The organism is Chryseobacterium lathyri (assembly GCF_030812195.1).
In the GTDB taxonomy this organism is placed as follows: Bacteria; Bacteroidota; Bacteroidia; order Flavobacteriales; family Weeksellaceae; genus Chryseobacterium; species Chryseobacterium lathyri_A.
In genome coordinates this window covers 807,401-865,071 of sequence record NZ_JAUSSF010000001.1, presented here as the reverse complement: position 1 = coordinate 865,071, position 57,671 = coordinate 807,401, and the positions used below count along the sequence as shown (strand labels likewise).

General features: G+C 37.6%; 51 protein-coding genes and 2 tRNA genes (2 of these 53 running past the window's edge). 26 read left to right on the top strand and 27 right to left on the bottom strand.

Annotated elements, in window-relative coordinates; translation table 11 throughout:
* Together J2T03_RS03995 and J2T03_RS03990 are read left to right on the top strand one after the other, a co-directional pair.
* Window positions 1–442, top strand: the 3' portion of a protein-coding gene (locus tag J2T03_RS03995) for a helix-turn-helix domain-containing protein (RefSeq protein WP_307209578.1). Its footprint begins 479 nt before the window's first position; the window shows 442 of its 921 coding nt (coding positions 480–921); its start codon lies off the left edge, out of view; its stop codon occupies window positions 440–442.
* A gap of 99 nt (window positions 443–541) precedes the next feature.
* Window positions 542–1,369, top strand: a complete 828-nt coding sequence (locus J2T03_RS03990; RefSeq protein WP_307209576.1) for a hypothetical protein — start codon at window positions 542–544, stop codon at window positions 1,367–1,369.
* A 97-nt stretch (window positions 1,370–1,466) separates the two neighbouring features.
* Here the strand turns inward: J2T03_RS03990 and J2T03_RS03985 are convergent.
* The 3 genes from J2T03_RS03985 to uvrA all read right to left on the bottom strand — a co-directional run bounded on the left by J2T03_RS03985 (window position 1,467) and on the right by uvrA (window position 5,637).
* A tRNA-Arg gene (locus tag J2T03_RS03985) sits at window positions 1,467–1,538 on the bottom strand.
* Between the two features lie 365 nt (window positions 1,539–1,903).
* Entirely contained in the window at window positions 1,904–2,668 is a 765-nt protein-coding gene (locus J2T03_RS03980; protein WP_307209574.1) for an alpha/beta hydrolase, read from the bottom strand.
* Window positions 2,669–2,844: 176 nt separating this feature from the next.
* Window positions 2,845–5,637 carry an excinuclease ABC subunit UvrA gene (gene uvrA / locus J2T03_RS03975; protein WP_307209572.1) on the bottom strand — a complete coding sequence of 931 codons (2,793 nt, stop codon included), beginning with the start codon at window positions 5,635–5,637 and terminating at the stop codon, window positions 2,845–2,847.
* A gap of 499 nt (window positions 5,638–6,136) precedes the next feature.
* On the opposite strand from uvrA, the gene J2T03_RS03970 reads away from it, so the two are divergent.
* The gene (locus J2T03_RS03970; RefSeq protein ID WP_307209571.1) at window positions 6,137–8,089 is read left to right on the top strand and encodes a TonB-dependent receptor plug domain-containing protein; all 1,953 of its coding nucleotides are present in this window, start codon (window positions 6,137–6,139) and stop codon (window positions 8,087–8,089) included.
* Window positions 8,090–8,160: 71 nt separating this feature from the next.
* On the top strand, window positions 8,161–8,877 hold the full coding sequence (locus tag J2T03_RS03965; RefSeq protein ID WP_306842333.1) for a DUF2490 domain-containing protein: 717 nt from the start codon (window positions 8,161–8,163) through the stop codon (window positions 8,875–8,877).
* Here the strand turns inward: J2T03_RS03965 and J2T03_RS03960 are convergent.
* From J2T03_RS03960 to J2T03_RS03910, 11 genes are all read right to left on the bottom strand, one after another.
* Window positions 8,874–9,320, bottom strand: a complete 447-nt coding sequence (locus J2T03_RS03960) for a phosphohydrolase (protein WP_116011780.1) — start codon at window positions 9,318–9,320, stop codon at window positions 8,874–8,876. The two genes, J2T03_RS03965 and J2T03_RS03960, sit on opposite strands and share 4 nt — an antisense overlap.
* A gap of 79 nt (window positions 9,321–9,399) precedes the next feature.
* Window positions 9,400–9,735 (bottom strand): YegP family protein, encoded by a 336-nt coding sequence (locus J2T03_RS03955; RefSeq protein WP_306842334.1) that lies wholly within the window; start codon window positions 9,733–9,735, stop codon window positions 9,400–9,402.
* Window positions 9,736–9,760: 25 nt separating this feature from the next.
* The gene (locus tag J2T03_RS03950; RefSeq protein WP_307209569.1) at window positions 9,761–10,069 is read right to left on the bottom strand and encodes a hypothetical protein; all 309 of its coding nucleotides are present in this window, start codon (window positions 10,067–10,069) and stop codon (window positions 9,761–9,763) included.
* A gap of 179 nt (window positions 10,070–10,248) precedes the next feature.
* Entirely contained in the window at window positions 10,249–12,015 is a 1,767-nt protein-coding gene (locus J2T03_RS03945; RefSeq protein WP_306842336.1) for an acyl-CoA dehydrogenase family protein, read from the bottom strand.
* A 119-nt stretch (window positions 12,016–12,134) separates the two neighbouring features.
* Window positions 12,135–13,313 (bottom strand): thiolase family protein, encoded by a 1,179-nt coding sequence (locus tag J2T03_RS03940; protein ID WP_307209567.1) that lies wholly within the window; start codon window positions 13,311–13,313, stop codon window positions 12,135–12,137.
* A 45-nt stretch (window positions 13,314–13,358) separates the two neighbouring features.
* Window positions 13,359–13,721: a four helix bundle protein gene (locus J2T03_RS03935; protein WP_307209565.1), complete on the bottom strand. Its 363-nt coding sequence runs from the start codon at window positions 13,719–13,721 to the stop codon at window positions 13,359–13,361.
* Window positions 13,722–13,778: 57 nt separating this feature from the next.
* Window positions 13,779–16,172, bottom strand: coding sequence for a 3-hydroxyacyl-CoA dehydrogenase/enoyl-CoA hydratase family protein (locus J2T03_RS03930; protein WP_307209564.1), 2,394 nt, complete (start codon window positions 16,170–16,172; stop codon window positions 13,779–13,781).
* 6 nt (window positions 16,173–16,178) lie between these two features.
* Window positions 16,179–16,631, bottom strand: coding sequence for a MarR family winged helix-turn-helix transcriptional regulator (locus J2T03_RS03925; protein ID WP_034727924.1), 453 nt, complete (start codon window positions 16,629–16,631; stop codon window positions 16,179–16,181).
* Window positions 16,632–16,796: 165 nt separating this feature from the next.
* Window positions 16,797–17,720, bottom strand: a complete 924-nt coding sequence (locus J2T03_RS03920) for an ABC transporter ATP-binding protein (protein ID WP_307209562.1) — start codon at window positions 17,718–17,720, stop codon at window positions 16,797–16,799.
* Between the two features lie 483 nt (window positions 17,721–18,203).
* Window positions 18,204–19,175, bottom strand: coding sequence for an iron ABC transporter permease (locus J2T03_RS03915; RefSeq protein ID WP_307209560.1), 972 nt, complete (start codon window positions 19,173–19,175; stop codon window positions 18,204–18,206).
* 22 nt (window positions 19,176–19,197) lie between these two features.
* Window positions 19,198–19,758 carry a TlpA family protein disulfide reductase gene (locus J2T03_RS03910; protein WP_307209558.1) on the bottom strand — a complete coding sequence of 187 codons (561 nt, stop codon included), beginning with the start codon at window positions 19,756–19,758 and terminating at the stop codon, window positions 19,198–19,200.
* Between the two features lie 32 nt (window positions 19,759–19,790).
* On the opposite strand from J2T03_RS03910, the gene J2T03_RS03905 reads away from it, so the two are divergent.
* Together J2T03_RS03905 and J2T03_RS03900 are read left to right on the top strand one after the other, a co-directional pair.
* Window positions 19,791–20,915, top strand: a complete 1,125-nt coding sequence (locus tag J2T03_RS03905) for a ferredoxin--NADP reductase (protein WP_306842348.1) — start codon at window positions 19,791–19,793, stop codon at window positions 20,913–20,915.
* Window positions 20,912–21,529, top strand: a complete 618-nt coding sequence (locus J2T03_RS03900) for a SanA/YdcF family protein (protein ID WP_373425266.1) — start codon at window positions 20,912–20,914, stop codon at window positions 21,527–21,529. The genes J2T03_RS03905 and J2T03_RS03900 overlap by 4 nt, the downstream gene beginning before the upstream one ends.
* On the opposite strand, the gene tamL is transcribed toward J2T03_RS03900, so the two are convergent.
* Complete coding sequence (gene tamL / locus J2T03_RS03895) at window positions 21,526–24,126, bottom strand: translocation and assembly module lipoprotein TamL (RefSeq protein ID WP_307209556.1); 2,601 nt, start codon at window positions 24,124–24,126, stop codon at window positions 21,526–21,528. The genes J2T03_RS03900 and tamL overlap by 4 nt on opposite strands.
* Between tamL and J2T03_RS03890 the strand changes: the two genes are divergently transcribed.
* Complete coding sequence (locus tag J2T03_RS03890) at window positions 24,112–24,837, top strand: TrmH family RNA methyltransferase (protein WP_306842351.1); 726 nt, start codon at window positions 24,112–24,114, stop codon at window positions 24,835–24,837. The genes tamL and J2T03_RS03890 overlap by 15 nt on opposite strands.
* Before the next feature lie 102 nt (window positions 24,838–24,939).
* Here the strand turns inward: J2T03_RS03890 and J2T03_RS03885 are convergent, their stop codons facing one another.
* The 5 genes from J2T03_RS03885 to porQ form a co-directional block, all read right to left on the bottom strand.
* A complete protein-coding gene (locus J2T03_RS03885) occupies window positions 24,940–25,437 on the bottom strand; it encodes a phosphoribosyl-ATP pyrophosphatase (RefSeq protein ID WP_306842352.1) in 498 nt (165 codons plus the stop codon).
* A 3-nt stretch (window positions 25,438–25,440) separates the two neighbouring features.
* On the bottom strand, window positions 25,441–25,749 hold the full coding sequence (locus tag J2T03_RS03880) for a phage holin family protein (protein WP_306842353.1): 309 nt from the start codon (window positions 25,747–25,749) through the stop codon (window positions 25,441–25,443).
* A gap of 79 nt (window positions 25,750–25,828) precedes the next feature.
* Complete coding sequence (locus J2T03_RS03875; RefSeq protein ID WP_116011764.1) at window positions 25,829–26,179, bottom strand: YtxH domain-containing protein; 351 nt, start codon at window positions 26,177–26,179, stop codon at window positions 25,829–25,831.
* Between the two features lie 95 nt (window positions 26,180–26,274).
* A complete protein-coding gene (gene cmk / locus J2T03_RS03870; protein WP_307209553.1) occupies window positions 26,275–26,949 on the bottom strand; it encodes a (d)CMP kinase in 675 nt (224 codons plus the stop codon).
* Between the two features lie 83 nt (window positions 26,950–27,032).
* Window positions 27,033–28,025 carry a type IX secretion system protein PorQ gene (gene porQ, locus J2T03_RS03865; protein ID WP_307209552.1) on the bottom strand — a complete coding sequence of 331 codons (993 nt, stop codon included), beginning with the start codon at window positions 28,023–28,025 and terminating at the stop codon, window positions 27,033–27,035.
* A gap of 166 nt (window positions 28,026–28,191) precedes the next feature.
* Between porQ and pyrH the strand changes: the two genes are divergently transcribed.
* Window positions 28,192–28,899 (top strand): UMP kinase, encoded by a 708-nt coding sequence (gene pyrH / locus J2T03_RS03860; RefSeq protein WP_306842357.1) that lies wholly within the window; start codon window positions 28,192–28,194, stop codon window positions 28,897–28,899.
* Between the two features lie 125 nt (window positions 28,900–29,024).
* A complete protein-coding gene (gene frr, locus J2T03_RS03855; RefSeq protein WP_306842359.1) occupies window positions 29,025–29,579 on the top strand; it encodes a ribosome recycling factor in 555 nt (184 codons plus the stop codon).
* Window positions 29,580–29,628: 49 nt separating this feature from the next.
* Here the strand turns inward: frr and J2T03_RS03850 are convergent, their stop codons facing one another.
* The 5 genes from J2T03_RS03850 to J2T03_RS03830 form a co-directional block, all read right to left on the bottom strand.
* Window positions 29,629–30,531: a PhzF family isomerase gene (locus J2T03_RS03850; protein WP_306842360.1), complete on the bottom strand. Its 903-nt coding sequence runs from the start codon at window positions 30,529–30,531 to the stop codon at window positions 29,629–29,631.
* A 208-nt stretch (window positions 30,532–30,739) separates the two neighbouring features.
* Window positions 30,740–31,531 carry a hypothetical protein gene (locus J2T03_RS03845; protein WP_307209550.1) on the bottom strand — a complete coding sequence of 264 codons (792 nt, stop codon included), beginning with the start codon at window positions 31,529–31,531 and terminating at the stop codon, window positions 30,740–30,742.
* A 149-nt stretch (window positions 31,532–31,680) separates the two neighbouring features.
* The gene (locus tag J2T03_RS03840) at window positions 31,681–33,135 is read right to left on the bottom strand and encodes an LptF/LptG family permease (protein ID WP_307209548.1); all 1,455 of its coding nucleotides are present in this window, start codon (window positions 33,133–33,135) and stop codon (window positions 31,681–31,683) included.
* Window positions 33,136–33,244: 109 nt separating this feature from the next.
* Window positions 33,245–33,892 carry a LolA family protein gene (locus tag J2T03_RS03835; protein WP_306842365.1) on the bottom strand — a complete coding sequence of 216 codons (648 nt, stop codon included), beginning with the start codon at window positions 33,890–33,892 and terminating at the stop codon, window positions 33,245–33,247.
* 64 nt (window positions 33,893–33,956) lie between these two features.
* On the bottom strand, window positions 33,957–36,503 hold the full coding sequence (locus tag J2T03_RS03830; RefSeq protein WP_306842367.1) for an FtsK/SpoIIIE family DNA translocase: 2,547 nt from the start codon (window positions 36,501–36,503) through the stop codon (window positions 33,957–33,959).
* Between the two features lie 218 nt (window positions 36,504–36,721).
* On the opposite strand from J2T03_RS03830, the gene J2T03_RS03825 reads away from it, so the two are divergent.
* From J2T03_RS03825 to J2T03_RS03805, 5 genes are all read left to right on the top strand, one after another.
* On the top strand, window positions 36,722–37,366 hold the full coding sequence (locus tag J2T03_RS03825) for a cysteine hydrolase family protein (RefSeq protein WP_307209546.1): 645 nt from the start codon (window positions 36,722–36,724) through the stop codon (window positions 37,364–37,366).
* 71 nt (window positions 37,367–37,437) lie between these two features.
* Window positions 37,438–38,019 carry a Crp/Fnr family transcriptional regulator gene (locus J2T03_RS03820; protein ID WP_307209544.1) on the top strand — a complete coding sequence of 194 codons (582 nt, stop codon included), beginning with the start codon at window positions 37,438–37,440 and terminating at the stop codon, window positions 38,017–38,019.
* Between the two features lie 246 nt (window positions 38,020–38,265).
* Entirely contained in the window at window positions 38,266–41,538 is a 3,273-nt protein-coding gene (gene ccsB, locus J2T03_RS03815) for a c-type cytochrome biogenesis protein CcsB (RefSeq protein WP_307209542.1), read from the top strand.
* A gap of 191 nt (window positions 41,539–41,729) precedes the next feature.
* Window positions 41,730–42,596, top strand: coding sequence for an SPFH domain-containing protein (locus J2T03_RS03810; RefSeq protein ID WP_306842372.1), 867 nt, complete (start codon window positions 41,730–41,732; stop codon window positions 42,594–42,596).
* A 144-nt stretch (window positions 42,597–42,740) separates the two neighbouring features.
* On the top strand, window positions 42,741–42,935 hold the full coding sequence (locus tag J2T03_RS03805; RefSeq protein ID WP_307209540.1) for an Arc family DNA binding domain-containing protein: 195 nt from the start codon (window positions 42,741–42,743) through the stop codon (window positions 42,933–42,935).
* Between the two features lie 111 nt (window positions 42,936–43,046).
* Here the strand turns inward: J2T03_RS03805 and J2T03_RS03800 are convergent, their stop codons facing one another.
* Entirely contained in the window at window positions 43,047–43,199 is a 153-nt protein-coding gene (locus J2T03_RS03800; protein ID WP_040995320.1) for a histidine kinase, read from the bottom strand.
* Window positions 43,200–43,334: 135 nt separating this feature from the next.
* On the opposite strand from J2T03_RS03800, the gene amaB reads away from it, so the two are divergent.
* From amaB to J2T03_RS03740, 12 genes are all read left to right on the top strand, one after another.
* Window positions 43,335–44,885 (top strand): L-piperidine-6-carboxylate dehydrogenase, encoded by a 1,551-nt coding sequence (gene amaB, locus J2T03_RS03795; RefSeq protein ID WP_307209538.1) that lies wholly within the window; start codon window positions 43,335–43,337, stop codon window positions 44,883–44,885.
* 102 nt (window positions 44,886–44,987) lie between these two features.
* Window positions 44,988–46,313, top strand: a complete 1,326-nt coding sequence (gene lat / locus J2T03_RS03790) for an L-lysine 6-transaminase (protein WP_306842377.1) — start codon at window positions 44,988–44,990, stop codon at window positions 46,311–46,313.
* A gap of 62 nt (window positions 46,314–46,375) precedes the next feature.
* A complete protein-coding gene (locus J2T03_RS03785; protein ID WP_111953226.1) occupies window positions 46,376–46,606 on the top strand; it encodes a DUF2007 domain-containing protein in 231 nt (76 codons plus the stop codon).
* Window positions 46,607–46,745: 139 nt separating this feature from the next.
* On the top strand, window positions 46,746–47,258 hold the full coding sequence (locus tag J2T03_RS03780) for a GNAT family N-acetyltransferase (RefSeq protein ID WP_307209536.1): 513 nt from the start codon (window positions 46,746–46,748) through the stop codon (window positions 47,256–47,258).
* Window positions 47,259–47,374: 116 nt separating this feature from the next.
* Window positions 47,375–47,830 (top strand): transcriptional regulator, encoded by a 456-nt coding sequence (locus J2T03_RS03775; protein WP_307209534.1) that lies wholly within the window; start codon window positions 47,375–47,377, stop codon window positions 47,828–47,830.
* Window position 47,831: 1 nt separating this feature from the next.
* Entirely contained in the window at window positions 47,832–49,016 is a 1,185-nt protein-coding gene (locus J2T03_RS03770) for an efflux RND transporter periplasmic adaptor subunit (RefSeq protein WP_306842382.1), read from the top strand.
* 3 nt (window positions 49,017–49,019) lie between these two features.
* Window positions 49,020–52,166, top strand: a complete 3,147-nt coding sequence (locus tag J2T03_RS03765) for an efflux RND transporter permease subunit (RefSeq protein WP_306842383.1) — start codon at window positions 49,020–49,022, stop codon at window positions 52,164–52,166.
* A 93-nt stretch (window positions 52,167–52,259) separates the two neighbouring features.
* A complete protein-coding gene (locus tag J2T03_RS03760) occupies window positions 52,260–53,675 on the top strand; it encodes an efflux transporter outer membrane subunit (RefSeq protein ID WP_307209532.1) in 1,416 nt (471 codons plus the stop codon).
* Between the two features lie 157 nt (window positions 53,676–53,832).
* Window positions 53,833–54,330: a GNAT family N-acetyltransferase gene (locus tag J2T03_RS03755; RefSeq protein WP_306842386.1), complete on the top strand. Its 498-nt coding sequence runs from the start codon at window positions 53,833–53,835 to the stop codon at window positions 54,328–54,330.
* Window positions 54,327–54,806, top strand: a complete 480-nt coding sequence (locus J2T03_RS03750; RefSeq protein WP_307209530.1) for a MarR family winged helix-turn-helix transcriptional regulator — start codon at window positions 54,327–54,329, stop codon at window positions 54,804–54,806. The genes J2T03_RS03755 and J2T03_RS03750 overlap by 4 nt, the downstream gene beginning before the upstream one ends.
* Before the next feature lie 170 nt (window positions 54,807–54,976).
* Window positions 54,977–55,050, top strand: a tRNA-Ala gene (locus J2T03_RS03745).
* A 477-nt stretch (window positions 55,051–55,527) separates the two neighbouring features.
* Window positions 55,528–56,949, top strand: a complete 1,422-nt coding sequence (locus J2T03_RS03740) for a S41 family peptidase (protein WP_307209526.1) — start codon at window positions 55,528–55,530, stop codon at window positions 56,947–56,949.
* A gap of 3 nt (window positions 56,950–56,952) precedes the next feature.
* Here the strand turns inward: J2T03_RS03740 and J2T03_RS03735 are convergent, their stop codons facing one another.
* Window positions 56,953–57,671 carry the 3' portion of an RNA polymerase sigma factor gene (locus tag J2T03_RS03735; RefSeq protein WP_307209525.1) on the bottom strand. The gene runs 550 nt beyond the window's last position, so the window shows 719 of its 1,269 coding nt (coding positions 551–1,269); its start codon lies beyond the right edge, outside the window — the gene reads right to left on this strand; the stop codon is at window positions 56,953–56,955.

Here is a 57,671-nt window from a genome sequence, read left to right as displayed (position 1 = left end):
TGATGAGATGAGCCAGGATGTTATTGTTTCCTATATTGAAGTTCTGCTGAATTACAGCAATCGTTTTTATAAAAGACAGTTTATCACAAGAAAAACAGTCAACAGTGATCTTTTATCTAAAATGGAGCTCATTTTGGATAATTATTTTAACAGGCAGGAAACATTGAACAAAGGTCTTCCCACCGTAGAATTCCTGGCCTCGGAGATGAACCTTTCACCCCATTACCTGAGTGATATGCTCCGGAATCTTACGGGACAGAATGCCCAACAGCATATTCATGAAAAACTGATCGAAAAAGCTAAGGAATATCTTACAGCAACGAGCTTTTCTGTGTCCGAAGTAGCTTATGCTTTAGGATTTGAGCATCCGCAGTCTTTTAATAAACTGTTTAAAAAGAAAACAGAAAAAACTCCTTTAAGCTACAGAGAGTCATTTAATTGAAATATATTTCATAGTGTGAGCAATAACGGTGATTATTAATAATTGGGGGAATACTGAGAGAAAAGAAACAGGCTACTTTAACCATTAAGCTAATTAAATATGAATTTTGAAGCAGAAGTGAACAGTTATGAAGATATCTGTAAAATTCTGAATATACATCCAGAGCTAGAACCAGATGTATCTGCCTATGACGGAGAGGATAAAAAGGCGGCTGTTTCTCTGTTTAGATTGTGGAATGCAAATAAAACAGCATGGAATGGTGAAATAATTGATTTCAATAACGACGATCAGGAGAAATATGAAACTTTATGTGATCTGGGTGATGAGACTGATCCGGATTCGGGTTTAATGTACTTTACTTACCGTCCTGTCAGCAGCAGAAGCCATGCGGGTGCCCGTCTCCTTTGGCCAGGTATTACCATAGCAAAACATGTCATTAAGGTGATGCAGCAGGATTTTATGAATGTAATGAAAATACCTGAAAAAATAATAAAAACAGATAATGGATCATTAAAACTAAGTTCAATGAATTTCAAATCAGAAATAAACAGCTACGAGGATATCTGTAAAATTCTGAATATAGATACTGATCTGGAACCGGATGTATCTGCTTATGCCGAGGAGGATAGAGAGGCTGTCATCTCCATGTTCAGATTATGGAAAGCAAATAAAGCTGTATGGAATGGTGAAGTAATTGACTTCAATAATTATGACCGGAACGTTTATCAGCACAAATATGAAGTGATGTGTACTCTGAATGATGGAGCTGGCGGAGGGTCGGGTTTCGCATACTCCAGCTGCAGTAATGCCGGGGATTACTCGGCTGTCGGTGCCCGCCTACTTTGGCCTAGTACTACTATTGCAAAACAGATGACTAAAGTGATGCGGGAGGATTTTATAAACGTGATGAAAATACCTGAAAAATAATAAAGTTGGAAAGTTTGCTACTTGTCCAGCTTAAAGGTTGCATATAATTATGATAAAGCTTATCCGGCTTTCAGCGTCCGAAATTATTCAAATATTGTGGCCTCACCAGGAATCGAACCTGGATCTAAAGTTTAGGAAACTTCTATTCTATCCGTTGAACTATGAGGCCATGGAAAAAATAAAAATACTAATTAATTTAAATAAATAAAAATTTTTCATAGTTATGGCTCCAAATGGTTGTATTTAGGAACAGATGGGTATAAAAAAGAATCCGCTCTTTAGGAGCGGATCCAGTAGATAAATACATCTCATTTTTTTAATTAGACAACAATAAAAAAGCACAGCCGACAATGCTGTGCTTAAATTTTTATTTCAAATTTAATTGCAATTTCAAAGCTGAAAAAAGCAAAAAATGATTTCATTTCAGTTGTATTACATAGTAAATGTAGTACTATTTTTAATACAAAACATAAATTTAATGTTAAAATTCACAACTTATCCACAATTTTTTGTGGATAAGTTTGTAACTGGTTGTTATTCAATATATTTTAAAATGATATTTCCAAGATAGTCTTTTTCCTTATCACTTCCTTTATTATCCATATGCCCGTGATTGATATCGGTAAGCTGTACTGTGATTTTGTATTTTCCCTGTTCTTCAGGTGACGGAAGAACGCCTTTATCAGCGGGATAGTCATTAGAGCGCAGAGTATATATTTTAGGGTGAGAAGTTCTTGGAAGGTACATCCTCCGGTTATCCATAGTAATAATCTTATAGACAAGATCAGGATGCTTGCTGGCAAATAAAGCAGTCATATCTCCGCCGTTGGAATGCCCGATCAGCGTCAGGTGTTTATAGTCAAGATCTGGTCGGGTCTTTTTAAGCTCATTCAAAACAAATAAAATGTTTTCAGAACCCCGTTCCCAGAAGGGCATTCTTACTGCCTGAAGATTTCCTTCTACAGGAAGCAGTTCATCAGTTGGAAGCTCATGCTGAATGCTTACTGTAAAATATCCTTTCGAAGCCAGTTTTTCAGTTAAATAAGAATAAACAAAATAATCGTGACCTTTATTGGCTCCATACCCATGACTAAAGATAATGATCTGTTGTGAGGGGATTTTTTTATCTGTTTTCGGGCTGTATACTGCAACAGGAATTTTTCGGTTCCGGCTATTATCAAATAAGGTCAATGTATCCAGTTTTGTTCCATAGGTCACATTAGAATTGATCATCTTTTTAGATGTGCAACTATACAATGACAGAATAAGAATAGGAGCGGATAAAATTTTATAGTTCATACTGTTCGTTCATATTTTAAAGAAAGTTGTTTTTCGAAGATAAAAATTATGTTTGAATAACGTTTGATTAAAATTTAGAGAAACTTATATTAAGTAAAGCTATTTTGTAAGTGAATGATTAAGAAAATTTACATGACTATAAAAAAATAGAGAGCCATCTGGCTCTCTATTGATATTTAGTTTTCAAGCTTTTCCTTGATGTATTTCGCGGTATGCGATTTTTTATCTTTTGCCAGGTCTTCCGGAGTTCCGGCAAAAACAACCTCGCCACCATATTTCCCAGCTTCAGGACCAATGTCTATAATATAATCCGCAGATTTGATAATATCCGGCTGATGTTCAATAACGATTACAGAATGTCCGAGATCAATCAATGCCTGCAGGGATTTCAGTAATTTCTGGATATCATGAAAATGAAGTCCTGTAGAAGGCTCATCAAAAATAAACAGGGTTTTATCTGTTGTAACTCCTTTCACAAGGAATGAGGCCAGTTTTACACGCTGTGCTTCACCGCCGGAAAGAGTAGAAGAGCTCTGTCCCAGCTGCAGATAGCCTAAACCAACCTCCTGCAGCGGTCTCAGTTTTGTGACGATTTTTTCTTCATTGTTGTCTTTAAAGAATTCCAATGCTTCATCCACAGTCATATGAAGAATATCGGAAATGCTTTTTTCATCAAATTTCACTTCCAGGATCTCGTTTTTGAAACGTGTTCCTTTACATACTTCACATTCAAGCTCAATATCTGCCATGAACTGCATGGATACATTGATCACGCCCTCGCCTTTGCATTCATCACATCTTCCGCCGTCTACGTTGAAAGAGAAATGCTTAGGCTTATAACCCATCATTTTTGAAACTTTCTGTTTGGCAAAAAGATCTCTGATGTCATCATATGCTTTCAGGTAAGTAACAGGATTGGATCGTGAAGATTTCCCGATTGGGTTCTGATCGATGAGTTCAATATTTTTAATCAGTTTCTTTGGAAATTCCACAGAGTCGTAATCTCCTTTTTTGCCACCCATTCCGAGCTGGATCTGGATATCATTGGTTAAAATTTCCTTCATCAGCGTAGATTTTCCGCTTCCGGAAACTCCTGAGATCACTGTTAGGCTTTCCAGAGGAACATCTACGTCTATATTTTTTAGATTATTTTGTCTTGCTCCTTTGATATGGATCCATTCCTTGGCTTTTCTTCGCTTTTTAGGAACTTCAATCTCCATTCTTCCGGTTAAATATTTTGAAGTAAGTGTATCTGCATTTTTAAGATCGCTATAATCTCCGGCAAACACCAGTTCGCCACCAAGATAACCCGCTTCCGGGCCAATATCTATGATATAGTCAGCAGCTTTCATAACATCCTCATCGTGTTCAACGACAATCACGGTATTTCCCAGGTCACGAAGATTTTTTAAAACTCCGATCAGATTTTCGGTGTCTCTTGAGTGAAGTCCTATAGAAGGTTCATCCAGGATATAGATAGATCCTACCAGTGAACTTCCTAAGCTTGTGGCAAGGTTGATTCTCTGGCTTTCACCACCGGAAAGGGTATTGGAGGTTCTGTTCAGGGTTAAATAGCCTAAACCTACTTTTAATAAAAATTCAATACGGGTTTTAATTTCGTACAATAATCTTTTAGCAACATCCTGATCGTGCTCAGAAAGTTTCAGTCCGTCTATTAAAGGATATAATTCATCCAATGGAAGCTCAATCATAGACTGGATATTGTGTCCGTCTATTTTTACCCAGTTCGTTTCTTCACGTAATCGCAGGCCTTCGCAGGTCGGGCAGAGTGTTTTTCCTCTGTATCGGGAGAGCATAACGCGGTACTGGATCTTGTACAGGTTTTCTTCAAGCATTTTGAAGAAATTATTAATAGAAGGAAAACTGCTTTTACCATCACCTTTCCACAGGAAGTTTTTCTGCTCTTTGGTCAGCTGGTGATAAGGTTTGTGGATAGGGAAGTCTTCCGCCTTTTTAATGAATGCTTTTTTCCATTCACTCATGCTTTCACCTCTCCAGGCAACCACTGCATCCTCATAAACAGAGAGTGTTTTATTGGGAATAACCAGATCTTCATCTATTCCGATTACTTTTCCGTACCCTTCACATGCCGGACAAGCTCCGTAAGGATTATTGAAGCTGAAAAAATGAACATTTGGCTCAAGAAATTCCATACCATCCAGCTCAAATTTATTAGAAAATTCTTTTACTTTTCCGGTATCCGGATTTTTCAGTGAACAATAACCATGACCTTCGTAAAATGCCATTTGAATAGAATCTGCCAGCCTTTGAAGGAAACTTTCGTCTTCTTCATAAGAAAAACGATCGATCACAAGATTAATGGTCATTCCCTTTTCAGGGGTAAAGCCGAAGCTTTCCAGGTCTTCAATACCGGCTACATTACCGTTGATCTCAAGTCTTGTGAAACCGGCAAGCTTTAAAACATTCAGTGCTTCTTTAAAATTGTCTGCATCATATTCCAAAGGAGCAGTCAATAGGAACGAAGTGTCTTTTTTTGAAGCTTTGATAAAATCGATCACGTCAGAAACGGAATCCTTTTTCACTTCCTCGCCTGAAACCGGAGAAAAAGTTTTCCCGATCCTTGCAAAAAGAAGTTTCATGTAATCATAAATTTCCGTAGATGTTCCTACCGTAGAACGGGGATTGGAAGAAATCACTTTCTGCTGAATGGCAATAGAAGGAGCAAGTCCCTTAATATCATCCACTTTGGGTTTTTCCAGTTTGCCCAAAAACTGACGTGCATAAGAACTTAAACTTTCCACATATCTTCTCTGTCCTTCTGCATAAATAGTGTCAAATGCCAAGGAAGATTTTCCGCTTCCGGAAACTCCCGTGATCACGATCAGCTTATTTTTCGGGATCAGAACGTCTATATGTTTCAGATTGTTAAGATGGGCATTCTTAACGAAGATCTGTTTTTTTATATCTATTTCTACTGTTTTAGTCATGTTTTATTTATTCATAAAAGTATATACTGACTGAGAATTATCTGTAGCCAGTGTGACTGTTTTCTTGCCGTAAATTCTGCCTTCTGATAACTGTTTTTTATCCATCCAGGAATTCAGCATTATAAAGTGCCTGTAAAGTTTGGAAAGATGATTATTTCATCACAAAATTAAGACCCACAAAATTACAAAATTTTACTGAAAATAAGATGTTTAAATATTTGTCGCCAGATAATTATATTCAATAATAAATAAATCAACAAAAGTAAAATATTTCCATTTGTGGCCGGGAAAAAATAGCCAGGTAAGCCATTAGCAGCCATAAGATTATATTAACAATCTCATAATTATTAATTTAAAAAATAATTTATGATTTTCATTATGTTTTTGCATTTAACTATTGTTTTGTATTTTAAAATTATTTAAAATTGTATTCATAAATATGTAATATAGAAATGAGAAAGTTATTCAGAGATCTTGTTACACATTTAATGAGAAAAAGATGAAGTTACTACCCTCAAAAGATGCAGTATATCCTACTGCATCTTTTTTTATGATAACTATCATTTGTCTTTCTTCGGGAACTCCCTTACTTTTGGGTCCGTTATTAAAGAAACTGACTAAGAACAAAAAGGGAACTATTATGATCAAGAAGATTGGAAGTATATTTTTATTGGGTTCAATGCTTTGTGCTCATGCACAGGAAAAGACTACAGATATTGAAAGTATTGAATTTCAGGGGAAATTTATTTCTACACCTTATAAAAATGCCAATCAGAATGTTACGGTTATTACGAAAGAAGATATTGCCAATTCTCCTGCGAAAAGTATTGACGAGGTTCTTCAGCAGGTTCCCGGAATGGATATCAGAAGGAGAGGAGCTAATGGCGTACAAAGTGACATAGGCTTCCGGGGAAGTTCCTTTGAGCAGGTGTTACTGTTGCTGAATGGCATAAGAATGAATGATTCCCAAACCGGCCACAACTCCATGAATGTCCCTGTAGATATGGATGATGTGGAAAGAATTGAGATCATCAAAGGACCGGCAGCCAGAAGATTTGGACAGAATGCTTATGCTGGGGTTATCAATATCATTACTAAGACAACTCCCGGAAAAAGAGTTAAAGTAAGTGCTGAAGGCGGAGATTACGAAACCTACGGCTTCGGGTTCAATGCACAGCTGGGAAATGAAAAGTTTTCTAACTCGCTTCAGGCTAATTCTGCCTCATCCCAGGGATATATGTACAATACGGATTACGAGATCCGAAATGTCTTCTACCAAAGTAAACTGAACATTAAAAACGGTGATCTGAAGCTGCAGGCAGGGTTTTCTGAAAAGAAATTCGGGGCTAATGGTTTTTATGCTTCTAAAAGTGCTACTGAACAATATGAGGAAACACAGGCTTCTATTGTAAGCTTAGCGCATCAGCAAAAATTTGATAATTTGAAACTAAGCTCGAATGTATATTGGAGAAGAGGGCAGGATATGTATCTGTATGACAGGAATAAGCCGGATGGTTACAGAAATATGCATATTGGGAATAATGTAGGTGGAGAAGTGAATTCCAGCTACCAATGGGGATTGGGAACTACCGGTGTCGGTGTGGAACTGAGAAAGGAGTTTCTTGCCAGTAACAATTTAGGAGAAAGAAACCGCTTTGTCTCGCAGGTTTTCTTTGAGCATCATTTTTCATTACTGGATAAAAAACTGAACATCAGTCCGGGGATTTCATGGGCTAATTATTCAAAGGAAGGAAATTTTTTCTATCCCGGTTTGGATGTAGGATATAATTTCAGTCAGAATAATAAGATCTACGGAAATATTGCAAGAGTTCACAGGGTTCCAACATTTACGGATCTTTATTATGTAAGTAAAACGGAGCAGGGAAATCCTGATCTGCTTCCTGAAAATGCTGTTTCATCTGAAATTGGGTACCAATATCAGGATGGAAGGATATTGGCAAAGATCAGCGGATTTATGAGAAATTCTGAAAATTCCATCGACTGGACGAAGAAGGAGTTTAATGCTCCTGTCTGGTACGCGCAGAATGTAGGAAAAATAGATACAAAAGGAATTGAGGCAGAATTAAGCCACAGGGTTTTTGACTGGCTGAAATATACAGCGGGATATACCTATCTGGACAGTAAAATAAGTGCTTCTAATGAGTTTGTTTCAAGGTATACCCTTGATAATCTGAAACATCAGGTTGTAGCAAAGCTTGAAACCAAATTTTTAAAATATTTCACGAATGAGCTGGTGTACAGGTATAATGAAAGACTGAATCTGGGAAGTTATAATCTTCTTGATGAAAAGCTAAGCTTTGCGAAAAAAGATTTTTCTGTATATGTACTGATCAATAATTTGACAGATACAAAATACACAGAAGCTTTTGGAGTTGAAATGCCCCAGAGATGGTTCCATTTAGGGCTCTCATATATGATCAATATTAAATAAACGTTAATTTTAAATGAATGAAAATTAATATTAACAAATTGTTAAATGATTTATTTTTGCAAAAATTTTTTATGAAACTTTTTTTAAGTCTGAGTTTACTTTTGAGTATGACCTTTTTCAAAGCCCAGGAACATGTTTCAAGCTTCAATGCAGTGACTCTAACCTACAAGTTTCATCCTAAATTTTTCCTCTATGCAGAAGGCCAGCTTAGAGGAAACGAAGAGTATACCTACCCGGATTATTACGAGATCAAAGGGGGAGTGGGATACAATCTGACCAAAAATCATAAACCTTTCATCGGTCTTGGAAGATATGTGAATTATAAAGAACACAGCCTGAGCAGAGAAGAGTTCAGGGTATGGCTGCAGGACGTGATCGATTTCAAAAAAGGGATCGTCAAGTTTGAAAACCGTTTCCGTGCCGAGAAAAGTTGGTTCTATGAGCCTAAAATAGATAAAAGTTCTCAAAGAATGCGTTACAGATACCGTCTGAATGTAAGCGTTCCTCTGAATGCAAAAACTGTCAAAAAAGGAACTATTTTTGCAAATGCTTACGACGAAATCTTCCTGATAAGTCCCATGAAGCCTACTTTTGCCAGAAACAGGGTATATGGCGGTTTCGGCTATCAGATTGATGACCATTTCGGGATCCTGACAGGTTATCTGTGGCAGCGTGAATTTGAAGCGAAAGGAAATAAAAACCTTCACTTTATCTATTTGGCCTTAAATATCAATATCGACGGTACGGACCATCCTACAAAAACATATGATTTCCCTGGGGCGGATTAATATTTCTCTATCAGATAACGATAAGCCTTCAGGTATTTGTTGAATCTCTTGATATCTTTAGGGCTAAGTTCCCTGTTTACTCTTCTGAGATCCATATTATCACGGAGATCATTAAGCTTTACAGCAACAGCCAGAGAAGATCTTTCTGTTCTTTTAACAAACTCATCATAATCCTCTTCGGGATCAAATTTGGTCAGGCAGCTTATTGCAAAAATAATGTATTCGGGAAACCCCTCGGTCCTTAGATAATCCAGGCTGAATTCTTCCGGGTGATCTTCTACTACATCGTGCAGTACACCAACGATCTTTTCGTCCATTGTTTTACCATATTCCATCACACGCATGACATGGGCAATGTAGGGAGCGTGGTACTTGTCGGTTTGTCCTTTATGTGCTTTATCAGCTATTTTTATGGCTCTGTTGAGCATTTCTTCTTTTGTCATTTCAAATTGAAAATAGAATACAAAAATAAAAAATGCCTTAAAAAATAAGACATTTTTATTAAGATTATTTTACATAATATTAAAGCAGCGTTTCATCTTCTACAGAGGCACCCGGAGCATTGCTTTTTACTGATTCTATACCGTTTTCCATTCCGTTTTCAGATTCGTACATCTGGCTGGTTCCTATGATCTGTCCGTTTCCGGCTTTTAAATTGAAATAGCAGCGGTCGTCCTTGGCTGTATTTCTTTCGAATTTAGAATCATCCTGCGAGTTGGTGCGTACAGATTCTATTCCGTTTTCACATGAGGATTTTGAGCCATATCCCTGGCTTGTTAAGATGACTTGTCCGTTTCCGGCTTTCAGATTGAATTTGAATTCATTGTCTGCCCTTTTCGAGATAACAAATTTTCCCATAGTAATAAATTTTTTGCTTTTTTGATTATTTGGAAGGCTGAGCCTTTTTTGTGTCTGTAATTTTTTCAGGAATATCCGGATTCATTATCCTGTACTTTGAATAATCCTTTTTAGGTTCCTTCAAAGCCATATATGCAGCCGTATCTTTTGGCTTTATAGTAAGCATTTTATACTGTTCCTTCCGGTCTGTACCAATCTTTTTCTGCATTTCTCCGGGATCATTAAATTTGTCAATTTTTGTGGTATCTGTCTTTGGAAGGATCAGCTTTCTTTCTTTTTTCTGGGCAGTTAGTGTAATAGAAATAAAAAGGAGAGGAAATAATAAAATCTTCATGTTTTTTTAATTTAAAATAAAAATATAAAAAATTATTGAAATTTTAAGTTCTTAAGAGCCATAGATTTTTATATATCGGTTTACATTCCTGTCTGTTATGTCTTTCTTAGTATACAAGCTAAAAGAAAAGCGCCTCAAAAAAGATGAGACGCTTTAAATCAAATTTATGTTATAAAAGACTAATAAGCTCCTTTAGCAATATAGTGTGCTGCTACTTTTTCAGTTAAAGCCACTACATTCGGATGGTTATTATATTTTGTGAATCTTCTTAATCCCGAAAGCATCATTCTCTGTTCGTCTCCTTCTGCGAAAGAAACAATTCCTTCTTTGGCAGCTGCGATGATTTTTTCAACAGCTTTATAAAGGTTAAGCTGTGCCATTGCTGCTTCCACAGACTCAGGGGAGAAGTGTTTCTCAGCTCTTAATATGGCAGATTCTGCCATATAGATTTGGTTAAGAATTTCAGAAGCATTCAATAATAAATGTTGTTGTTTCTCAATATCCATCATGAATTTCTGAAGAGCTGCTCCGGAAACCATAAGGAATACTTTCTTAAGATTTGCGATAATGCCTTTCTCTTCACTCATGAATGCTGAATAATCAGGAACTTCAAATGAAGGAATACCCATTAATTCTTTGCTGATGGCCATGGCAGGAGAAAGTAGATCCAGTTCTCCTTTCATTGCTTTTTTAATCAGCATTCCAACAGCCAAAAGACGGTTGATTTCGTTGGTTCCTTCATAGATTCTTGCAATTCTGGAATCTCTCCAGGCTGCCTCCATTGGCATATCTTCGGAGAATCCCATTCCTCCGTATACCTGAATTCCTTCATCAGCAGTATGTTGTGTTAAATCTGAAACGAAAACTTTCAAAATGGAAGCTTCCACCGCAAATTCTTCAACACCTTTCAATTCAGCCTGCTGGTGATTCATTCCACCGGCAACCAATTCATTGATTTTATCTTCAACATCTTTTGCTGCTCTGTAAGAACCAGCCTCAGCAACGAAAATTCCTGTTGCCATTTCTGCCAGTTTCTTTCTGATTGCTCCAAAAGTGGAGATAGAAACGCCAAACTGCTTTCTTTCATTAGAATATTGAAGAGAGTGGTTTAAGATTCTCCTCTGCCCGTCAAGATTGGCAGCTGCCAGTTTAATTCTTCCAACGTTCAGAGCATTTAACGCGATTTTGAAACCGTTGTTTCTTTCGCCTAAAAGGTTCTCAGCAGGAACTTTCATATCATTAAAGAAAACCTGTCTTGTAGAAGACGAACGGATTCCCAGTTTATGCTCTTCCTCACCGAAAGTAAGCCCTTCAGTTCCTTCTTTTTCTACGATGAAACCTGTGATGTTTTTATCGTCATCAATTTTAGCAAAAACAATGAAGATTTCTGCAAAACCTGCATTGGAGATCCACATTTTTTGTCCGTTGATGATATAATGTTTCCCGTCTTCGGAAAGTTTTGCTCTTGTTTTTCCGGAATTAGCGTCTGAACCAGCATCAGGCTCAGTCAGACAGTATGCTCCAAATTTTGTCCCGGTAGCCAGATCCGGGAGGTATTTTTTCTTTTGCTCTTCTGTACCGTACAATAGGATAGGAAGCGTTCCGATTCCCGTGTGAGCTCCATAAGCTGTAGCCAATGAACCATTTGCTCCTGAACAGTAATCACATGCCAGCATGGTATTAACGAAGCCCATTCCAAGGCCGCCGTATTCCTCAGGAACAGCAACTCCTAAAAGCCCCATTTCACCCAGCTGACGCATCTTTTCTTCAGTTAAAGCATAATCTTTTTTCTCAAATCTTTCCTTTTGAGGAATTACTTCTCTGTCAATAAATTCTTTTGCAGAATCACGAAGCATTTTTTGTTCTTCACTCAGTTCTTCAAGACTGAAAATATCATTTGCAGGAATTTCCTTGATCAGGAATTCTCCACCCTTTAATGTTGCCATATATTATTTTGTTTTTTTTTAACGATTAGTAATTTTGTATTAAAGTATTCATGTAAAATGTATTAATGATTTGAATCGAGCATCATGAGTACATTTTACATAAATACATCAGCACATTTTTATAGAAGTTCAAAGATTGAAGCGGCTCCCTGTCCGGTTCCCACGCACATAGAAACCATTCCGTACTTGTTGCCGCGTCTTCTCATTTCGTCAAGAAGTTGAACGGTTAATTTTGTTCCGGTACATCCAAGTGGATGGCCAAGAGCGATCGCACCTCCGTTGACATTGAGGATGTCAGGATTTAGGCCCAATTCCTTTTTGATTGCTACTGACTGTGATGCAAAAGCTTCGTTCAATTCAATCAGTTCAATATCTTTTAATTCAAGACCGGCCTGTTTTAATGCTTTTGGAATCGCATAAATCGGTCCCATACCCATAATTCGAGGTTCAAGACCTGCAGCAGCATAAGCTACTAATCTAGCTTGCGGTTCAAGACCTAATTCTTTTACCATTTCTTCGCTCATTACCATCACGAAAGCTGCTCCGTCGCTCATCTGAGATGAATTTCCGGCTGTTACGCTTCCTCCATTCGCGAATACTGGTCTCAGCTTAGCCAAACCTTCCAAAGAAGTATCTTTTCTAGGACCTTCGTCTACAGAGAAGTCAAACTTCTTAGACTGCATTTTCTGGTTTTCGTCCAGGAAATTATATTCTACAGGAATCGAAACGATCTGACCGGCAAATTTTCCTTCAGCATTAGCTTTCAAAGCTTTCATATGGGATTCAAAAGCGAACTGATCCTGCTCTTCTCTTGTGATATTATATTGCTTGGCAACTTCTTCAGCTGTGTATCCCATTCCCCAGTAATAATCAGGGTTTGTTTTTGCGATATCTGTTTCCGGAACCGGCTTGTAACCACCCATCGGGATATAAGACATCGATTCTGTTCCCCCTGCAATGATACAATCAGCCATCCCTGCCTGAATTTTTGCAGAAGCAATCGCAATCGCTTCACTTCCTGATGCACAATACCTGTTTACGGTAACTCCGGGAACTTTATCTGTATTCAATCCCATTAAGGAAATTAAACGGGCAACGTTCAACCCTTGTTCGGCTTCCGGCATTGCGTTTCCTACGATAAGGTCATCAATTCTGTTTTTATCTAATTGTGGTAGCTCAGCCATCAACTTTTCAATAACTGTAGCGGCCATCACGTCGGGTCTTGTGAATCTTAAACTTCCTTTTGGAGCTTTTCCTACGGCAGTTCTGAAACCCTTTACTATATATGCTTGTTTCATTTTAGAGTAGAGATTTTTAGACAAGAGATTTGAGACTCTTGCCATTTAAATTATTTTTTTATTAATATTTTCTTTAAAAACATAAATCATTTTTTGCACTTCATCAAGCCTATGTAGTAAGGGTTGATTTATTTCTTCTGAAATAAAATTCAATTTTTCACAAATTATTAATTGAGTTTGAAGTTCATAAGAAGATCCATATGCAATATTTAAAAAATAATAAAATTCCTTTTCTCTTTCTCTCCCAGCTCCTTCTGCTATATTGGAAGAAATTGAAACAGCAGACCTTTTAATCTGTGAAGAAAGTCCATATTTTTCATCGTTTGGCATATTTGCCAATGCCCTATAAACTTCAACACATAAATTAATTGAATCGTTCCAGATTTTCAATTTTTTAATATTGTGCATAAATTACCATCAGATTTAAGTTTTTATCTCTTAGTCTCGAGTCTTAAAGTCTCAAGTCTAATTCCTAAGCGGTTTCCCATTCTGTAACATATACTGAATTCTCTCCAGTGTTTTTCTTTCACCACAAAGCTGAAGGAAAGTTTCTCTTTCGAGGTTCAATAAGTATTGTTCGGTAACTACGGTTGGTTCAGATAGATTTCCTCCGACCATCACGTTGGCTAATTTGTCTGCAATTTTCTTATCGTGCTCAGAGATGAACTTTCCGGTAAGCATCTGATCTGTTCCTACATAGAACATTCCTAAGGCATCTTTTCCCAGAACTTTTACTTTCTGTTCGATAGGTTGTGTGTAGCCTTGTTCTGCCAGTAGTTTTGCAACTTTTTTGGCTTCTGCGATCTGTCTGTTTTTGCTTACGGATACAATGTCTTTTCCTTTTTCAAGAATTCCCATATCATAAGCTTCGTAAGCAGAAGTAGCTACTTTACCCATGGCGATATTCATAAAAGCTTCACGAAGTCTGTTGTTTTTAACGTCATCGCTGTGGAATTCTCTTGAAGTTCTCAGGGTAAGCTCTTTAGTACCACCACCACCAGGAATTACTCCAACTCCGGTTTCTACCAATCCTATATAAGTTTCTGCTGCTGCAACCACTCTGTCTGCATGCATGGTCATTTCACAACCACCGCCAAGGGTCATTCCGTGAGGTGCAACCACTACAGGAATAGAGGAGTAGCGTACTCTCATCATGGATTTCTGGAAATAAGCAATGGCCATATTCAGATCATCCCAGTCCTGCTCGATAGCCATCATCAGGATCATAGCAAGGTTGGCTCCTACAGAGAAATTAGCTCCCTGGTTCCCAACAACCAATCCGTCATATTCTTTTTCTGCTAAATCAATGGCTCTGTTTAATCCGTCAAGAACTTCTCCTCCAAGGGAATTCATTTTTGAGCGGATCTCAAAATTGATAATTCCGTCACCAAGATATTCGATAGCAGCTCCTGAATTGCTCCAAAGCGTTTTGTTCTTTCTGATATTGTCTAAGATAATAAAGGCATCCTGACCAGGAATTTTATTGTATTCTCCTGAATTTTTATCCACAAAAATACTTTGACCTTCATCGTTTACCTTATAGAAAGTCTCTACATTTTTAACCCAGTCTGAAACTTCATAGCCTGCATCTTTTGCCAGTTCAATACCTTTTTGAACGCCTACGGCATCCCAGATTTCAAACGGACCGTTTTCCCATCCGAAACCGGCTCTCATTGCATCATCAATCTTATAAATTTCATCAGAGATTTCAGGAACTTTATGAGAAACATAAGCGAATAATGCACCTAACGACTTTCTGTAAAGTTCTCCGGCCTTATCTTTTCCACCAATTAAAACTTTGAATCTGTCAATTGGTTTATCAATATTTTTAGTTAATTCTAAAGTAGGGAAAGAAGATTTTCCCTGAAGCTCATATTCTAATGTATCAAGGTTCAGTCCGTGGATTTCAGATTTCCCTTCCGCATTTTTCACCTTTTTGTAGAATCCCTGTTCCGTTTTGGAACCCAGCCATTTATTATCCATCATTTTCTGGATATAATCAGGAAGGGCAAAGACATCATTGAAATTATTGGCTTCAGCACCGCTTTGGCGTACACCGTTCGCTACCATTACCAATGTATCAAGACCTACAACGTCAGCTGTTCTGAAAGTTGCAGATTTCGGGCGTCCGATGACAGGACCTGTTAATTTATCAACCTCAGAAACAGTTAATCCTAATTTCTGTACGTTGTGAAGAAGATCCATCATGGAGAAAACTCCTATTCTGTTCGCAATGAATGCTGGAGTATCTTTAGCTAAAACTGTAGTTTTCCCTAAGAATTTAGCGCCATAATTCATGTAGAAATCCACTACTTCAGGAAGGGTATCCGGAGTAGGGATAATCTCTAAAAGAGGAAGGTATCTTACCGGATTGAAGAAGTGCGTTCCCGCAAAATATTTTTTGAAATCATCGCTTCTTCCTTCAATTAGAAAATGGATAGGAATTCCCGATGTATTAGAAGAAATTAATGTTCCCGGTTTTCTGAACTGTTCAATTTTTTCATAAACAGATTTCTTAATATCAAGCTTTTCTACCACTACTTCAATAATCCAGTCTGTATTTTTGATCTTCTGAAGATCATCATCAAAGTTGCCTATTTTAATTCTATCCGCAAATTTCGGAGAATAGAGAAGGGCGGGGCTCGCTTTTTTCAGTTTTTCAAAGTTTTCGGAAGCAATTCTGTTTCTTACCACCTTGTCATCTTTGGTCAAACCTTTTTTCTGTTCAGCTTCCGTCAGTTCAAAAGGAACAATATCCAAAAGAGACACTTCCACACCAATGTTGGCGAAATGTGCCGCAATACCGCTGCCCATAATTCCTGAACCAAGAACCGTTACATGTTTGATTCTTCTTTTCATTATAATTTATTTTCTGTTATTTAATAATTCGTTTGCAATTTTCATGATTTCAGACATTACTTCTTTGAAGGTTTCAATTTTCTCAGGAGCGATCTTTTCCATCACTTTCTTGTTAAAATTGACCACTACTTCTTTTGACATATTCCTTGAATTCAGACCTTTATCCGTAAGTTTAATGATCACCTCCCTTTTATCGGCAGTGGTCTTTTCCTTATAGATGTATCCGTTGTCTTCCAGAAGCTTGATGATCCTGGTCAAAGAGGTGGGCTCTATGGCCATTTTAGGACCCAGATTGGTGCTTCTGGTACCTTCTTTGGGATCAATTTTAAGAAGAGTGAGAGCTTGTACAGCAGTAGAATCATGCTCTTGAGCAAGCTCTGTGTACATTTTAGAAACAGCCAGCCAGGTCTGCTTCAAAACTAAATCTACGTTTTCTATTTTTTCTTTATTATTATCCATCATTTATCCACTAATGGTGTTACCCAAATTTAGTAAATATTATGCATGCATAGTATTTATTAACGTTAAATTTTGTTAATAGCCTGATAATAAATAGATTAAATTGTATGATTAGCATAATACTATGCATGCATAGTATGTGAAATATTTAATAGAAATATAGTATTAATGAATGTTTTTAACGAAATTAACTATTTCTTCGAAAGATTCACATTGCTGTTTGGAGGAGCCGGTGAGAATTTCCCAAAAATCGTTCCTGTATCCAAAATGTAGAGCAGAAAGGTCTTTTTCGAAATTTTTCTGCAGTAAAGAATAAAGCATTTCCTTGTGAACCTGCGGAGCATCAATAGAAGGGGGAACAAAATTCTCATTTACCTGAAACAATGAAACATTGGTAAGCTCATCGTGCTGAAGTAATACATCTTCTACGATTCCTGAGAAAAGCAGGCTATTTTTTACATACCAGATTTTGTCTGCAAATTCTTTGGACAGTCTCCAGTCATGAGAAGAGAATAATATGATTTTATGCTGTTCCTTAGCTAGTCTGCGGAGGGTTTTTAAGATAATGAGTTTGTTTTTTTCATCCAGATGCGTCGTTGGTTCGTCCAAAATGATAACCGGAGAGTTCTGAGCGATAGCCCGACCGATAAAGGCTTTCTGCAAATTCCCATCTGAAAGGTTTTTAAGAAGAGTATGTCTGTATTGGGCAAGATCCAGTTCATCAATAATATGAGAGATTTCTTCCCTGTCTTCTTTTTTAAGCTCAAAATAAAAAGGATAATAGATGTATTTTCCTAATGAAATAAGGTCTTCAACAGTATAATGCTGTGGTACATTTGATTTTGAGAAAACAACAGCAATATTTTCAGCAATTTCTTTAACAGAGAGGGTTTTTATATTTTTATGATTAATTAAAATCTCTCCGCTTAAAAGAGAAGCTTGATGCAGGATAGATTTGATAAGCGTGGTTTTTCCCACACCGTTATTTCCAATCAGCAGGCACACGTCACCCAGTTTCAGATCTGCCTGGGCATTTGAAATTAAGGTTTTGTCGTAGCCTATTTTGGCCTGTCTGATTTCTAGGTGCATATTAATTGACAAAAAATATAATTATTAAAAAAAATAAAAGAGGAAAAAGACTGAAAAAAAGGTACAAAATTTTATTTGTTTTATTTTTCCAAAGGGTGTAGCCTCCTAAAAAGAGGGATCCCCAAAAGAACCAAGGCAAAGAGGCCATCAGATACAAACAATGTCCAAATTTATACATCCAGTGGAGATCTTTATCCAAACGAAATATGTCAGAAAATCTCATGAATGCAAAGCTTATCACAAATTGGAGTATATTTGCAATAATTAACTGTTTCTGGGTTATCTTAATATTTGTTAGGTTCATCAGTAACAAATTTAGATCTGTTTATTGGATTATAAATTATTAAATTTTCTCAAAATCTTTATAATCCGCAAAATCAGCGAGTCATAAAAAAATAAATCATAAGATTTTTCAGATTACACTGAGTATTATTTTCGGTTAAAAAATTCACCATTAACTATTGACCAATTACATCTTAACCTTTAAACCTTATTCTGCTTCAGAAGCATCAGTAAAATCACCGGTATTCCAAACACTGAGCTTATTACATTCATGGGAATCTGGGTTTTTTCTGCTATGATAGAGAACATTAGCATGATGAGCATTCCGAGCGCCATATTCAGGATCCACTGCTGCCATAATTTGGATGGATTATAGATCAGTCTGCAAAAATGAGGAACAATAATTCCGATAAATAAAATGGGTCCCAGAAATGCAGTTATAGAAGCTGAAAGTAGGGAAGAGGCTGCAATGATAAGGATTTTCAGCTGATTGAGATTGACTCCCAAACTCTGTGCATAAGACGTTCCCAATGAATTTCCGATCAGTGGTTTTATCGTTTTAAAACAGAAAAATATTCCCACGAAAACCAGGATAGATAATACATAGATCTGGTTTCTGGTTACCATATTATTAGCTCCAAAAGACCATAAAATATAGTTTTTCAGACTCTGATTTTCTGCATAGAACTGTAATAAAGAAACGACCGCCCCCGCAAACGCAGAAACGAGAAATCCAAATATAATCAGATAAGATTTGTCCTGAAATTTATTCGACATGGATAAAAGAACAAGCATCAGGACCAGGCTTCCCGCGATGGCTGAAAGGCTGAGGAAACTGTTCTGCAGAAATTCAGGAATTAGAAGATCATAAGAACAGAAAATGTAGAATGCTACGGAGAGGCTGGCTACAGATGTGATTCCTAAAATATCCGGGCCTGCTAAAGGATTTTGAAAGTATTCCTGCATCAGAAAACCGGATGTAGGAATTGAAATTCCTGCCAGAAGCATCACCAGTACCCGGTTGATCCGGATCTCAGCGATCTGGCTTTGAGCGGTATTCTGAAAGAAATCGTGTAGGTTTAAACTTAAAAATCCTGTGTTCAGGTTGATCACTGCAGTAAGAATAATAGCAGCCGTCAGCAGTAAACACAGGATCTTGAATTTTTTTGACATGATCAGAAAGAATCTGGATGTTTTATTTTAAAAGAGCATCAACCTTAGAATTCAATAATTCTTCGGTCATCATTCCTAAATATTCGTCAGTTTTTTCTCCTTTTCTTAAATAAGTAAAAGGAATTGAGCCGCCGTCCCACTGTTGGAAATTATTAGTGAAAAAATTGGCGTCTAGTTTCTGGCCATCCAAAAGGATGATATTTGCTCCAAGATTATTTTCCTGTGCAAATTTTTTCACAGAAGTATTCCATTCAGATTTATCATCAAGGTTGATAAAAGTAAATTTTACCGGCTTATTTTTTAATTCCTCCATTTTGTTTTTAAAATGAGGGATTTCTCTCATACAAGGTCCACACCATGTTGCAAAAAAATTGGTAACATATAAAGTGTCATTTTTCTGAGCTAAATATTTTCCCAGATTTTCTGGAGAAAGCTCCTTAGAAGTATAAGTACCAGTTGCAGAAGCTGTATTATCTGTTACTGAAACTGAGTCTGCCACAGCTGTATCCTCCATTTTGTGACCTTCTTTTTTGCAGCTGTAAAGAGCCGTAAGAATAAGCGTGGATAAAATTATCTTCTTCATAAATTATTTTTTGACTATTTTTGAATTGAAGTATGGAACAACAAATCTATAAAGGGAAACTGATACAGTTTCATCCGTTAAAAGTAGCGAAAAAGGAACAACTGACCAAAAATACTTTTTCTCTGGAATTCGAGATTCCCGGGAATCTGAAGGAAAATTTCAAGTTTGAAGCAGGACAATTTGTAAGTATAAAATTTATTGCTCACGGTGAAGAAGTCATTAATGATTATTCCATGACTTCAGCTCCTTATGAGAAAAAAATATGTCTTGGAATAAAAGTAAATTCTTCTAATGGAGCGACTTCGGAGCTGTTCAGAAACTATAATGTTGGGGATGAGCTGATGGTAGGAGAACCTTCAGGTAGATTTACACTGGTTTCCAAACCAAGCGAATTCCGGACGATTGTTGCCTTTGCTGCCGGAATAGGAATTACCCCGATCCTGAGTCATTTTAAGAATATCCTTCACACGGAACCACGCACCAGACTTTTCCTATTTTTTGGTAACAAAAGTTCTGAAGAAATTATTTATAGAGAACAACTGGATAATCTTGCCAGAATACACAGTGAAAGGCTTCAGATTTTTTATTTTTTTTCAAAAGAAAAAACGGCTGATCAGTTTTTCTACGGAAGGCTGGATGAAAAAAAACTGAGCTTAATCATCAACCAGATTCTTCATCTTGATGATACGGATGAGGAATCTACGATTTGGGATGCGGTAGATGAAGTATTAATATGTGGTAAAGGAGAAATGATTAAATCTTTAGCGAATGCCTGCTATCACCATGGAATTCAGAAAAAGAACATTCATTTTGAACTTTTTGAAGAATATAATGATGATATTTATCCTGTAGAAAAAGAATTTCCACTGATTGAAAATGTAGAAGTTAAATTTAAAATGCTTGGAAAAGAATACGAAACCCATCTTCCTGATAATAGAGAAAAGATCCTTCAACAGCTTCTGATTCAGAATTTTCCGGTTCCTTATTCATGTAAATCCGGGATATGCGGAAGCTGCGAATGCTATCTTGAAGAAGGAGAAGTGGAGCTGCTTGAAAATGAATACCTGACTGAAAAAGAAGAAGCACAAGGTAAAATACTGGCATGCATGTCCATTGTAAAAAGTAAGAAAATAAAGCTTAACTTTGACCTTAGTTGAGAATTATTAAGAACATATTTAACTTGGGATTTATATCAGCAGAAATAGGAATTCTGCTGATATGTCTTTGTAATGCATGGGTTTTCGGGCTTACCAATGGACGTACCTATACCAAGATTTCTAAAATTCCGCCACGGGAAGTTGCCCTGGTACTAGGAACTTCTCCAAAGATGAGATCCGGCAAATCCAATCCTTATTTTACGAAAAGAATGGATGCTGCAGCACTTCTTTATCATCATGGTAAGATCCAAAAGATTATTGTAAGCGGAGAAAAAAGTAGGGGTTATAATGAGCCCGCTGCCATGAAAAATTACCTGATGAACCAGGAAGGAGTTCCGGGAGATATTATTATTGAGGATCCGAAAGGATTCAATACCTATAAAAGCATTCTGCGGTGTAAGGATGTTTATAAAAAGAAAGATGTGATTATTGTATCACAGGGCTTTCATAATCTTCGCGCCTTGTTTTTTGCAAGGAATAACACGATGAATGCCCTGGGTTTTGATGCGCAGGATGTTAGCAAACCGGAAAGCTACTACAGAAACCAGTTCAGGGAAATACTCGCCAGAGTGATTGCTGTAGTCTATTTTATATTGGGGATTTCTCCGGATTAGAAAGGATATCCGAACGCGATATTCAATGTTGGCTTGAAAGGCTGGAAATTCTTGAATCTCCATCGTTCCCCATCAGGTTTGTTTGGATCATAGATCTTATAGGCAAGGTCAAGTCTGAAAGTAATATACGCTACATTTACCCTTAAACCGAATCCACTGCCGATCCCCATTTGTCCTAAGAATTTATTGAATTTGAATTCGTCACCATAACCATCATTGTAGTTTTTAAGGCTCCATGTATTCCCGATATCAGTAAATAATGCCCCTTCATACATGTCATTGAAAGGAATTCTATATTCAATGTTGGTAGTAAGCTTTACATTGTCCGTCATATATGTACGGACTCTTTCATCGACCTGAGAATCTGCGGGCCCCAATCCTCCGAATGCAACCCATGCTCTGATATCATTGGACCCACCGTTGAAATAAGATTTAATTACAGGCATATTCGTAGAGTTCCCAAAAGGAATACCAACCCCGATGAACTGGCGTAAAACCAGGGTTTGATTGCCGTTGAATTTAAAATATTTTCTGGTATCAATATCAAATTTAACGAACTGTGCATATGGAATCCCGAAAATGGTTCTTTGCGGACTTGTTACAACTCCACCCTCGTCCCTTTTTTGATTGAAAATGCTTAAAATATTGCCTGCAAGCTCTACTTTACCATTAAAATAGAATGCATTGGGATAATCTTTTTTACCAATCTCATTGTAAACGAAATTATAAATCATAGAAGAAATAAGGACGTCTTGAGTCTGCCTGTCTTTATTTACAAGGGTTCCTCTGAATGCGGTAAGAAGATCCTGCCCCTTTTGGTCAAGCATTCCCTGATAGTTTGTATCTTCAACAATCTGTTTCGAAACAATATCAAGGCTGAGTTCCCCGGAAAGGTATTTTTGCTTAGTAATAGGATCATAGGCAAAATAACTTGCAAGTATATCATTCTTTATAATTTCATCATTACTGAAATAGTCGTAATAAGCATCTTTATTCTTTGTAAGACTAATTTGCGTATTGAAAAGAGTAAGCCTGTGTGACACCTGGTCATTGACGTTTGCCTGGTAATTCAATCCTGTGTTAAAATTCACTCTGCCTAAACCGATGTTATTCTGTATTGAAGCTCCTAAAAGGATAGAAGAGGTTGGGGTGTATCTTTTAGGAAGAAGCTTATAATAATTGAATGGAAGCAGAAGTCTTGGGAAATTAAGAGAAGCCTGCGCCGAAATTTCGTAAGCGAGATCTCTCTTATCAATATCTTTTGTACTTCTTATCGAACCGAATGTTCCGGAAATGCTTGTAGAAAGGTTTTCAGCCCCCCGGAAAACATTCCTTGTGGTAAGATCTACAGAAGGGGATATTCCAAGGTTCAGAATCTGGGAATAATTGATGTCGGTTCCCAGCTTAAGTTCATATTTAGGAAGTGGTTTCAGGACGTAAAGAACATCAACGATGCTGTCATTGGGTGAAGTGCCGCCACCTCTTCTTAAAGAATCTCTTGCTTTCAGAATACTGAAGTTATTCATTGCAATGAAATTTCTCTTCGTAAGATCCAGGCTTTTTTGGTCATACACTTTCTTACTGTCTACAATTACGGCTCTCCATAAAGAAGATGTTTTGTAGCTTTCATCCATTTTATGGAATCTTATTCTTCTTAAACTGTCTTTAATGGTGTTTTTCGGAAAATCGCTTGCCTCGTTCACAATGGCCACATCAATATTTCCGATGGTTGCCACTTTATAAGGGTGATCGGCGGAATCCTTATGGATTTCAAGGGTAAGGGGAACCTGCTTTCTGCTTTTCAGGGAATCTGCTACGAAATAGATCTCTTCGTTGGAATTATTAAACCTATAATATCCGTTTTCCCGCATCAGATCGGTAATTCTTGTCACTTCTTTTTCAAGAACGGTCTGGTCAAGTCTCTGTCCGGATCTTATAAGGCTCTTGTCAAGTTTCTGCCAGTAGAGGCCTTTAACGGTGGGATCTGTAATATTGTAGTAATAATCTTTAATATAGGTAGGGTCATTATGCTTGATGAAATAATTAACCGCTGCCTTCTTGGAAGCAGAATCCAGAGAATGCTTGAAATTCACATCAGCATCCCAAAATCCTCTGTAAACAAGCCTTTTTTTGATAGATTCAGCACTTTTTTCACTTCTCGTCTGGTCGAGGATTACAGGCGGGTTTCCCCAGCTATGAAGCAAACGGTCCAAAAACAGTGTTTTTCCTACACTGTTTTTCATATTATACTTAATGAAAAGAGAATCTCTCAGTTTCTGATTTCTCATTTCACTGGGATAGGTCATGTATTCATTGAGCAAAGTATCATATTTAGGATTGGCCATATTATAAAATCCTAAACCTAACGGCATGAAAAGAAGCTGTTTTTTATTAGGCTTCTGCTGTACATAATCTTTTAGTTCCTCATCGAAAGATTCTTTCTTATCTTCAAACTTAAAGTTGTTTTTGGTAAGCAGATATTCACCGTCCGGAACTTTTTTAGTTGTACTGCAGGCATAAAGGAGACCAACAAATGTTGCAAATGAGATAATTTTATAATATTTTTGAGGAGAATTCATATAATGCTTACAGCTCATACAATAAAAATTTTACAGTCTTTAGATAAAAAGAAGTTCAGACAAAAATACAATTTGTTTTTGGTTGAAGGTAATAAAATCATTTGCGAACTTTCCGAATCTAATTTTAAAGTTAAAGAAATATTTTCTACCGATCCGCAAAAACTGGACCGGACAGATACACCCGTTATCCAGATCACTGAAAATGAGCTGAAAAAAATCAGTTTTCTTAAAACACCTAAAGATTCTGTAGCAGTTTGTTATCTGCCCGAAGAAGAAAAAACAGAGGATAAAGATGTTCAGCTGGTTCTGGACGGTATTCAGGATCCGGGCAATCTCGGAACTATTATCCGCCTGGCAGACTGGTTCGGGATAGAACAGATTATCTGCAGCGATGACACCGTGGATGTTTACAATCCAAAAGTAATTCAATCCACTATGGGCTCTTTCACCCGGGTAAATATTGTTTATACTGATCTTGCAGAATATCTTTCAAAAACGGAGAATCTCAATATCGGAACGGATATGGAAGGAGAAAACATCTATACTTTTGAAAGACCTGAAAAACTCAACCTTATTCTTGGTAATGAAGGAAATGGAATGAGACCGGAGACGGAAAAACGCCTTCAAAAATGCATCACTATTCCAAGGTTTGGGAAATCCCAGTCAACAGAAAGCCTGAATGTTTCTATGGCAGCGGGAATTATTCTGGGACAGTTATTTAGTAAATAGATTTTAGATATCAGACATCAGATTTCAGACCTATAATATTGTGTGACACATTGTGATCAGCCAATTATATCTCTGAAATCTGAAATCTAGCATGTGAATGTCTTATATCAACTGTTCGAGGCTGGAAACACTCTTGTTTTTTTGGTATACCTCCATTTTCTTTCTTACATATTTAAGGGCAATAGGAGCAAGGTAAATCATGGCTGCACCCAAAAGTTTTTTCTTCCAGTTGGGACTCTTCATATTTTTTTTAGCGTAATTGCCAACCAGGGCAGTGATTCCCAGTTTTATCAAGCTGTCTGTTATATTGCCACCTAATGCAGTACTGGCAATTCCCACAGCCGTTTGTTTATTGATGAACATATCTTTTACTTCAGAAGTCAGATGTCTGGCAATGACATCTTTTCGGAGAACTACTTTTTCATCACCGTCATCATCTACTTTTTCCTGCAGATATTGATCTGTAAGGCCATTTGTGAATGCGCTCAGGCTTTCTTTTGTATTTTTAAAGGTAAGAAGGTTTTCCAGATCATTGATCTCGCTTTTAAGCAGTTTTTTCTTTCTTCTCAGTTCTTCGATGCTTTCGTAATTTCTGCCCATAGCTTAATGATTTAAAAATTTAATAACCTGATCTGCCACCACATTGACAATCTTATTTTTAAAAGCAATGATAAACCCCATTACCACAATATAAAACCCAGCAACGATCAGAAACCCATAAGACGTGTTATCCAGTGCTTTGCCTATAAGAAATGCCATTCCAAAATTAAAAAGGATAATAAAAAAAGTAAAAGCAACTAGCAGCACTACAAAGTAGGTAATGAGCCCTGCAGAAAGAGAGGATTTTTCAGTAGCTTCAATCTTCAGAAGATCTATTCTCTTTGATGCATATTCTTTAATAGTCTCTATCATTGTTTTTTTTTAAAGTTACAAAAAAAGGAACTTTCGCGCAAAAAGTTCCTTCCCATAATTTACTCAAAAAATAAACTATTTATTTTTTAAGATCATTCAGTTCTGCTTCTACATCCTTTACTACATCTGCAGTTTTGGAAACAATCTGATCTTTGTATTTATCATATCCGTCTTTTACCGTATGGGCTACACTGCTGGCAGTTTCTTTGAAAGTAGAAGATATATTGCTGTACTGATCTTTTACTTTTTCAGAAACCTCGCCGTATTTGTTTTTAGCCTGGTCTTTTAGGTCGCCTGCTTTATCTTTTATTTTCTTTCTGGTTTCTTTACCTTCTTCTGGCGCATAAAGCATCCCTAAGATTACACCTGCTGCAGCACCTGCAAGAAGTCCTGCCAATATACCTGCTGTATTTTTTCCGTTTTTCGACATTTTAAGCTTTTTTAATAGTTAATAAATATTAGTTTTTACTGTGTTAAAATCTACAATTTGTATACCAAAGGAGGCATTGTACCTATTAAAAATTGTTAAATCTTTTGAATATGAGACAGAATAAGGTCTATGGTTTCTTCCTTTGTAAGTTCTGTATTGTCAATAACAATAGCATCTTCAGCCTGCCTTAAAGGGGCAATTTCTCTTTCGCTGTCGATCTTGTCGCGATCTGTAAGGTTTTGCTTGACCTGCTCTCTGTCTGCCTGGATTCCCATACCTGCCAATTCAAAATACCTTCTGTTGGTCCTTTCGTCAATGCTGGCAGTAAGAAAGAATTTATAGTCCGCATTTGGCAGAACTACTGTCCCTATGTCACGTCCATCCATAATAATGCCCCCTTTTTCTGCCAGTGAACGCTGTGATTGAAGAAGAAAATCTCTTACTTCTTTCTGTTTTGCAACAATACTTACATTATCCGAAACTTCTGTGGTGCGGATCTGTTTTGAAATATCAATATGATTGAGGTAAAGAATCAATTCATTGCCACTGTTTCTGAATTCAAGTTCGATCTGATCTAAATACGAGAATAATTTCTGAAGATCGATGGAGCTATCCTCATTCATACAATTCTGTATGGCAAACCATGTAATCCCTCTGTAAAGCGCACCGGTATCCAGATGTATAAGACCCAGTTTATCGGCAATGACTTTGGATATTGAACTTTTTCCGGTAGACGAGTACCCATCGATAGCTATTACAGGTTTTTTCATACCGCAAATTTCAAGAATTTTTTTAAAAAATCAAGGTTGTACAGAAAAAAATCTATATTGTGATGTAAATTTCCGTTTTGGAATTACTCTCCTGCGTGGCTGCTAAGGTCCATAGAAACACCTATCTGGTTCACATTGGATGAGTTGTGGTAACGGATATGGGCATAGTCTATGCGGAATCTTCTTAATTTAATTCCGAACCCGCCTGAAAGTCCTGAAAAGTTTCTCTGATCTGCCACGGCAAGTTCGTTTCCTCTTTTCGCATTATATCCGAGCCTTATATTGAAGCTTTTTTCAGGGAAAAGTTCTGCTCCTATAGAAAAGTGGTCTGCCAGCTTTCTTCCGAAGCCTACTTCCTGACCGTTCACATTATATTCCGAAGAAATATCAAACTGCTGAAGGTCATGGGCCGTAATGGTAACAGCCAGCGGAATGGCTTTAAGGATCCTGGTATATCCCAGATCTACCCTGAAAGGCAGGTTTTCTTTGGTTCCGTTGAATGATTTGAGCTGAAACCCAAAATTCCTCATGACAAGGGAAAGGACCTCTTTATTTTTTTTATTATGATAGGTAACACCTGCTGTTCCGGAGATTGCAGAAGAAGTATAGTTGTCGATTTTTGAAGTAATGAAATTGATGCCACCGCCAATAGTCCAGTCCTCTTCGAACTGGTAAGCATAGCCTGCGCCTATTGCTACGTCTGAAGCTTTGAATTCGCCGTTTTGTTCACCGCTTTCATCGGTTCTGGGAATGCTTCCGTAGGTCATGTACCTGGCATTGATAGTTGCCATATGTCCATTATCAAAGTCTCTGGCATAGGCAACAGTCCCATATTTTGAGTCAGCAAGATAAGCTGCGGCATTTACTGAAAGCTGTTTATCTGAATCTTTATTTAAGAGGGCCGGGTTTGCAATAGCAAAGGAAACATCATGATCTCTGATGGAAATTGCATCGCCACCTAAGGCAGCCTGTCTGGCAGATACAGGGATGTTTAAGAAAGGATAAACATTTGTTCCTGTTTGCGCATAAGAAACAATTCCTGACAGAAATAATGAAAAAATGACAATTTTCTTCAATTCAATTTATAATTAATGCAAAAATAATCCTTTTTCGTACTTATCAAAATATTTCTGACATTATTTCTGCGTAAATATTTTTCTTTATTCAATATTTTTAATGATTATATTTGCAAAATCAAATTTCGGAGAAAATTACTCCGGTAAAGCTTATTAAAAATTAAAGATGAAATATAAAAGAATCCTTCTGAAACTGAGTGGTGAGGCCTTAATGGGGAACAGACAATACGGTATAGACAATGAAAGACTGCAAGAGTATGCTGCAGAAATCAAAAAAGTAGTAAAAAAAGGCTGTGAAGTTGCGATTGTTATTGGAGGAGGAAACATTTTCCGTGGAGTAGCAGGCGCTGCAAAAGGAATGGATAGAGTGCAGGGAGATTATATGGGTATGCTGGCAACAGTGATCAACGGAATGGCTCTTCAGGGAGCGCTTGAAGATGCCGGAATCAAAACAAGACTTCAGTCTGCGATTGAAATGGATAAAGTAGCTGAGCCTTTCATCAAAAGAAGGGCAGTAAGACACCTTGAAAAGGGCAGAGTAGTGATCTTCGGGGCAGGAACAGGGAACCCTTATTTTACAACGGATACGGCAGCAACCTTAAGAGCTATCGAAATCGGTGCAGATGTGATCTTAAAAGGAACCAGAGTAGACGGAATCTACGATATGGATCCTGAAAAGAATGCGGATGCTGTAAAATACAACTCACTGTCATTTGACGAGGTGTATGCTAAAAACCTTAAAGTAATGGACATGACCGCCTTCACTTTAAGCCATGAGAATAAATTGCCGATCATTGTATTTGACATGAATAAGGACGGAAATTTAGAGAGAATTGTGGATGGAGAGAATGTAGGAACTTTAGTTGATTTATAAATCTGAGGTAGCATATAATTAGGCTGAAGGTAATTTAAAAATTACTTATTGCTCATTATTCATTACTTATTATTTATCGATCATCACTTATATAAATGTGTAATTTATCAAATTTTAACTATATAATGGAAGAATTAGATCTTATATTAGAATCTGTAAAGCACGACATGGACGCCGCTGTAAAGCACTTGGATCATGCATTTCAAAGAATTAGAGCAGGACGTGCTTCTACGGCAATGGTTCAGGATGTAATGGTAGAATACTACGGAGCTCCGACTCCTATTAACCAGGTAGCCAATGTTTCTGTACCGGATGCAATGACTATCTCTATCCAGCCTTGGGACAGGACTGCCATTGGTGCTATTGAAAAAGCGATCATCAATTCAAATTTAGGCTTTGCACCTTCTAATAACGGGGAAAATATTATTCTTAACGTTCCGCCTTTAACAGAGGAAAGAAGAAGGGAACTGGCAAAACAGGCTAAAGTAGAAGCTGAAAGCACCAAAGTAACAGTAAGAAATGCAAGACAGGACGGGTTGAAAGAACTTAAAAAGCTGGAAGGTATTTCTGAAGATGTGGTAAAAGGTGTGGAGGACGAGATCCAGGCTTTTACCGACAAATATGTAAAACTTTGTGATGAACATCTTAAGACGAAAGAAGCTGAAATTATGAAAGTATAATTTTAGATTTATCAAATACATAAAGCACCTTCACAGGTGCTTTTACTTTTTATAATGAGAGAGAGGTTTTGAAAATAGTAACTGCATTTCCCATAATTTTTACAAGCTCTGGCTTTCCATCACTCACCGTTACTTTTACATTCACTGTTCCCAGACGGTTAATTTGTTCACCTTGCCTTCCATTAAATTCAAAATATCCCTTCTGAACATCTACTAATTTATTCTGGACCAGATATCCGCCTAAGGGACCATTTGCATTTCCGGTTACAGGATCTTCAGTGATTCCTATAGCAGGAGCAAACATTCTTCCGTAGGTAAGAGTTTCCCTATGATCAGAATCAAATGTAAATACAAAATAACCATTACATCCGATTTCATTACTCAGCTTAATTAGGGCGCTCATATCAGGTTGAAGTTCGTTCAGGGTCTTTCTGCTTTTAATGCCTATCATCACTTTTGAATGGCCGGTAGAAGCAATTTGAATCGGGCAGTTTTCTTCGAGATCAGAAGAATTCAGATGTAATGCAGAAAGTAGCTTTTTTGTTTGGTCATCGTCAAAGGCCGGGCTTAATGTAAAGGCTCCCTGTGTCATGGTAATCTGGTAATCATGATCTGTTTTTTTCACTTCAACAGGAAGAATTCCAATTTTAGTACTGATGCGCAAAATACAGGATTCGAGATGATCTTCCTGTGCTTTAGCATAAAGTGCAGCAATAGTAGCATGTCCGCATGAAGGAACTTCTATGGATGGGGTAAAATAACGGATAGTATAATCACTTTCAGCATTCGCAGAAGAAAAAATAAAAGCTGTCTCCGAATTATTGAGCTCTCTTGCTATGGACTGCATATCTTCATCACTTAGTCCGTCTGCATTAAGAATTACACCGGCAGGGTTTCCTTTGAACTTTTCTGTTGTAAAAGAGTCTATCTGATAAATTAGTATTTTATTCATTTCAATGATTAATAAGGAGTATTAAATATAATTAAAAGTTTTGTTTTTTCATTGACATTTGGTAATTGAGAATAGTTCTTACTCTTTCAAAAGGATGATCCTGTTTATAGATTTTTGAGCGCTTTGGGATATGAAAATCAGAAAAAGGAAATAGGGAGTTCGAAGGTAAAAAAAGAGACTTTCCGTGGAAAGCCCCTCTGTTTATTTTTTATTTACAATTCTCGTTGTAATCTGTAATCACTTCTTCCACGATTTCCGGTACATTGGACATGACGTCATCAATTTGGCTTTTGATCAGTTTTCCCAATCCGGATCTTTTCTTTTCATCATTTTTAAGAGAGGTATAAGAACCGCTTGTTAATTTGCCTTTTGCATAGCTGCAGTCTGCAATAATTATTTTGGCTTTGGCTACATTCAGCTCCTCCATCTTACCTCCTTTTTTAGAATAGATGTAAGAAGGGGAATTTCTCATTCTTTCTGTTTCCTTTTCCGCTACTGCGATCTGGCCGCCAGCGGAGAATGTAGTAGGGTAGCCGTATAATTTATAGACTTTGATCTTGCCGTCTTTTACCACTTCTGCAAACTGATTGCTTTTTGTGAGGTTGTTGAATGCTTTGATATTCCCGCTTAAACCTCCCGTAGCTGTATTGAAGCCTTCTTTGGTATTCGTATATTTGATCATTTCAAAATGCCTCTCATCATTGTTCTCATCAAAGGCAACATATTCTTTAATATCGTCCGGATCAAGGGTCTTAAACTTTTGTTTCTTCTTGGACTTATCGATATCTGACACCGCCACGAATTTTACTTTTTTCTGATTGCTCCACGGGTTCATGGCGTCTCCGTTCAGCCTTACAATTCCCTCAATTTTTTTACCGCCTTTATCAACGATGTAGCCATATTTTTCATCAGTTCTCAATTCATAATCTGTATTGTCTTCCTGTGCATAGGCATTCACAGAAACCAATGCAAACAGACCCAATAGTAATACTTTCTTCATATAATTATAGTTTTTACATTTTTTGTAAATATAGCTTTTTATACTTTACTGCAAAATGAAATAAATGCCATAGCGTTCAACAAAAAGACCCGGAAATTCCGGGTCTAAATATCTTTTAATGATTAAATTCTTAAATCTTTCAACTAAATTTATTGATATCTCTGATGCTCTTTATTTTTCGAAAATCTCTTTGTGATCGGTTTGAACAGTGCTTTATATTTTTCAGCATCAAATAACTGGGAATCGGTAAGTGCTTTGTACGTCATCCACACTCCGAAAGGAAGAAGAATAAGGTTAGGAAGCCACGCTGCCAGATAAGGATTCATTCCGCCTCCCCATGCAATGTTCTCAATACCGAGATTCATTACATAAAAAACGATGAAAATAACAATTGCGATGATTACCGGGAGTCCCATTCCCCCTTTTCTGATAATGGATCCTAAGCTGGCTCCGATCAGGAAAAAGATGATACATGTTACGGAATAAGAAATGATCCTCTGCTGGTAGATAACGACCTTGCTGAAGTATTTCACATTTGAACTGAATTCACTCTTTTTACCCATCGATGTAGATTTCAGATTATCCAGTCTGTTGTAGGCATTAGAGATGATTTCCAGCTTTTTTTGTTCTTTCACGGTGTCCAGCTTGATCTGTTGTTTTGCGATTGCGTTGGATTTTGTTTTATCCATATAGTTGATCACAGAATTGGTCTGGCTCAAAACATCGGCACCAATATTCGAAAAGAATGTAGCATTCTCTTTCTTATTTTTAGCAACCGTTTCATTAAGCTGTCCATACGTCTGAAAACGGTAATCATCTGTGATCTGCTCCTTTTCAATGGCTTTGTTAATGATCTCGCTGATATCAAAATGTGAAACTAAGGTATCAAATTTGATGGACTGATCGGGTTGCTTCAGTCTTACATTTTCACCTTTTCCTGCGAAATCGTCCTCAAGTATATAACCGTTGTAAAGTTCCAGCTTCAGATAGTTTTTATTGGCTGCAGGTACAAATTTTCCTTTTTCTGCTACAATAGACTGCTGATTTTCATAAGTGCCGGCTTTTCTATGTATAAAAACCCCTTCAATGCTTTCACCGTTTTCACCATTGATCTTATCAAACTTTACCATATACCCAGGAATCTGATCGATGAATTGTCCGGGGGTAAAATTAAGTGCCGGTTTGGTTTGTGCAATATTGAAAAGCATATTCTTCGCCTTCTTCTGGAAATCAGGAATGATGTTATTGGAGAAAAAGAAAAGCATGACCGCTAGTATGATTGATACTCCCATCAGGGGTGCCATTACTCTTGTGAGGGAAATTCCTGCTGCCTTCATTGCTGCGAGCTCATACCGCTCCCCAAACTCACCGAAGGACATGATGCTTGCCAAAAGGATCGTAAGCGGCAGTACCATACTGATAACGCTTACCCCAAGGTAAAAAAGAAGTTTAAGGATCTGCCAGTAGCTTAATCCTTTTCCCATGAACTGCCCAAGCTGAACCCAGATAATGTTTACAATAAAGATGAAAAACAAAACGCTGAATATAAAGAAAAACGGTCCAAAGAAGGTTTTTATGATATATCGGTCTAGTATTTTTAACATGCGCCAAAATTAATCAAAAAGCCACAAAGTTTTACTTGTGGCTCTTATATTTTTATTACTTTTTATTTAACAGTTGGAAAGTAAATCAATTGTTTCAATCTTTCACCTTTTAAAGCTCTGTGATCACGTAGTTTTTAAATTTATTCTTGTCAAAAACAAACATATTAGGATCAAGGGTCTGGTTTTCCTTATATTCTTTGATGGCAATTACAGCTACATCTTTATTATTTCCGTGCTGTTCTAGTTTTACCATCTGCTTTTTCGCAGAATCTACAAAAAGATAGACATGCTGAATTCCATTGGATTTTATAGGAGTCAATTTAATGAAATCTGCATTTACTCCGTTTACATTCTTTTTACCGTTATAAGTTACATTATAATCATTTCTGTAGGTTGAGAGATAATTGATAGGGGAGAACATGCTGCTGCTTCCGTTAGGTTTTGCAATGGTTACCTCCATATCATCTGCATTGATATTGTAGATTTTGCTTCCATCAAAGATCTGTTCCGTATCCATGATCTTCAGCTTGTATTTATCTCCTGCAGAATAGTAAATTCCCGGTTCTGTTTTGGTCACCTGTCCGTTTACGCCGGTTCCGAAAGAAAACTTGAAGTAAGAATTCTTTTTAGACTTGTAGTTGGCTGTGATATCATCCAGGATTTTTTTAGCTTTCGCGTCAATTTTCTGTGCATCGGCAAATCCTACAGCACCTATTACAAAACTTCCGACTATAACTTTTGAAATAATATTTTTCATTTTCTTATTTAATAACTTTAAACATTCTAATGCTTCAAGGTTTAATTTATAAAGCATTTTTCCTTTAACTACGCAAATCTTCCAAAAACTGTTCCAAAGAATGAAGATCACTGATAATCACCTCTCTTGCTTTTGCTCCGTTAAATCCTCCCACAATACCGGTGGCTTCAAGCTGGTCCATAATTCTTCCTGCTCTGTTATAGCCCAGTTTCAGCTGTCTCTGTAACATAGAAGTAGATCCCTGCTGTGTAGAAACAATGATTCTTGCCGCTTCTTCAAATAAGGCATCCTTTTCATTCGGATCAAAAGCGCCTACTGTACTGGTAGAATCTTCAGAAACAAATTCCGGAAGAAGGAATGCGGATGAATAACCTTTCTGCTCGCCGATATATTCTGCAAGTCTTTCCACTTCCGGTGTATCTACGAAAGCACACTGAAGTCTTAAGATCTCATTCCCGTTGAAATAAAGCATATCACCTTTACCGATCAGCTGGTCTGCACCCGGAGAATCAAGGATCGTTCTGGAATCCACACTGGAAATTACTCTGAAGGCAGCTCTTGCAGGGAAGTTAGCTTTGATCATACCTGTAATTACATTGACAGAAGGTCTCTGTGTAGCAACAATCAGGTGGATTCCTACGGCTCTTGCAAGCTGTGCGAGTCTGGCGATCGGAAGTTCAACTTCTTTTCCTGCTGTCATGATCAAATCTGCAAACTCGTCCACTACCAAAACGATGTATGGTAAGTAACGGTGACCGTTTTCGGGATTTAATTTTCTTTCTGTGAATTTTTTATTGTACTCTTTTAAGTTTTTACAGAATGCATTTTTAAGCAGGTCATACCTTGTATCCATCTCTACACAAAGAGAGTTCAGGGTATTGATCACTTTATTTGTGTCTGTGATGATAGCTTCATCCGCATCCGGAAGCTTAGCCAGATAATGCCTTTCAATTTTTGAATATAATGAAAGCTCCACTTTTTTAGGATCCACCATAACGAATTTCAGTTCGCTTGGATGTTTTTTATAAAGAAGGGAAGTAAGGATGGCATTAATCCCTACAGATTTACCCTGTCCTGTAGCACCTGCCATCAGTAAGTGAGGCATTTTTGAAAGATCGGCCATGAATACCTCATTAGAAATCGTCTTTCCGAAAACCACGGGAAGATCCATGTCCGTATTCTGGAATTTGTGGGAAGCAATAACCGAACGCATGGAAACCATCGTAGGGTTTTTTCTCGGCACTTCGATCCCGATCGTTCCTTTTCCGGGCATTGGGGCAATGATCCTGATTCCTAAAGCAGAAAGATTCAGGGCAATATCATCCTGAAGTTTTTTAATAGCAGCCACTCTGATTCCTGCTTCCGGAACAATTTCATATAAAGTCACTGTTGGTCCTATCGTTGCCTTGATCTCGGAAATACCGACATTGAAGTTCTTTAAAAGGCCTACAATCTTATTTTTATTTTCTTCTAATTCTTCCTGATTGATTGAGATTTCTTCGCTGCCGTAATCTTTTAGCAATTCCACTGTAGGCATCTGGAAACCTGCCAGATCAAGTTTATGATCATACAGACCGTGTTTTTCTACAAGTTCCTGTGATTTTCTGTCCGAATCATCCAGTACATCTATTACCGGAGCGATCTCTACATTAAATTTAATATTGTCCTGCGCTGGGGTAGAAACTGGCTGAACCGGGCTAATAGCCGGGCTCACTGGTTTTATATCAAAAGCCTGTTCCGGAGTTGAAGTAGGAACTGACGGTTTTGCATTCAGATTTAAACTGACAGGTTTTTCTTCCTCTTCGAAAGAAGTCTGATTAGGCGTTACGATAGTTTCCAGATCTGTTACGGGCTGAACTTCAGGAAACCCTTTAGGAACGCTTACCGGTTCCTGCTCTTTAGCTTTAGCCTTATTTGAAACATCCGTAACGGTAACATTGAGGCCTGCTTCTTCAGCCTCCTCCTGAAGTTCCTCATCTGCTTCAAAGTTTTCTTCTGAGCTTGGCATCATGGATTTAACTTTCCCGATCGTGTTATCATTAATCTTTTCCAGCTTTGCTTTAATAGAGCTTGGACGAAGATTGAATTCAAGAATGAAATATAAAAGTATACTTGAAATGAGGACCACCCAAAGTCCTACAGGCCCGATGATGGCATTCAGATAATCCATAATCTGGTAACCGTAAACACCTCCCAAAACACCCTGTCCTTTGGTTACTGCTCCCATAAAAATAGGAAGCCAGCAGATAAAGAACAAAGAATGTCCGATGGTTTTCCAGGGTTTAAAGGTCCTTTTTTTAAGGATAAGAGTTCCCACAACCAAAAATAGGAAGGCAATGATGAACGATGCGATTCCGATGCTTTCGAATATGAAAATATTTCCCAGCCAGTCGCCTACCTTCCCAAAGATATTTGAAGATTTTATAGTTTTGTCGGTCATAGTCCCTGCCTGGCTCTGGTCTGCTTTCCAGTTCATCAAATAGGAGACGAACGAAAATGCCAGAACAACAGAGAAAAGTATAAAGGTAAGCCCGAAAAATATGCGCGGCTTAGATAATATTCTGCCTTTATCAGGCGATTCGGTCTGTTTTGTCTGTGTCTTTTTATCCATAATATAATGTGGCAAATTTAATGTTTTTTCAACATTAATAGAATCTTTTTTTGTTCAAAAAGATGGTGTAATTTAGGGTTATTTTTTAAAATTATAGAGCGTTTTTAATATATTTTTTTTACTGAAATGTGCTACAGCAGGTGCTTTTTGAACTAGTTCAAATGCCAGCAATTATTCCTCCACTAATTTTGTTCCATAAAGTTTAAAAACGTAAAAAAATGAAAAATTTATTGCAAAACACTCTGGCATTATGCCTGACTTTAATTTCATTAGTAACAATCAATGCACAACAAAAAAGAAACATGGAAAACACAGCCTTATTAATTATCGATGTACAGAATGATTATTTTCCCGGAGGAAAGATGGAACTGAACGGAGCAGAACAGGCAGGCGATAATGCCAGGAAGATTTTAGACTACTTCAGGAAAAACAATCTTCCTGTTGTTCACATCAAACACATTGCTTTGAATGAAGGGGCCGATTTTTTTCTTCCCGGTACTTCAGGAGCTGAAATCAATTCTTTGGTTTTACCCAAAGACAATGAAAAAGTAATCATCAAGCATTTCCCGAACAGTTTCCGCGAAACAGATTTATTGGAGTATCTACAGAAAAACGACATCAAAAATCTGGTTATTACAGGAATGATGACCGATGTCTGTGTGGATTCCACCACAAGAGCAGCTTTCGATCTTGAATTTAAGAATACAGTGGTTGGAGACGCTACAGCAACGAGGAACAGAGAGCTTTCCGGACAAACTGTAAGAGCAGCAGAAATACAAAAATCATTTCTTGCGGGGATTTCTGCTTTAGGAAATCTATACGCAGAGATTGTCAATACGGCGGACTTTCTGAAGAGAAAATAATTTCAAAGCTATAAACCGTTTTAGTAAAGGTATCTATAATATGGGTATCTTTATGCTGTATAAGTATAACAATGTTTGACCTCCTCTATAAAAATATCAGCAGATACCTTGAACTCTCCGGTGAAGAATTTGAACGGTTCGGCAGACCTTTCACTCTTCGTACATTTAAAAGAAAAGATGTTGTCCTCAGGGAAGGAGATTACTGCCTTTTTGAAGGATTTGTGGTGAAAGGCTGTTTTAAAGTGTATTATCTGAACGAAAGCGGATCTGAACAGACGTTGTATTTTGCAGTGGAGGGGTGGTGGATAACCGATATAGACAGCCTGATCAATAATGTTCCGTCTACCCTGAATATAGAAGCTCTTGAAGAAAGTGAAGTTCTGATGATCTCAAAGAAAGACAAAGAGAAGCTTTATGAAGAGATGCCACAGATAGAAAAACTTTTTAGGATCATGAATCAGCAGTCTTCGGTGGCTTTGCAGAGAAGAATTCTTTCTTTAACCGGTAAGACTGCAGATAAACGGTACCTTGAATTTTTAGAAAAATATCCGGGACTCGAACAGAAAATTACCCAGCAGCAGGTAGCTTCCTATTTGGGAATTACCCATGAATTTTTGAGTAAGATCAGAAAAAAGACCTCTCTGAATAAGTAATTTATTGAATATCAATATCTTGTATTTTATATACGGATTTTTAGAAATAGACAACTTCAATCACAGGGATAGGAATATTATATCCGGAATTTCACGATCTTAAAAATTGAATTTTCTTTAATAAATTCCCTGCTATTAAGAATGATTCAAAATAACTAAAATCGGCCTCAAAGTGACAAAAAACAGCTTTTTTTAGCCTCTTTGTTGTTTATCATCCTTATTTTTGCATGTCAAGTAAAATAAATCATGAAGAAGCTCCAAGATATTCTTATCTCAACCAGAACAATGGCTGTGCTGTTACTGGTGTATGCATTTGCGATGGCTTATGCAACGTTCTTAGAAAACGACTACGGAACTCCTACAGCTAAAGCGCTAATTTATGAAGCAAAATGGTTTGAATTAATCATGTTTCTGCTCATTCTCAACTTCATAGGGAATATCGCAAGGTATCGCCTTTGGAAAAGAGAAAAATGGCCCGTTCTGGTATTTCACCTTTCTTTTATCCTTATTTTTATAGGAGGTGCTATTACAAGATACATCAGTTTTGAAGGCACAATGCACATCAGAGAAGGGGAAACTTCCAACGAGATTGTGACTGATAAGAATTTCTTTAAAATCCAGATTGAAGAGAAAGGAGACGTTCTTAATTATCAGGATGTTCCCTATCTGATGTCTCCACTACATAAAGACTTTAAGGCAACCTATGATTTCCACGGAAAGGAAGTAAAGGTGTTTACAAAAGACTATATCCAGAGAAAAAAAGACAGCTTAATTGCTGAACCCAACGGAGCAGAATATCTTCACCTGGTGTCTACGGGAACCACCGGAAGGCAGAATATTTACATCAAACCGGGAGAGACAAAATCCATCAACGGAACTCTGGTAACGTTCAACAGGGCAATCGAAGGTGCTGTAGAGTTCAAAAAAGAAGATGGAAAACTGTTCATCAAAACACCTGTTGATGCAGCCTTTATGACCATGGCAACCCAGGCTACAGGAAGTACGAAGAAAGATGAATTCCAGCCTTTGGTGTTGAGAAGTTTATATACTATCAACGAATTGAAACTGGTTGTTCCGGAAGGCCTTAAGAAAGGAAGACTGATGGCTTTCGAAGGTGATAAAAAGAAAGATGCCATGGTACCTGATGTAATGAGAATAGAACTTCAGGGACCAAAAACAAAACAAATGGTAGATCTTTCCGTAGAAAAAGGAAACCCAAATGTATATAAGCAAGTGACAATGGACGGTTTGAATATTATGGTAGGTTTCGGACCTAAAGTATATAATACACCTTTTGCATTGAAGCTGGATGATTTCGTGATGGAAACTTATCCGGGAAGTACCTCTCCAAGTGCTTATGAAAGCCACGTAAAGATCATTGACGAAGGAAAAGAAACCCCTTATAAGATTTACATGAACCACGTTCTGAACCATAAAGGCTACCGTTTCTTCCAGTCAAGTTTTGATCCGGACAGAATGGGAACCGTACTTTCTGTAAACCATGATTTCTGGGGAACAATTATTTCTTATATCGGATACGGGCTTCTGTTCTTAGGAATGTTTGTGATCTTCTTCTGGAAAGGAACTCACTTCTGGAAACTGAATAAAATGCTGACAGATGTTAACAAAAAGAAAACAGCAGCAGTACTTTTAGTATTATTAAGTTTAGGCTTAAATGCACAGAAAATTGAAACACACGGGACTACTGACGGAAGCAGGGAACATGTACACGTAGAAGGTGACGGACACACTCATGCACCGGCACCGGAAACATCCCAATCTTCTCAGGGAACAGCACCAAACCAGAATTCTCTGGCGGCACCACTGACTAAAATGAAAAAAATCTCCGCAGACGAGATTATTGCCAGAAATAAAATCAGCAAAGAGCATGCAGATAAATTCGGATATCTTCTGGTTCAGAACTTTGAAGGAAGAATCGTTCCTATCAATACAGAAGCACTGGATGTTTTAAGAAAATTATATAAGAAGGACGAATTCAGGGGAACGGACGGGAAGTCTCTTACGGCTAACCAGTGGTTCCTGTCGATCAATACGGATACACCGAGCTGGACTATGGTTCCTATGATCAAAGTAGGAACGAAAGGAGGTGACGAATTAAAAAATAAAACGAAGGCGGATGATGAAGGGTATACTTCACTGATGAACCTTTTCCCGGCAGATGCCAACGGTAATCTTACCTATATCCTGGAACATGATTACAACACAGCATTCCGTAAAAAACCTTCTGAGCAGACCAATTATGATAAGGAAGTAATTTCTGTAAACGAAAGGGTGCAGATCTTCAACGAATTTTTCAGTGGTCAGTTTATGAGAATTGTTCCTGTGAAAAACGATGCCAACCACACATGGCATTCTTGGCTGGATCAGAAATTCGAACCGGATATGGAATCTCAGCAGGTGATGGGTCCTTATTTTGCAGAAGTCCTTTCCGCACAGCAGACAGGAAACTGGAGTAAAGCAGATGCCGAGCTGGCAAAACTTTCAGAATATCAGCAGAAGTGGGGTAAAGCAGTTGTTCCTGCAAAATCTAAAGTGGATCTTGAAGTTTTCATGAACAAAGTGAATGTTAACTTTAAATTATTAATCTTCTACACGCTGATCGGGGGACTTCTTCTGATCTTAGGATTTGTAGAATTATTCAAATCCAATAAAGTTTTAAATAAAATAATCAAAGTAATCATTGCTGTAGGTTTAGTAGGGTATTTATGCCACTTCTTAGGCCTTGTAGCAAGATGGTATATCTCAGGACACGCGCCTTGGAGTAACGGTTATGAAGCTATTATTTTTATCTCATGGGTAGGTATTACGGCAGGACTTGTTTTATACAGAAATGCCAATGCCCTTATTCCTGCTGCCGGATTTATGGTAGCGGTTATCATGATGGGATTTGCGCACGGAGGTTCAGCGCTTGATCCGCAGATTACGCCGCTGGTTCCGGTATTGAAATCTTACTGGCTGATTGTTCACGTAGCAATCATTACCTCAAGTTACGGTTTCTTTGCCCTGTCAATGATTATTGCTGTGATCTGTTTAGTATTCTTTATTATTGCCAACAAGGACACTCACAAACTTCATCATGATACAACATTAAAAGAATTGACTATCGTTTCTGAAATGTCACTGACGATTGGTCTTTTTGCCTTAACCGTTGGTAACTTCTTAGGTGGTATCTGGGCCAATGAATCATGGGGAAGATACTGGAGCTGGGACCCGAAAGAAACATGGGCTTTCATTTCCATCATGGTATACGCATTCGTATTGCACATGAGATTGGTTCCGGGACTAAGAAGCAGATGGGCATTCCACGTAGCCACAATGTTTGCATTCTGTTCTATGGTAATGACGTACTTCGGAGTTAATTATTACCTAAGCGGACTTCACTCATATGCTGCAGGAGATCCGGTTCCGGTTCCGGCCTGGGTATATATCGGATTGGGAACAATGCTGCTTTTATCATCTGCTTCTTACTTCAAGTTTAAAGTTTTAACGAAGAAATAAGATATTTACAATATAACAACTGAAATCCCGGAATTTATTTTCCGGGATTTTTTTGTGTTTCGGGATGCACACCATAATTCGAAACCCGCACCCCGTATCCTGCATCAAAAAAATCATTATTCAATATCCATAATTCAAAACTTATTCATATCTTTATGATATCAAAACAATATCAAATTAAAATTACAATTATGGAAAAAGTATTAAAGCCCATGTCGGGCTATCTGGCATTAGTATTCTGTCTCATTTTATTTGCCGGAGCGGTTTATTTTTTTATTTCCGGAGTTGAGCAGAGCATCACGTTTGTGATTATTGCTATGCTTTGCTTTTTGCTGTTCTGTTTCTTCCTGAAAGGGCTGATGATCATTCAGCCAAACCATTCAAGAGTGCTGAATTTCTTCGGAAAATATGTGGGAACGGTAAAAGATAACGGATTATTTTTTATCAATCCTTTGTATTCATCACAAAAAATATCGTTGCGTTCAGAAAACCTGCAAGGGCAGACTTTGAAGGTTAATGATAAAATGGGTAATCCCATTGAGATCGCAGTAGTGATGGTTTGGAAAGTGGGAGATACCTATAAAGCTGCTTTTGATGTAGAACGCTATTCGGACTTTGTAAGAATGCAGAGTGAAGCTGCAGTACGTCATTTGGCAATGAGTTTTCCGTATGATAATTTAGAAGATGACCATGCCCCGATTACTTTGAGAGAAGGTGGTGATAAGATCAATTCTATTCTGGAGCAAGAGCTTACGGATCGTCTTTCAAAAGCAGGGATTATCATTCAGGAGGCGAGAATTTCACACCTGGCTTATGCATCAGAAATTGCAGGAGCTATGCTTCAGAGACAGCAGGCTACAGCTATCGTGGCGGCAAGAACCAAGATTGTGGAAGGTGCTGTAGGAATGGTGGATCTGGCACTGAAAAAGCTTTCGGAAGATAATATCGTAGAGCTTGATGATGAAAGAAAAGCGGCTATGGTAAGCAATTTAATGGTAGTGCTTTGCGGTGAAAAAGCAGCCCAACCCATTTTGAATGCAGGAACTCTTTATAATTAAAAGGAAAATGAATACTTAGATTTCATAACAAACTTAACTGAGTAAAACGCTTTTGCGAACTGGGTATAAAAGTTTATTTAAACGAAATCTTTGCGTCTTTTGCGTTATTAAAAAAGTATTACTAAAACAGGCAAAGAGAAAAGAATGAAATCGGAAAAAACTTCAAAACCCTCCGAAAACAAAGAAAAAAAATCCTTCGTCATAAGAATCGATGAAGCTACCTATAAGTTGGTGGAGAAGTGGGCGAATGATGAATTCAGGAGTGTGAACGGGCAGATCGAATATCTGCTGCATCAGAGCCTGGTCAATTCGGGAAGGAAAAAGAAAGAAGAAGAATAGGCCGGAGGGTAAAAACATTAACAATGAGCCTTTGCATTGTAACGAATAATAGGGCTATAGCAATTCAATTAACCTTACTTAAAAGAAAAGCAGAGATCCTTCTCTGCTTTTTTATTTTATACAACTCTGAAGCGTATCTGCTCCAAAATAGAATATAACGAGCCAGATCAGGCCTTTGATCGTGAAAAAAGCAAATCCTGCCCAGCCTACGCGCTTGAACCACTTCTTAAACTTCGAATTGTTATTTTCCTGTGAATTTTCCATGTCTGAATGTCAAAAGATTACCCTACAAAGATAAGCATGTTTATAATTAGTCCAAATAAAAAGTCCGTTAAAAATTAAAATTTTGAGGTTCGCATAATATTTCTATCTTTAGAGGAAACGAAAAGTAAACATTTTATGTCTAAAAAAGTAAAGGATTTCGGAATCGAAAAAACACTCAAAAACCTTGGTATTAAAGAAGAAAATAAGGGAACTTCAGTGGGCGGAAAATATTTTGCTTCGGGGAAAACGATAGAAAGTTTTTCTCCCGTAGATGGCAGGCTAATCGCTAAAATTAAGACTTCCGGAGAAAGTGATTATGACAAAGTAATTGAGGCGGCTCAGAAGGCGTTTCAGGAGTTTAGATCCATTCCTGCTCCTAAAAGAGGTGAGATCGTTAGGCAGCTGGGTCAGAAGTTAAGAACATATAAAGACGACCTTGGAAAACTGGTTTCTTATGAAATGGGTAAATCCCTTCAGGAAGGCCTTGGAGAAGTTCAGGAAATGATTGACATCTGTGATTTTGCAGTGGGCGTATCCAGACAGCTTCATGGGTATACCATGCATTCGGAAAGACCTGGTCACAGAATGTACGAACAATATCATCCGCTTGGCGTTGTAGGAATCATCACTGCATTCAACTTCCCGGTTGCCGTTTGGGCCTGGAACACAGCTTTAGCATGGATCTGCGGTAACGTTACCATCTGGAAACCATCAGAAAAAACACCATTATGCGCTATTGCATGCCAGAACATTATGTCTGAAGTATTAAAGGAGAATAATCTTGCCGAAGGTATTTCAAGCGTGCTGGTTGCTGACCATGAAATCGGGCAGAAGCTGGTTGATGATAAAAGAGTTTCCCTGGTTTCTTTCACAGGTTCTACAAGAGTAGGAAGAATGGTTTCTTCTAAAGTAGCGGAAAGATTCGGGAAATCGATCCTGGAATTAGGAGGAAACAACGCGATTATTATCTCCAAAGATGCAGACATCGACATGTCTATCATCGGTGCTGTTTTCGGTGCTGTAGGTACTGCAGGTCAGAGATGTACGTCAACAAGAAGGCTGATCATCCATGAAAGCGTTTACAATGAAGTGAAAAGCAGATTGGTAAAAGCTTACGGACAGCTGAAAATCGGAAATCCGTTAGACGAAAATAATCATGTAGGACCGCTTATTGATGTGGACGCAGTAAATCAATATGAAGAGGCTATCAAGAAATGTAAGAAAGAAGGAGGAAAATTTGTAGTTGAAGGTGGCGTTTTAAGCGGAAAAGAATACGAATCAGGTTGCTATGTGAAACCATGCATCGCAGAAGTAAAAAACTCTTACGAGATCGTTCAGCACGAAACTTTCGCGCCGATCCTGTATCTAATCAAATATAAAACACTGGAGGAGGCTATTGCTATCCAGAACGATGTTCCTCAGGGATTGTCATCTGCTATCATGACCCAGAATCTAAGAGAAGCAGAATTGTTCCTTTCTCATGCAGGTTCAGATTGTGGTATTGCCAACGTAAACATCGGAACTTCGGGTGCTGAAATCGGAGGCGCTTTCGGTGGCGAAAAAGAAACCGGAGGCGGAAGAGAGTCTGGTTCAGACGTTTGGAAATATTATATGAGAAGACAAACCAATACTATAAATTATACAGCTCAACTTCCTTTGGCACAGGGAATTAAATTTGATTTGTAAAAATTTGGTTTAAGTCATTTTCAACAAAAAAACAAAAATTAATAACCTGAATGTTTAAGACTTTTAATCATTCAATTATTAGATCACACAACTATTTTAATTATGGAACAAACAATTGATATAAAAGTAAATAAAGTAAAAGAAACTGTAGGAAGACATGTTTTGGCAGACGGTTTTGATTTTGTCATGGATATTGAAAAATCCCATGGATCATGGCTATATGACAAACTTACGGACAAAGAGTATCTGGATATGTTCTCTATGTTTGCATCAGCGTCCATAGGCTACAACCATCCTTATCTTGTAGAAAGATCGGAGTGGCTCGGGAGAATGGCTGTGAACAAGCCTACTTTGGCAGACGTGTATTCAGAGGAATATGCTCACTTTCTGGAAGTTTTTGAAAGAGTAGTAATTCCTGAAGAACTGCAGTATGCTTTCTTTATTGAAGGAGGAACTCTGGGAGTGGAAAATGCAATGAAGGCGTGCTTCGACTGGAAAACCCGTAAGAATTTTGAAAAAGGACTTCAGACGGAAGCCGGAATCTGTATCCATTTCAGACAGGCATTCCACGGAAGAAGCGGCTATACATTGAGCTTAACCAATACTTCAGACCCAAGAAAATACCAGTATTTCCCGATGTTTGAATGGCCAAGAATCTTAAATCCTAAATTATCTTTCCCAATCACAGAAGAAAATTTAGAAGAAACCATCAAGAATGAAAGGCTGGCTCTTCTACAGATCGAAGAAGCTATCCTTATGAATCCAGATAAAGTGGCATGTATCATCATTGAGCCGATCCAGGCCGAAGGTGGTGACAATCACTTCAGAGATGAGTTCTTAATGGGATTGAGAAAGCTCTGTGATCAGAATGAAATATTACTGATCTTTGATGAAGTTCAGACAGGTATTGCCATCACAGGAAAAATGTGGGCGTTCCAGCATTTTACGGCAAAACCGGATATTATTTCTTTCGGTAAAAAAGCACAGGTTTGCGGAGTTTTAGCGAATAAAGAAAAATTTGACCAGATCCCGAACAATGTTTTCAGAGAAAGTTCAAGGATCAATTCTACTTTCGGAGGAAATTTTATTGATATGCTTCGTTTCCAACTGGTGATGGAAGTTATCGAAAAAGAAAACCTGGTTGAAAATGCAAGAGTAGTGGGTGATTATCTGTTGGAAAGATTAAAAGAACTGGCTCAGAAATATCCTGAGAAAATTTCAAACGCAAGAGGAAGAGGTCTCATGTGTGCCATTGATCTTCCTTCCGCAGAACAGCGTAACCGTTTGATGAACGAGCTTTTCAAGGACGGATTGATTATTCTTCCGTGCGGAGATCACTCGCTTCGTTTCAGACCGCATCTGAATGTTACCCAGAAAGAAATTCAATTGGCTCTTGATAAAATAGAGAACAATATTAATAAAATTTAAATTCAAAGATTTGTAATTTTAAAAAAAACATTGTACATTTAGATACTCAAACGATATAGAATATGGAAAGAAGCACGAGAGTATCGGTTTTTGAAAGTGATAAGCCTTCAGAAATCCAGCTAATAAAGTCTAAATTGGATGATGCACAAATTACAAACAGCGTCGAAAACAATTATCTTACCTTTACGACAACGCCTACAGCAACGTCATTAAAAATTATGGTAAAGTTGGAAGACGAGAAGAATGCATTTGAAGTTATAGATGCTTATCTTCAGCAAAGTGAAAATCAATAAAAACAATTTCATAATTTTAAATTTTACTACTTCGAACCGAAAATTAATTTTGATTAGTTTTCGGTTTTTTAATTCAAAAAATCAATATTGACCATTAAAATATTTGAAAATCAATACTTTAATCAATAACGGACCAACAATGAATTCAGAGACGAAACTAAGAAAAGCAGAGATTGAGGACAGGGATATTATTTGGGGAATGATCCAGCAATCCATTGAAAGAAGAAAGCAGGACGGAAGTACACAATGGCAGAACGGATATCCCAATATAGGAACCGTAGAAAGTGATATTGCAAAGGGATTTGGATACGTTCTTACAGTAGATGGGGAGATTGCAATTTATGCAGCTCTGATACTGAATGACGAGCCGGCTTACAGCACAATCGAAGGAGCCTGGCTGAGCGACGGGGAGTTTGTTGTTGTACATAGAGTCGCAGTCGATGGAAAATTTGCCGGCCGGGGTATGGTGAAAAAATTGTTTGACCACATTGAAGATTTTACAAGATCTCAGGAAATTCAAAGTATAAAAGTAGATACAAATTACGATAATATTGCCATGCTGAAGATCCTTGAAAGTAAGGGATATTCCTATTGTGGGGAAGTACTTCTGGCTGACGGGATGAGAAAAGCCTATGAGAAGATTATAATTTAAGCTAAAAGTTAAATCAACTTTCATTGAATTTTTAAAAGAGTCTTTATTTATAAACTCTATCAGGTTTGTTCGTTTAGTTCTGAACTAATTTCTACTTTTGTCAAAATTTTTATATTATGCACCAAAGTATAGAAATTGATGAGAGAATTTTTCAAGATGCTGTAAAATTTTATGGCACAGTTTTCAACCTACCGCCTTTAGCGTCAAAAATTTATGCCTACCTGCTTTTCGATTATGAGAAAGTGGGAATTACTTTTGATGAATTTGTCGAAGTGCTTTCTGCAAGCAAAAGCTCTGTTTCTACCAGTATTTCATTACTGCTGAACGCGCAGCTTATTATCGATCACAACAAAATGGATGAACGGAAACGATATTTTTTCATCAATGATGAGTACAAGAAGATCCGGTTTGAAAAAATAGTTCAAAAAATGGAGGACGAACTCAAATTACTGGATGACCTAAACAACTTTAAAAAGAATCATGACAATGAATACAACGAACGGATAGAAGCTTACAAAGCACTTTTACATAAAAACATAGAAAATATTCAGGAATCTCTTAATAAACTTTAAAATGAATAATAAGCTAGTTATACTTTCTATTGCAGCGTTTTCACTAACAGCCTGCAAAAAAGAAGCTCCAAAACAGGATGGTCCAAAACCTTTTCCTGTTGTTTCTGTGGAGTCGAAAAATATAGTGGGCTATCAGACTTTCCCGGCTACCATTCAGGGAAGGGTAAACAATGATGTCCGCGCAAAAATACAGGGATATATTACTCAGGTACTGGTAGACGAAGGACAGTATGTTACAAAAGGACAGCCATTATTCCGTCTTGAAACCAATATCCTGACTGAAAATGCCGCTGCTTCCAAAGCAGGTATCGGTGCGGCAGAATCTACCATTGCAGCAGCGCAGGCCTCTGTAAATGCAGCACAGGTAGAGGTCAATAAACTGAAACCTCTTGTTCAGAAAAATATCATCAGTAGCGTACAGCTGCAGACGGCTCAGGCTAATCTTGCCCAGGCTCAAGCACAGCTACAACAGGCCAATGCAGCAAAAAGACAGGCTGTTGCCAATTATAAAGGAGTAGAAGCCAATATCGAGTATTCTGTCATCCGTGCCCCTATTTCAGGAGTAATCGGGAAACTTCCTTTAAAAGTGGGAAGTTTGGTAGGACCTACTGATCAGACCGCACTGACGACGATTTCTGACACCTCGCAGATCTTTGCCTATTTTTCCATGAATGAAAAAGAATATTTTGATTTCCTTGAAAAATCTCCTGGTTCATCTATGCCGGACAAAATTAAAAATCTTCCGATGGTAGAACTTCAGCTGGCCAACGGAAGCCTTTATCCTGAAAAAGGAACTATTGAGGCTATTACCGGACAGATTGATCCTACAACAGGTACCATTCAGTTCAGGGTAGCCTTTACCAATGCTCAGAAATTATTGAGTAATGGGAACAGCGGAACAATCAGATTTCCTCAGCGTTATGACAACGTATTGGTTGTACCGGAGAGTGCAACGTACGAGCAGCAGGGTATTGTGTATGTTTACAAAGTAGACAAGGATACCGCTAAAAATGTTGTGGTGAATGTCATCGACAGAGTAGACAATTTTGCGCTTATAAAATCTGGTGTAAACAAAGGAGAAATCATTGTTGCGGCAGGTATTGGAGGATTAAAACCAGGAACTGCCGTTAAGCCTAAAAAAGTAAAAATGGATAGCCTTGTTCAATCAATAAAACCGAAATTTTAGAAAATGATTAAAAATTTTATTAACAGACCGGTTTTATCCACCGTAATTTCAATTTTAATTGTTATTCTCGGTGTTTTAGGACTTATCTCGCTGCCGGTTACGCAGTATCCGGATATTGCGCCTCCCACGGTAAGTGTTTCTGCAAACTATACGGGAGCGAACGCAGAGACGGTGATGAAAAGTGTAGTGGTACCTTTGGAAGAGCAGATCAACGGGGTGGAAGGAATGGACTATATTACTTCCAGCGCCGGGAACGACGGTTCTGCCCAGATCCAGGTTTTCTTTAAACAAGGAATAGATCCTGATATCGCTTCGGTAAACGTACAGAACCGTGTGGCAAGAGCGACACCGCTTCTGCCTTCAGAAGTGACACGTTCTGGGGTTGTTACCCAGAAACAGCAGACCAGCGCCCTGATGTATATGTCTTTCTATTCCGAAAACAAGGATCTTGATGATGTATACCTTCAGAACTTTTTGAATATCAACATTATTCCGAATCTTAAAAGGATCAACGGTGTAGGGGATGCCAACGTTTTCGGTGGTAAGAACTATTCGATGAGAATCTGGCTAGACCCTGCAAAAATGGCAGCTTATGGAATAACACCCACAGATGTTACCAATGCTATCAATGAGCAGAGTAGAGAAGCGGCAGCGGGTTCTATTGGCCAGAACAGCGGAAGTTCTTTTGAATATATCATCAAATATGTAGGTAAATTCAATGATAAGGAACAGTATGATAATATCATCATCAAATCTCTTGGGGACGGACAGAATTTAATGCTGAAAGATGTTGCCAAAGTAGAATTGGCAGGGCAGTCTTACAGCGGGGTCGGGGAGAACGGAAACAATCCTTCCATCAGTATGGGGATCTTCCAGACTCCGGGATCCAATGCTCAGGAGATCATCGAAAATATTAAAGAATATCTGAAATCAGCAGAGGGAACTTTTCCACAGGGAATCAAGTATACCTTCAACTTTGATACGAACGAATTCCTTGAAGCTTCTATTGAGAAAGTAGTACATACTCTGATCGAAGCTTTCATCCTTGTATTTATCGTTGTATATATTTTCCTTCAGGATTTCAGATCTACCCTGATTCCGGCCATTGCAGTTCCGGTATCTATTGTGGGGGCATTCTTCTTCCTGAATCTGTTTGGATATTCATTAAACCTCCTCACCCTCTTTGCACTGGTACTTGCGATCGGTATTGTGGTGGATGACGCCATCGTCGTCGTCGAGGCCGTCCATGCCAAGATGGAGCACGGTATTTCAGATGCTAAAAAAGCAACCGTAGAGGCAATGGACGAGATCACAGGAGCAATCATCTCTATTACTTTGGTAATGGCATCGGTATTTATTCCGGTGACGTTCATTACAGGACCTACAGGGGTATTCTACCAACAGTTTGGGATCACGCTTATTGTGGCAATCATTATTTCTGCAATTAATGCATTAACTTTAAGTCCGGTTTTATGTTCACTATTCTTAAAACCTCACTCAGAGCATCATAAAGAGTACAAAAACCTGAATTTTCTTCAGAAGTTTTTCTATAAGTTTAATATTGCTTTTAAAACAACGACCGAACGTTACGGAAGAGGATTTGTATTCCTGCTAAGACATAAATGGGTAACGCTGATTATTTTTGCTATTACAGGAGGTATTTTATTCTGGGCAAACAGCAGCATGAAAAAAGGGTTCGTACCTACGGAAGACAGAGGAATTATCTTTACGGATGTTCAGCTTCCTCCGGGAGCCTCTATGGAAAGAACCTATAATGTTTTGAAAACACTTCAGGCAAAAGCCATGAAAGTTCCGGGAGTACAGAACGTAACAATTTCCACAGGGAGAGGATTCTTATCCGGAAATGGAAGTAATAACGGTCTTGCCTTTATTAAGCTGAAACCATTCGATGAAAGAAAAAAAGATGGTCAGAATTCAGAAGATATCACTAAAAAATTATTTGGTATCGTAGGATCTGTTCCTGATGCTAAAGTTGTGTTCTTTCAGCCTCCGAGTGTACCCGGATTTGGTAATAGCGCCGGTTTTGAAATGGTATTGCTGGATAAATCCGGTGGTGACTATGCAGATCTGGATGATAAAACAAATGAATTTATCGGTAAGCTGATGGAGAGACCCGAAATTGAATTTGCCCAGACTTCATTCAATACAAAATATCCTCAGTATCTGATGGAGATCAACGTTCCCTTGACCAAACAGCTTGGAGTTTCTGTAAGCGATATTCTTGCTACGATGCAGGGATATATCGGAGGGATCTATACTGCTGACTTTACCAAGTACGGAAAACAGTTCAGGGTAATGGTTCAGGCACTTCCTGAAAACAGAAAGAACATTGAAAACCTGAACGAACTTTATGTAAGAACAGGTTCAGGAGTAATGTCTCCGATCTCACAGTTCGTTACACTGAAAAAAGCGTACGGGCCTCAGTCTGTAAGCCGCTACAACCTGTTTACTTCTGTGAAGGTGACAGGAGGAAACTCTGCAGGATACAGTTCAGGAGATGCCATTACTGCTATACAGCAGGTAGCAGGTGAAACACTGAACCAAAATTATTCAGTAGAGTTTACCGGACTGACCAGAGAAGAATTAAATTCAGGATCACAGACCGTTCTGATCTTCGGATTAAGTTTGATCTTCGTTTACTTTATCCTTTCTGCTCAGTATGAAAGTTATATCCTTCCGCTGATTGTTGTAATTTCTCTTCCTCTTGGGGTAATGGGAGCTTATTTCGGGCAGAAGATCATGGGGCTGGAGAATAATATCTACTTCCAGATCGCCCTGATCATGCTCGTCGGATTACTGGCAAAAAATGCGATCCTTATTGTTGAATTTGCCGTCCAGCGGAGACACCATGGTGAAACCATCGTCATGTCTGCCATCAATGCAGCTAAGGCCAGATTAAGACCGATCCTTATGACTTCATTTGCGTTTATCTTCGGATTATTGCCGTTGGTGCTTGCAAGCGGAATCGGGGCGGTAGGTAACAGATCTATTGCAACAGGTGCTGCGATCGGATTATTGATAGGAACTATTTTAGGATTATTCGTAATCCCGGTTCTGTATGTGATCTTTGAAACACTGCAGGAAAAAATTAAGCCTCTCAAGAAAGAAGACATCAATTTAGCAGAATAAAATTAATTAGAGAAGTTAGAAGCTGGATAGTAGAAATTATCTAATATCATGTCTGGCTTTTAACCTCTAACATCTAATTTCTAATTTTTTATAATGAAAAGTTTATTAAACATCATAAAAGGAATAACTTTTTCAGCTGTCATACTAGGCGCCATTACATCGTGCATGGCCAGAAAAGAATATGAGAGACCGAAAAATGTTGTGGACGAAAAGCTTTTCCGTACAGATATGCTGCCCTCAGACAGTGCCAGCATCGGAGCTGTTTCATGGAAAGAAATTTTTACGGATCCTGTATTGCAGGGACATATTTCCAAAGCTTTAGAAAACAACTTAGATATTAGGATTGCCCTGCAGAGCATTGGTTCTGCAGAAGCTTACCTGAAACAGAGCAAAGCGGCCTACCAGCCGACTCTTTCAGTAGGTCCGAACTATACATTTCAGACACAGTCTATCAATACCCAGTTTGGACAGATCATCGGAGAAAGACGGTATGTCAACCAATTTGATATAACGGCAAGTATAGGATGGGAGGCAGATCTTTGGGGGAAATTAAAAGCTCAGGAAAAAGCACAGCTTGCTACTTATTTGGGAACTGTTGCTGCCCACAAAGCGGTTAAAAGTGATCTTGTTGCTTCTATAGCTTCTACCTATTATCAGCTTTTAACTTTTGATGCTCAAAAAAGGATCATCAATGAGACAATTGCAGTAAGAGAAAAGAATTTAGAAACAACCAAAGCATTAAAAATTTCAGGAAATGTCACAGAAGTAGCTGTACAGCAGAGTGAGGCTCTTGTTTTTAATGCAAAATCTTTGTTGATTGATATTGAGACTCAGACTCAGTTGCTTGAAAATACCATGAGCCTTCTGATGGGAGAGTCTTCTCATTCTATTGCAAGATCTACCCTGGAAACACAGAAGCTTCCGATTGATCTTAAATTAGGATATCCGGCACAGTTATTAGCTAACCGTCCGGACGTTATGAGAGCGGAATATAATCTTATGAATGCCTTTGAACTGACTAATTCTGCAAAAGCTCAGTTTTATCCAACTTTAAAGCTTACAGGAAGCGGAGGACTGCAGTCGGTAGACCTTGATCATTTGTTCAGTGTAAATTCATTGTTTGCGAATGTGGTGGCCGGTCTTGCACAGCCGATCTTAAATAAAAGACAGATCCAGACAAATTATGATGTAAGTCTTGCGAACCGGGAAACGGCTTATCTGAACTTCAGAAAGACGGTCCTTACAGCCGGAAAAGAGGTGTCAGATGCAATTCGGGTATTTTCGGTTCAGGATTCCTTTATTGAATTAAAACAAAAGGAACTGGATGCCTATAAAAAATCTGTAGAATACTCTCAAGAGCTTGTGAACTATGGAATGGCAAACTATCTTGAAGTATTGAATGCTAGCGTTAATTCATTGAATGCAGAACTGAATATTTCCAATGCAGAATACAATAAGATGAAAGCTGCTGTAGAGCTGTACCAGGCCCTTGGTGGTGGCTGGAAATAATAATTTCATTTTGATTAATAATATAAACGTACATCTACTGGTGTACGTTTTTTATTGAAATAGGGTTGGATAATAAAGTTAAAAATAATATAAAATAATAATTTCATTTGCATATATGTAGCAAGCTACGTAGTTTTGTTTTATAAAATAAAAAATTATGAAAATACATATTCAGCAACTAGATAATAGCTATTCTGATCAGCTTATTGACCTGATCCTTACTATCCAGCAGAAAGAATTTAACGTACCGATTACGATAGAAGATCAGCCGGATCTTAAAAAGATTGAGAACTTTTATATAGAATCCGGGGGGAACTTCTGGGGAGCTTTCATAGAAGAAGAGCTGGTAGGTTCCATAGCATTAGTTAAATTTGATGAAAGGGAAGGAGCGGTGAGAAAGATGTTTGTAAAAAAAGAATTCAGAGGAAAAGAACTGAATATTGCACAGGAACTTCTGGAAGTTTTGATTTCTTTTTGCCGCGACAATGGAATAGAAGCTATATATTTAGGAACAGTTTCAATACTGAAAGCGGCGATGCGGTTTTATGAAAGAAATCATTTTTTACAGGTTAAAAAGGAAGATTTGCCAACCCGCTTTCCATTGATGAGTGCTGATAATGTTTTTTATTATTTAAATGTAAATCAGACTGTATGAATATAATAGATGAATCAGGAATTCTGGCCATATCAACGAGATTGCAACGCCTCAGTGAGCAGCTCAGAAAAGACGGCGCCATGATTTATAAATCCTTCGGCATTGATTTTGAACCTAAGTGGTTCCCTGTAATCTTTACCCTGCACCACAAAAAAATGCTGAGTGTGGTAGAGATCGCAAACGAAATAGGGTACACACATCCTTCAACCATAAGTTTGCTAAAGGAGCTGGAAAAACAGAAGCTCATTCAATCTAAAAAGGATAAACAGGATGAGCGAAAAAGACTTATTGTACTGTCTACAAAAGGTCTTGAACTCATTGAAAAGATGAAACCGGTTTGGGAATTGGTCTCAAAAGTACTGGGAGAAATTGCAGACAATGAAAATCATCTTTTGAAAGCTATTAATGAAGCGGAAGAAAAAATTGCAATACAGTCTTTTTACCAACGTGCCATACAGATGAAGAAAAAAGATTGAATCATTTGAATATCAGTAATTTGTTAAATATTACACTCGTTTTTTCTGGCTGAATTTCTTCAAGAATTGAATAGCAGAGGAAAAAATTAGTATGAATTCTAATAAAAAAGGGAGAAAAATATTTGGATATGTAGTTTAAATACTTACTTTTGTACCGCTTTAAGAAAGTAGGGGGATTGGCGCAGTTGGCTAGCGCGTTTGACTGGCAGTCAAAAGGTCACGGGTTCGAATCCCGTATTCTCCACAAGGCGAAACCCCTTTCTATAAAGGTTTCGTAGTAATTTAGATATCTTGAGATTGTATTAACAGTGTACTAAATCGTGCCTGTATTAATACAACAAATATGTTTAAAAATCAAAACACGAGCGGATGCAGTTACACAGATCCGTTCATTTCTCTCAGAAATTCTTATAACAAATTTAGAAAGATGTTGTGGTAAAATAATCAAACAGCAGCTACACAACTAAGACAGCATCAATCTTGGAATTGTTTTACTTTTTGTTGCATTATTGTGGATATTAAATTACTTTATTCTCTTCAAATCGTAGAATTTTCTTCTACTTTATTATTTGAAGTTGGGCCTACACAGGTTTAAAATGGTTAAGCAACAGCTATCTTAAAAAATGATACACAGGAAAATTTAAATAATTACACAATAAATACTGCTAAAAAGGACTAGTTTTACGTTTATTCATCTATACTAATATTTTTAAATAAAACCATGAAAATAAAACTGTTAATTTTAAGTCTGTTTATTTTTTTATCTGGCTTCTTTTCAGCACAAATTACCAATTCAATCTCCTTAAACGATAGACTTTATGGTGCTTCCAAATTCTGGTCGGATGTCAATTACAATTTTGTCTATATGTATAAAGTTGATCAGCTAAAGTGGAATGCAGCCTATAAGGAAGCTATTGCAAATGTTCAGAAAACTAAAAATGATTACGAATATTTCAGGGAGCTTCAAAAATTATGTTCTGTTCTTAAGGATGGCCATACACAGGTTTATTTACCGGAATATATCCAAAATCAGGTGATGACAACAAATTTTGGAGCGTATAGGCTTTTCCTGACTGATGTAAACGGTAGGATTTACATTTATGATATCAACAAGAGCAAAGAAAAAGAAATTCCCGTAGGAAGTGAAATTCTAAAAGTTAATGACCTTCCTGTAGACATTTATCAGAATAAATTTGTGAAACCTTTTATTTCAACATCCACAGAAAGTGTTCTGAACAGTAAAGCATCATTCGGGCTGTTAGCCGGTCTGGAAGGAGAACAGTTCGATATTGAAGTAAAAACACCAAAAGGAGAAATCAAAAAATTACATTTAATCCACGCAAAAACCGAAGAAAAAGAATTAAGTTCCATTCCCTTAGCCCGTAATGCATTTTTTGAATTCAAATGGTTAGAAAATCAAGTTGCATATGTAGCAATAAGAACTTTCAATGATGCATCTGTTGTAAAAAGTTTTGAAGCAAATATCTCTGAGCTGAAAAAAGCTAAAAAAATCATTCTTGATATTAGGAACAATGGAGGCGGAAGCGGTAAAAATGCATTAAATATTGCTAAATACTTTACCAAAGGGGATACCATTTACGGCGCAAAAAGTTATAGCAGGGAGATTATTCCCACAGAACGTGCTATCGGTTCATTTTTAACGGCACAAGATACAATAAGCGGCAAAGCACAATGGGGGCTCTCCAAAGAAGATGCAACCAGGCAGTTTAAGGCATATTCTGGATCTAAATTTTATGCATTTGAATATAAGCCTATCATAATTCGCTCTGACACTAAATTCATTGTACCAACGATTGTATTGACAAATAATAATACCGCATCGGCAGCAGAAGATTTCCTGATTTATCTGTATAATGAAAAAAATATTACCCGAGTTGGAGACTATACAAACGGAAGCACAGGACAGCCTCTCCAGATAGAACTGCCTGGGAATGGCTCAGCTTGGATCTGCACGAAAAAAGTAACACTGCCAAATAATGAAGAGTTTATAGGTATAGGAATAAAACCGGAAATCATTGTGAAACAGAATTTAAATGATGTTTTATACCCGCAAAAATATGATTCCCAGCTCACTGAAGCTTTGAAATATCTGCAAAAGAATAGAACACGTACTACCAAATAAGATTTATATGGGGTATAAGCCCTTCCTTATAAGGGCTATTTTTCCATCAATGTAATAGATATCTGTTTTGTTTTTGGTGTAATTCAATGACAGCTCATAGTACTCAATAGCCGTATTCCATTCTCTTAATTTGAAATAAAGATGAGCCTTGGAACTGAAGAATGTAAATGCACTTTCTTTTGTTATAAGACCTTCTAAAATATTTACCTCTAACAATAGTGTATTGATATTCTTAAAATTACTTTCCGAAATTATTCTGTTTAGTTTTACGGAAATAGAATCTGGTTCAATCTTTTCAATCTGCTTATATAAAAAGGAAATGGTTTGCCAATTCGTCTTTCCATAACTTTCAGAAGTGCAATGTACAGAGCCAATTAAAGCTTCTATATAATATTTGCTCAAGTTTGCTTGATTGTATTTTGCCAGTTCCAGGTAGTAGAATCCTTCATAAATCAAGTTTTTATCCCAAAGATCTCTGTCCTGATCTTCCAAGGAGACCCAGGTACCTTTCTCGATCCTTGCCGGAAATCTTGCCGAATTAAAGAACATGAGGGCTAATAAGGAATTTATTTCCGAATTCCGGACATCGTAACTCTGAACTAATTTTGCTAAACGTATGGCTTCATAGCACAGGTCATAATTTATTGAACCTTTCTTTTGTGAAGTTTTGTAGCCTTCGTTAAAAAGCAGATACATAATTTTCAGCAAATGCTTTCGGCAAT

Excerpts from the sequence above, each read along its gene's own strand:
- J2T03_RS03960 (WP_116011780.1), bottom strand. The coding sequence starts at position 9,320 with ATGACAAAAGAAGAAATGCTCAACAGAGCCATAAAAATAGCTGATAAA.
- J2T03_RS03920 (WP_307209562.1), bottom strand. The coding sequence starts at position 17,720 with ATGCACCTAGAAATCAGACAGGCCAAAATAGGCTACGACAAAACCTTA.
- J2T03_RS03885 (WP_306842352.1), bottom strand. The coding sequence starts at position 25,437 with ATGGGCAGAAATTACGAAAGCATCGAAGAACTGAGAAGAAAGAAAAAA.
- J2T03_RS03785 (WP_111953226.1), top strand. The coding sequence starts at position 46,376 with ATGGAAAGAAGCACGAGAGTATCGGTTTTTGAAAGTGATAAGCCTTCA.
- J2T03_RS03760 (WP_307209532.1), top strand. The coding sequence starts at position 52,260 with ATGAAAAGTTTATTAAACATCATAAAAGGAATAACTTTTTCAGCTGTC.
- J2T03_RS03945 (WP_306842336.1), bottom strand. The coding sequence starts at position 12,015 with ATGGCAACATTAAAGGGTGGAGAATTCCTGATCAAGGAAATTCCTGCA.
- J2T03_RS03845 (WP_307209550.1), bottom strand. The coding sequence starts at position 31,531 with ATGAAGAAAGTATTACTATTGGGTCTGTTTGCATTGGTTTCTGTGAAT.
- J2T03_RS03905 (WP_306842348.1), top strand. The coding sequence starts at position 19,791 with ATGGAACAACAAATCTATAAAGGGAAACTGATACAGTTTCATCCGTTA.
- J2T03_RS03800 (WP_040995320.1), bottom strand. The coding sequence starts at position 43,199 with ATGGAAAATTCACAGGAAAATAACAATTCGAAGTTTAAGAAGTGGTTC.
- tamL (WP_307209556.1), bottom strand. The coding sequence starts at position 24,126 with ATGAGCTGTAAGCATTATATGAATTCTCCTCAAAAATATTATAAAATT.
- J2T03_RS03780 (WP_307209536.1), top strand. The coding sequence starts at position 46,746 with ATGAATTCAGAGACGAAACTAAGAAAAGCAGAGATTGAGGACAGGGAT.
- J2T03_RS03850 (WP_306842360.1), bottom strand. The coding sequence starts at position 30,531 with ATGAATAAAATACTAATTTATCAGATAGACTCTTTTACAACAGAAAAG.
- cmk (WP_307209553.1), bottom strand. The coding sequence starts at position 26,949 with ATGAAAAAACCTGTAATAGCTATCGATGGGTACTCGTCTACCGGAAAA.
- J2T03_RS03880 (WP_306842353.1), bottom strand. The coding sequence starts at position 25,749 with ATGATAGAGACTATTAAAGAATATGCATCAAAGAGAATAGATCTTCTG.
- J2T03_RS03980 (WP_307209574.1), bottom strand. The coding sequence starts at position 2,668 with ATGAACTATAAAATTTTATCCGCTCCTATTCTTATTCTGTCATTGTAT.
- J2T03_RS03915 (WP_307209560.1), bottom strand. The coding sequence starts at position 19,175 with ATGTCAAAAAAATTCAAGATCCTGTGTTTACTGCTGACGGCTGCTATT.
- uvrA (WP_307209572.1), bottom strand. The coding sequence starts at position 5,637 with ATGACTAAAACAGTAGAAATAGATATAAAAAAACAGATCTTCGTTAAG.
- amaB (WP_307209538.1), top strand. The coding sequence starts at position 43,335 with ATGTCTAAAAAAGTAAAGGATTTCGGAATCGAAAAAACACTCAAAAAC.
- J2T03_RS03770 (WP_306842382.1), top strand. The coding sequence starts at position 47,832 with ATGAATAATAAGCTAGTTATACTTTCTATTGCAGCGTTTTCACTAACA.
- J2T03_RS03970 (WP_307209571.1), top strand. The coding sequence starts at position 6,137 with ATGAAGTTACTACCCTCAAAAGATGCAGTATATCCTACTGCATCTTTT.
- J2T03_RS03990 (WP_307209576.1), top strand. The coding sequence starts at position 542 with ATGAATTTTGAAGCAGAAGTGAACAGTTATGAAGATATCTGTAAAATT.
- J2T03_RS03955 (WP_306842334.1), bottom strand. The coding sequence starts at position 9,735 with ATGGGAAAATTTGTTATCTCGAAAAGGGCAGACAATGAATTCAAATTC.
- J2T03_RS03775 (WP_307209534.1), top strand. The coding sequence starts at position 47,375 with ATGCACCAAAGTATAGAAATTGATGAGAGAATTTTTCAAGATGCTGTA.
- J2T03_RS03755 (WP_306842386.1), top strand. The coding sequence starts at position 53,833 with ATGAAAATACATATTCAGCAACTAGATAATAGCTATTCTGATCAGCTT.
- J2T03_RS03840 (WP_307209548.1), bottom strand. The coding sequence starts at position 33,135 with ATGTTAAAAATACTAGACCGATATATCATAAAAACCTTCTTTGGACCG.
- J2T03_RS03765 (WP_306842383.1), top strand. The coding sequence starts at position 49,020 with ATGATTAAAAATTTTATTAACAGACCGGTTTTATCCACCGTAATTTCA.
- J2T03_RS03925 (WP_034727924.1), bottom strand. The coding sequence starts at position 16,631 with ATGGATAATAATAAAGAAAAAATAGAAAACGTAGATTTAGTTTTGAAG.
- J2T03_RS03950 (WP_307209569.1), bottom strand. The coding sequence starts at position 10,069 with ATGAAGATTTTATTATTTCCTCTCCTTTTTATTTCTATTACACTAACT.
- J2T03_RS03740 (WP_307209526.1), top strand. The coding sequence starts at position 55,528 with ATGAAAATAAAACTGTTAATTTTAAGTCTGTTTATTTTTTTATCTGGC.
- frr (WP_306842359.1), top strand. The coding sequence starts at position 29,025 with ATGGAAGAATTAGATCTTATATTAGAATCTGTAAAGCACGACATGGAC.
- J2T03_RS03825 (WP_307209546.1), top strand. The coding sequence starts at position 36,722 with ATGAAAAATTTATTGCAAAACACTCTGGCATTATGCCTGACTTTAATT.
- J2T03_RS03910 (WP_307209558.1), bottom strand. The coding sequence starts at position 19,758 with ATGAAGAAGATAATTTTATCCACGCTTATTCTTACGGCTCTTTACAGC.
- J2T03_RS03965 (WP_306842333.1), top strand. The coding sequence starts at position 8,161 with ATGAAACTTTTTTTAAGTCTGAGTTTACTTTTGAGTATGACCTTTTTC.
- J2T03_RS03930 (WP_307209564.1), bottom strand. The coding sequence starts at position 16,172 with ATGAAAAGAAGAATCAAACATGTAACGGTTCTTGGTTCAGGAATTATG.
- J2T03_RS03830 (WP_306842367.1), bottom strand. The coding sequence starts at position 36,503 with ATGGATAAAAAGACACAGACAAAACAGACCGAATCGCCTGATAAAGGC.
- J2T03_RS03750 (WP_307209530.1), top strand. The coding sequence starts at position 54,327 with ATGAATATAATAGATGAATCAGGAATTCTGGCCATATCAACGAGATTG.
- J2T03_RS03810 (WP_306842372.1), top strand. The coding sequence starts at position 41,730 with ATGGAAAAAGTATTAAAGCCCATGTCGGGCTATCTGGCATTAGTATTC.
- J2T03_RS03940 (WP_307209567.1), bottom strand. The coding sequence starts at position 13,313 with ATGAAACAAGCATATATAGTAAAGGGTTTCAGAACTGCCGTAGGAAAA.
- J2T03_RS03820 (WP_307209544.1), top strand. The coding sequence starts at position 37,438 with ATGTTTGACCTCCTCTATAAAAATATCAGCAGATACCTTGAACTCTCC.
- J2T03_RS03875 (WP_116011764.1), bottom strand. The coding sequence starts at position 26,179 with ATGTCGAAAAACGGAAAAAATACAGCAGGTATATTGGCAGGACTTCTT.
- pyrH (WP_306842357.1), top strand. The coding sequence starts at position 28,192 with ATGAAATATAAAAGAATCCTTCTGAAACTGAGTGGTGAGGCCTTAATG.
- J2T03_RS03805 (WP_307209540.1), top strand. The coding sequence starts at position 42,741 with ATGAAATCGGAAAAAACTTCAAAACCCTCCGAAAACAAAGAAAAAAAA.
- ccsB (WP_307209542.1), top strand. The coding sequence starts at position 38,266 with ATGAAGAAGCTCCAAGATATTCTTATCTCAACCAGAACAATGGCTGTG.
- J2T03_RS03935 (WP_307209565.1), bottom strand. The coding sequence starts at position 13,721 with ATGCACAATATTAAAAAATTGAAAATCTGGAACGATTCAATTAATTTA.
- J2T03_RS03835 (WP_306842365.1), bottom strand. The coding sequence starts at position 33,892 with ATGAAAAATATTATTTCAAAAGTTATAGTCGGAAGTTTTGTAATAGGT.
- J2T03_RS03890 (WP_306842351.1), top strand. The coding sequence starts at position 24,112 with ATGCTTACAGCTCATACAATAAAAATTTTACAGTCTTTAGATAAAAAG.
- lat (WP_306842377.1), top strand. The coding sequence starts at position 44,988 with ATGGAACAAACAATTGATATAAAAGTAAATAAAGTAAAAGAAACTGTA.